This is a genomic window from Faecalibacterium sp. BIOML-A4, assembly GCF_009679665.1.
Classification (GTDB): Bacteria; Bacillota; Clostridia; order Oscillospirales; family Ruminococcaceae; genus Faecalibacterium; species Faecalibacterium taiwanense.
In genome coordinates, this window is record NZ_WKZG01000004.1 from 115344 (window position 1) to 171667 (window position 56324).

The following is a 56324-nucleotide window of genomic DNA, read 5'->3' on the forward strand; positions in this document are numbered from 1 at the left end:
TGGCGGAGGAGACCCGCTTTATTGCCACCATGAACTACGGCTATGCCGGCACTCGTGAGCTGAACGAGGCCCTCACCTCCCGTTTCGTGGTCATCCAGATGCCCACCATTACGCAGGACGATCTGGAAAAGCTGCTGCGGACGCAGTTCCCCGATCTTGCTTCCAAGTATGTGCGCCAGTTTGCACTGTTGTTCCTTGACCTGCAGAAAAAGTGCGACAGTGCGGAAATTTCCACCAAGGCGCTGGATCTGCGCGGTATGCTGGATGCCCTGCGGCTGATCCGGCGCGGCATCCCGGCAGGCGCGGCACTGGATATGGGCATCACCAACAAAGCCTTTGACTCCTATGAGCAGGGCCTGATCCGTGATGTGATCGCAGCGCGCATTCCGGCCAAGCTGGATGCCGCCAAGCTCTTTGGCTGATGGACGCCCAGAGTTACACCGCGCAGGAGCGGCGTGCGGCCAATCAGGTCTGGGCTGCTGCAGGAGCCTATGGCTTTGAGCCGCTGTTTCTGGCCCGCTATACCGACGGCACCACCGATTTTTACATGAACACGGTCGTGGGCCTCATCCACAAATATTACGGTGACGCGCTGATCCGCAGCGTCTTTGACGCATGGGACGGTGATCTGCGGCAGACGATGCTGGACGACATGACATGGCTGTATCTGGAAAACGCCGCCTATCGGCTGGAGCTGCCCCGCCGCCCGGTTCTGGAAGCGCTGCGCCATGCCCATGCAGATTACTTTTTTGCGATTCAATACAAGCTCTCCCGTCAGGAGTGGATGGCAAAAAATCAGCTGGTCTACACCATGCAGGCCGCACGCTGGCGGCGTGTGCTGGGCCGCACCGACCCGGTGATGACCCCTTACGAGTCCGGCCTTGCCGCCGCGCTGGCCCCGGAGCATGTGCCGGAGCCGGAACAGCTGAAAGCCGAAATTTTATCGATCTACGCAAAATTCAACCTGTTCGACGGCACTGTGCACCAGAGAGCAGCTTTGCATCTGCATCTGGACGGCCTGCTGGCAAAGCTTGCCACCAAAGCCATGCCCACCCAGATGATCAAGACCGACCGCGTGACCGTGGAGCACTCAAGCTCCGTGGATGCTGTGGGCGGCGGGCTGGCGGTGGACAAGCGCCGGGCCCACATCACCCTGAAGCAGAATGCCGCGCAGGACAGAGCCTACATCGAAAGCTGCTTCGGCCGCTCTCTCTACCCGCCGGAACGGCTGCGCAAGGCTGAGCAGGAGCTTTGCGTGGGCGACCATCTGGGGTGCCATTTGTGGTTCAGCGCCGGTGTGCCAAGCCCGGAGCAGGCTCCCACACCGGAAGCAAAGCATCTGGCTGAACAGGCTGAGCTGCAGGCCGACCGCAACCGCGCTTATTACGCCAAAAATCGGGAACTGCACCGCAGTGTGGTGCTGCGGCTTACCGAGCAGATCCGCAACTGCATCCTTGTGCACCAGCAGCCCAACGCCCGTGTTGCCCGCAGCGGCAACCTGAACGCTGGGCGCATCTGGCGCGCACCACTTTTGAACGATGACCGGGTGTTTTTGTGTGCCGAGGAAGAGAACCAGCCCTCTTTTACGGTAGACCTTTTATTGGACGCATCCGCTTCCCGCCTGCACTGTCAGGAAGTGATCGCGGCTCAAGGATCCATTTTGGCCCAGAGCCTTGCGGCCTGCGGTATCCCGGTGCGGGTGTCCAGCTTCAGCAGCCTGCGGGGCTACACCGTACTGCGGGTGCTCAAAGGTTTTGCAGACAAAAACCTGCAAAACATCAACCGATATTTTGCTTCCGGCTGGAACCGTGACGGCCTTGCCCTGCGGGCCGCAGGCGACCTTTTGCAGTATGCGCCCGGTCCTGCGCCGCGGCATCTGCTCATCGTGCTGACGGACGCTTCGCCCAACGACAGCCGCCGCATCCCGCCCAGTGCAGAAAACCCGCTGGGCTGCGGTTACGAGGACGCTGCCGGTGTGGCTGACACTGCCGCGCAGGTGCGTGCGCTGCAGCGCATGGGCATCCGGGTGTCGGCTGTGTTCATGGGTGAGGACAGCTCTGCCGGTGCCGCTGCACAGATCTACGGCAAAAACATGGCCCGTATCCGCGGCATGGACCAACTGGCCCGCGCGGCCGGGCGGCTGATCCAGAACGAGATCCGTGAACTGGGCGATTGAACCATATTTTACCAGAACAGCCCACAGATGGGAGGCTTTGGCCTTGCCGTCTGTGGGCTGTTTTTGATACAGAACACAACTGATTCACTCTTGCAACAACCATGTTTCGGGTCACTGTTGCAGGATGCGCGGAAATATTTTGTTTTTCTGCAAACTTATAGTTGTTTTTTGTTGTGAAGTATGCTATACTATGTTCAGTCAATAAAACATTCCTGCGTAAGCCGCCTGTTGTGCACCGGGTCGTTTGGCGCAGTGCCCATCCGTTATACAACGAACTGCTGTGTTATAGTTTCAGGAGGGAACCGATCATGGATGCCAACCGTTATTTTGATGCCATGCACAACGCTATGTCAGCTCAGCACCCCGGTGCGCAGCTGCTTTTAACGGTAAAGCTGCAGGACACCTGCGGCAACGATGCCTGCCTGGAGCTGAAGCAGCTGCCCGGTGAGAGCACCTCCATTCTGTGCTACTCCACCATGGGTCGCCGCTGCCTGAACTTCCAGCTGTTCCGCAAGGGCTGGCAGCTGTGCCACAACGCCGATGGCCAGCTGGTGGGCCGCTTCCCTTCCAGCGCCGACGGCCTGATCGACGAGACCGATTTCCGCGCCTACTGCCGTGAGGACAGGCTGGAGATGGCCCGCACCCAGCGCATCACCGCCGAGCTTCGCCAGTGCGCCGGTATCGATTATCGGGGCAGCATCCCGCAGAACGCCCGCACCGGTGCCGTTATTACCGTGGAGAGCTTTGTAGGGGCCGGTGCTCGCTGGACCTACTGGAGTCAGGATGTTCTGCCCAGCCTGCCGCTGGGTGCCATCCTCTACTGGCTGGCGGATCATCTGGCCGGTGCCGAGCGCCGCACCCTGCAGGCCGACCCGCAGGCAGCCCGCCTTGCCGCCCAGTGGCTGGCCGGTGATACAGCCGTATTCTTCCATCCGTCGGTGCCGATGACCGCCATGAATACGGTCTCTTCCGGCTCTGCGCCCGCACGCCGCCGCACCACTGTGCCCGCTGCCCGCAACAAGAGCTGGCAAAGCATCATGGCCGTGATGGCAGGCATGTGAACGAAAAAGCAAGGAAAGACCGATCGTCTCTCCTTGCTTTTTCGGTATTATTCGAGGTACGGGTCCAGCAGGGCATCCACCGTTTTGTTCCGCTTGGGGTTCGGCTTTTTGATCACATGGCCGCGGCAGACCACCAGTTCCAGATGCTGCAGCGCACGCAGGTCGTCCAGTGGGTTGTACTTTGTCACAATAAAATCTGCGCTCTTGCCCGGCTCAATGGAACCGGTCACGTCTCCTACTCCGGCCAGCTGAGCATTGCGCAGGGTGGCCGTGTACAGGGCGAACTGGTTGCTTACACCGCAGTATTTGTGGAAGTAGCACAGCTCCCGCCAGAAATCGTACTGGGTGATGTAGGGGCAGCCCACGTCATTGCCCAAGGCCACCGGGATGCCGTTGGCAAGGGCGGTCTTTGCGCTTTCCACCACACCGTCAAACACGATCTTGCCGTTATACTGGTCCTTTTCCGATGCACCGGAAACCGCCGTATCAAACAGTGCGTAGGGCAGCGCCGGGGAGATAGTGGTGCACACAAAGGCTCCCCGCTCCTTGTATAGCCGGATGGTCTCATCATCCATCTTTGCGCCGTGCTCAATGGAATCCACGCCGTTTTCCAGCGCCACCTTTACGCCCTCTGGCGACTCGGTGTGTGCCGCCACGGTATAGCCCAGCTTGTGGGCCTCGTCGCAGACGGCTTTGACCATTTCCGGCTTCATCTTCAGCTCGCCGGGGGTTCCCTTTTCCGTAGCATCCAGCACACCGCCGGTGATCATCAGCTTGACAAGATCCACCTTCTGGCCGCTGGCCTTTCTGAGCTGAGCAAGTGCTTCGGCATTGTTATGGGCTGCCACCGCCACCGAGCCTGCCATATGTCCGCCCGGCACCGAAATGCCTTCGTTGGCAGCAAGGATGCGCGGTGCCAGCAGCTTGCCAGCTGCAGCATCATCACGGCAGCGGGTGTCAAAATCTGCAATGCCGCCCACGGTGCGGATGGTAGTCACGCCACCCAGCAGTTCCATCTTCGCGTAGCTGCATACCAGCCTGTAGGCCACCGCACGGGTCAGGCCATTGCTCAGAATTTTGCGCACCAGCGCAGCATTGTCCCGCGGCTTTGCGCTGGGTTTGCCGTTGCCTGCCAGATGCACATGCAGGTTGATCAGGCCCGGGCACAGATAGCCTCCGTGCAGATCGATCACCTCATAACCGTCCAGATCCACGCCCTCGTCGGCAATGGCAGTGATCTTATCATCCTCGGTCAGCAGGATCTTGTGCGCTTCCGGTTGCATCTGCTCGGTGCCATCCAGCAGGATCCCGTTCGTATAGGCACGTTTCATTGGGAACATCCTCTCTTTTTCAGATTTTTCGGACAGGAGTTGTTTTATTCCAGTATAGCACGTTCCGGCAGATGGTGCAATGCAAAAACGGGCAGGAAAGGTTCAGCCCTCTCCTGCCCGCTCGGTGTTTTTATTTACTGTGCGGCTGCGCTGGAAGCTGCTTCGGAAGCAGCAGCCTCAGAAGATGCGGCTTCCGAAGAAGCAGCTTCGCTGGATGCGGCATCTGCGCCGCCGGTCACGCCGCCCTCAACGACCAGCTCATCCTCATAGTCAAGGCCGTAGGTATCCACCAGAGTCTCCTCATAGTCCTTGTGGAAGAAGTTCTCCTCGCCCAGAGCCTTGATCTCCTCGTTCAGCCAATCCAGAACGGTGGTGTTGCCCTGGCTCACTGCGGGAGCAATGGTGTCCTGACTGCCCAGAGAGGGAATGCCGACCGTGTAGCCGGTGTTCTGCTTTGCAAATGCAATGACCTCGGTGTTATCGTTGGCCCATGCCACGCCGTTGCCGTTCTCCAGTGCATTCTTGGCCGTTGCATAGGAATCGTACTTCTGCAGCGGAATGTCGGGGTACTCCTTGGTCAGGTAGGTCTCGGCGGTGGTGCCGGAAATGACGATCATCTGGTCGTCAGCGTTCCAGTTGTCCAGAGTGGTGATAACGTTGCTGTCCGGAGAAATGACACCCAGAGCCACGTTCATGTAAGGCAGAGCAAAGTCCACTTCCTCTGCGCGCTCCGGGGTCACGGTGAAGTTTGCCAGGATCACATCCGCCTTGCCGGTCTGCAGGTACTCGATGCGGTTGGCAGCCTCGGTGGAAACGAAGTTGATCTCTACGCCCAGATCCTCGCCCAGACGGCGTGCAAAGTAGACATCATAGCCCTGATATTCGCCGTTCTCGTCCACATAGCCGAACGGGTTCTTATCGGAGAACACGCCGATGTTGATGGTGCCGGACTCCTTGATCTGATCCAGAGTGCGGTAGACCACGCTGCTGCCGGATGCTGCAGTTGCAGTAGAAGCAGAAGAAGAGCCGCCGCATGCGGTCAGAACAGCGGCAGCGGAAACTGCGCCCAGACCCAGCAGGAAGGAACGACGAGAAATCTTAGACTGTTTCATAATGATTACTCCTTTACAAAATCTTTCCCATTTGGCTGCGGAACACCCGCAGCCTTTATCTTGATCTGTGACTCATTTCACAGCATCAAACGTGAAGGTGCGCAGGAAGCGTTGCGCGCGCTCGGTCTTGGGCCGGTCAAAGAACTCGGCCGGTGCAGCTTCTTCCACGATCTTGCCGCCATCCAGAAAGATGACACGGTTGGCAATGGCACGGGCAAACTGCATTTCGTGGGTGACGATGATCATGGTCTTGCCCTGCTTGGCAAGGTCCAGCATAACGTCCAGCACCTCGCGCACCATTTCCGGATCAAGGGCAGCGGTCACTTCGTCAAACAGAAGGATCTCCGGGTGCATACACAGTGCGCGTACGATGGCAACGCGCTGCTTCTGGCCGCCGGAAAGCTCCCGCGGGTAGCTGTTTTTCTTGACAAGCAGGCCCACACGGTCCAGCAGAGCTTCGGCCTCCTGCTGCACTTCCGCTTTGGGGCGCTTCTGCACCTTGGTGGGTGCCAGAAGCACATTGTCCAGCACCGTCATGTGCGGGAACAGCTCGTAGCTCTGGAACACCATGCCGATGCGCTGGCGCAGCTGAGTCAGATTTTTACCGCCGTAGGCAACGGTCTCATTGCCCAGCCGCACCCGGCCGCTCTGGGTGGGCTCCAGACCATTCAGACAGCGCAGCAGGGTGCTTTTGCCGCAGCCCGAAGGGCCGACCACCACGATGACCTCGCCGGGCTTGACAGCAAAGCTGATATCATCCAGCACGGGGGTCTCGCCATAGGCCTTGATCAGATGTTCAACAGTCAAAATAGGTTCTGCCATGTACGGTCACTTCCATTTCTTTTCGAGATAGGATGCCAGCAGACTGATGGGCCAGCATACGAAGAAATATAACACGAAAACCGTGAGATAAATGCCAAACGCTGCGTTGGGGCTGGCGGTGCGGTTGGCCTCGATGATCTGTTGTGCTACCTTGATCACTTCCACCACACCGATCATCAGCACAAGGCTGGTGGTCTTGATCATGCGGGTAATCAGGTTGATGGACAGCGGGATCAGGCGGCGCACCGTCTGCGGAATGATGATGTACCAGTAGGTCTGCGCACGGCTCATGCCAAGGGCCTCGGCGCTCTCATACTGGTGCTTCGGAATGGCGATCAGCGCACCGCGCACAAGGTCGCTCATTTCTGCGGTGCCCCACAGCACAAACACGATGATGGATGCCGTCTCGCCGGAAAGGTTCCACCCAAAGGCACGGGTGGTGCCGAAGTAAACGAGGAACAGCAGCACCATCTGCGGCATGATGCGGACGAACTCCAGATAAAGCCGCAGAACCGCCTTGATAACGGGGTTGCGGGAGGTCATGAGCACGCCCAGCAGGATGCCCAGCGGCAGGCTGATGATCACCGAGACGGCGCTGATCTTGAGTGCAACGCCAAGGCCGCCCAGCAGGCGGGCCATGTTTTTGCCCTTGAACAGGACATCAAGACCCAAATCCAGCATAGCGCAGCCTCCTTTCGATCAGGCTGCCCACAATGGACACCGGCAGCAGAATGATAAGGTAGAACACCACCAGCAGGAACAGACATTCGATGGTTTTGGAGTACATGCCGATGAGATCCTTTGCCGTGAACATCAGGTCCATCAGGCTGATGGCGCTGAACACGCTGGTCTCCTTGAGCAGGAAGATCACATTTGCCATGAAAGCCGGCATACTGGTGGACATGGCCTGCGGCAGAATGATGTAGCGCATGGTCTGCCAGCGGTTCATGCCAAGGCTGTAGGCACTCTCGGTCTGGATGGGCTCAATGGCTTCCAGACCGCTGCGGAACGCTTCGGCCATGTAGCTTCCGCCCAGAAACGCCAGACCGGCAATGCCGCAGATCTCGGCATTGGTGCGGATGCCCACCTTGGGCAGGCCATAATAAATGAAGAACAGCTGCACCAGCAGCGGTGTGTTGCGGGACAGCTGGATGTAAACACCCACGATCTGCCGCAGAACGGGCACCTTGTCATACTGGATCACTGCGCAGGCAAGGCCAATGATGATGGCAAAAATGATGCCTGCAACGCCCAGCCGCACGGTAAGTACAGCGGCCTTCTGGTAGAGCGGCAAATATTGCTGGATCGCATTCCAGTCCATTGCCGGATTCCTCCCTTGTATCCTGATTTGCGGGTCAAAACAAAACGCCCGGAAGCTCCCTCTTCAAGTAAGCTCCCAGGCGGTCAGCGACAGATCCTTCTGCGTGTTCCCACACAGAATATGCAGATATGCTCACACGGCATACCATACTGCAGGGCGGCCGGTCCGGGAAACGTTTGCGGTACAACAACACATTGCGCAACAACACATCATAGCCGTTTCCTCCCTGAATGATCTCAATTTTCGGATTTGCTCGACCCGATGCACGTAGTTTACACCCTATTACCCATTATGTCAATATGATTATGGGACTTCTTTCGATTCTTTGCTCATTCAGCCTAAAATCATATCATTCTATATGTAAATTTTATTCATTTTTCAACTTGACCGTATGCGTCGTGCGGACAGCAAAAAGCCCTCCCGTCGGGGGAGGGCCGGATAAAGATTTTTTAGGAAAGTTTAAGAAACAGCCGGTTTTGCTTTCTGCTGCCATATGCTCCCCTCCTGCCTTTTCTTTTATAAATAAGTATCATGATTTCCCGGGAAAAGTGCAGCCAAAAGGCACCGGCTTGTGCAAAAAAGCCGGTGCCTTGGGGCAGGAATATTTTACAGGTTCAGCAGCACATTGGCCCGGAAAACGTTGCCGCCCGTTTCCACCGTCAGATTGCCGTGATACCTGTGCACGGCAGTTTCGACGGAAACAAGGCCGATGCCCTGTCCGTCATGCTTGGTAGAGTGCAGAACGCCGCCCTGCTTTTTCAGCACGCCGTCATAGCGGTTCTCCACCATCAGGCCCATCATGGCCGGGCTGAGCATCCGGGCCAGCACCTTGATCTGCCGTTCTTCCGGCGGCAGCTTCTGGCTGGCATGGAGCGCATTTTCCAGCAGGTTGCCAAGAATGGTGCACAGGTCGGCCTCCGGCAGGGGCAGGAGCTTGGGCAGTTCCAGCTTCCATTCGATCTGGATGCCCTGTTTCCGGGCCTCGTAGTCGTAGTGGCCGGCAAGCGCATCCACCGCAGCGTTGACGCACAAGGTGGGTCTGGCATCGCTGAGTTCGCTCTCGTACTGGCTCAGGTAGCTTTTCAGTTCATCCAGCCGCCCGGCCTCGGTCAGGCCGGAGATCACATGCAGGTGCTGGCGGAAATCGTGCCGCAGGTGGCGGGTCTGTTCCAGATAGCTGCGCAGCTCCATATAGCGGCGGGACTCCACGGCCAGCAGCTGGTTTTCGCGGTCCAGCTGGGAGCTGCGGGCATACTCCTTTGCCACGCGGTACATCTCGTACAGCAGCAGAAAGATGCCCAGCAGCGAGATGCTCACTGCCAGCACCGCGATGATGCGGATGCGGTTCATCAGGATGACGCCGATCTCCTTCGGCATACAGAACACCAGAAACGCCGCGTATAGTGCCGGCAGCGGCCATGCCGACTCCCAGAAGGCTTCGCCGTGGTACTCCTGCAGCAGCCACCGGCTCCAGCGCACTGCCGTAAAACGGAAGATGGCGCTGAGTATCACCGAGAGGGTCAGGCAGATGACCGAGGTGCTGGGCAGAAACACCGGCTGTGCATTGTCCAGCTCAGCTTCCGCGTTCAGCACAATGGCAAGCAGGGTGCACACAGACATCATCACTGCCGACACGGAGAACAGAAACATGGTCTGGCTGATCGATACTTCCCGGTCGGTGCGCCAGCGCAGCAGCCAGAAGCTGATGATGAGCAGCGGGATGAGCAGGAAATTCGTTTCCATGTCCAGCATGCAGCACACCGCTGCGCCAGCCAGACCCATCAGTGTGATCGCCGACGCACCGATGGCATAGGTTTTACGCGGTGCACGCAAGTGCTCCTGCAGCGAGGCAAGGCAGAGGTATTCTGCCGGATACATCATTGCAAATTCCAGAAAAAAACGTCCAAACAATGCAAAATTCACAAGCGCTCTCCTTTCCGGGTCAGAATTCCCGCTGCATACCACGGAACTGGTACTGCGTAAATTGGGCAAGCAGGCTGTTTTTGTCCTTCTGCCGCACCGGCAGATGGGTCCCATCCAGCATTTCAATGCAGTCACCCTCAAACCGCAGCACCTTGGACATGTTGATGATCACGCCGCGGTTGCACACCAGAAATTCCGGCTGGGTCTGAAGCTGTTCCTGCACCTGTGCAAAATTTGCCGTGGCCCGGCACTCGCCGTCATCCGTGACCACACGCACATAATGGTTCTGTGCCGTAGCATAGTAGATCTTGGTCAGCGGCAGCCGCACGATCTGCCGGGCAATGCGCACCTCCAGCTCCGGCTGCTGGCGGCACAGCACCCGCCGCAGCTCCCCTGCCAGCTGCTCAAACTTTTCTTCCTTATAAGGCTTGAGCAGATAATCGAATGGATGTACCGGAAAGGCATCCCACACGTACTCTGGCGAGGATGTCACAAACACGATCAGCAGGTCCGGGTCGGCCGCACGCAGCCGCTGCGCCGTCTCAATGCCATTGGTGCCCTCCATGCAGATGTCCAGAAACACCACCTGATACCCTTCGCGCCAGCCGGCCCGCAAAAATTCATCTCCGCTGGCAAAACAGCTGCAGGATATGTTCTCATTTTCAAATGCCTTTTTCAGCAGCTGTTTCAACCGTTCGGCATCCGGCTTGCTGTCTTCCACGATCGCCGTCTGCAGGTTCATTGCTGCACCCCCTGTTCCTTCTGCTTCCCTGTTTTTTATATTATAGCACAAGTTCCGCCTTCCGTGGTCTGCCATTCGCGCACAAAACAGCCCGTTTCGCGCAGGTTGCGGCAGTGGGCAGAAATTTTTTTGTGTTTTCCTGCTGCAATGCAAAACAAAAAAGGCACCACACAATGTGTGATGCCTTTCTGATCTGGTGGAGAATACCGGGATCGAACCGGAGAACGAAGTGACAGCTGTTCGCATTGACTTCGTTGCACAATATGGATATAATATAATTAGAATTTTACTATTATAGATCGTTCAGGAGCAGGAGGTGCTTTTATGAATATCCGTCCATCTGCAGCGATTCGTCAGAACTACAACGAGATCGCCGATCTGTGCAGAGAAACCGCTGAGCCGATTTTTCTCACCAAAAACGGCGAGGGTGACTTGGTCGTCATGGACATCGAAACCTACAACCGCCGTGAAAAAATGCTGAAGCTCCGCGAAGAGCTGCTTTCCGTGGAAGAGGACCGGATGCGTGGAAGCGAGGGCTATTCGATCGACGAGGTCACTTCCATGATGCGCAGTGCGATCAAGGAGGCCGCCGGACATGGAGCAGCAAAATAAATACCGCGTGATCGTGTCAGCACGGGCTGCTCAGATGCTGGTGTCCCACGCCGCATTTCTGGCACAGGTCAACCCTGCAGCAGCAGAGCGGCTTACAGTGGAATTTGAAAAGGCTGCAAAATCTCTGGAGCAGATGCCGCAGCGCTGCCCATGGCTCAAAGGCGAATACATTCCTAAAAATGCTTACCGATTTATCTTGTTTGAAAAACGCTATATGCTTATCTTCCAGATCGTAGATCATACGGTTTATGCAGATCATGTGGTAGATTGCAGACAGGATTACGGCTGGCTCATCCGATGATCAACAAAGGCGGTGGCTTTCCCTTTTGTGGGAAGCTCCCGCCTTTTTCTGCGTCTGTATAAAAAAAGCGCCATACTTCCTACGAAGTACAGTGCTTTTTGGTGGAGATTACCGGGCCGATTCTGATCACGGTGACCCTCTTGCAGTCCATGCACGGCGCTCCCCTGGGTGAGCTAAGCCCTCACTCGTTTGGCAACAACAAAAAAGGCACCACACAATGTGTGATGCCTTTCTGATTTGGTGGAGAATACCGGGATCGAACCGGTGACCTCTTGCATGCCATGCAAGCGCTCTCCCAGCTGAGCTAATCCCCCAGATGTTCGTGCCGTGCCTGACGACGTGATTTATTATATCAGCACATCCGGGAGTTGTCAACTATTTTTTGAAAAATTCTGCAGCAGTTTGTCTGCCATCGGGAAATTGTTTTTGAATGGGTTATTCTCATTCCATCCCTGCGCCGTTTTCCCACAGCCTGCTACGTTTTTATGCAAACAAAAACCCCGCACAAAACAATTGCTTGTCTTGTGCGGGGCCTCTCTAGCTCTTTTACCTGACACAACAAACGCTATGTCAAATCAAACTATCTATCCTATTCAGGAAAGATTAGTTATTAGAGAGTGGGCAGAGTGCCTTTCTTAGTTTCCAGACCGACGGAGCCGCTGCCCAGGGTGTAGATAGCGGACAGGCCGCCCAGGATCTGCATGCCAGCGTTCAGAGCGCCAACAGCAAAGCCCCAGTTGCCGCCGAAGGTGTTGTAGCCCTTGTTGTAAGCCTTATCCAGATTCTTAACAGAGAAGCCGATCACATCGCCGGGAACGTAGTTGCCATCGAACAGCTGGCTCAGAATGGAGTTGGTGTACGCATCCAGGAAAGAGTTGCCAACGATCTTGATCACGTTAGCGGAAACGTTCTGCCAGTTCTCAGTCTTCATAGCAGGAGCCAGGACATCAACCAGGCTACCACCAACAACGTAGGTCATCTCGTTTTCTGCAACAGCAGAGAAGTTTGCAGGCATCATCATAATGAATTTCTCCCTTCAAATTTAGAAAGATATTTGCAAGCCATTTGTTTGGCTTACGTCCCTTACTAGGATGGCAATAATATACCACACTTTCCAGAAATGTTCAAGTACTTTTTTGAAAAAAATGTGAAAAATGTGATAGACTGTGAAAATCCGGTCTCAAAATTCTTACAGAAGCCGCTTTTTTGCACACAGCGACATGGTTTTTTGCAGAATTGGAAGATACTGGAATTTGAAAGGGATCGTGTATGAAAACCGTGATCTATCTGGACGAACTGCTGCTGACGAACTTTCTGGCCGCAGCAGCACTGCTTTTGGGCGCAGGGCTTTTGTGTGCGCGGCAGTGCAGCGGTCTGCGGCTGATGGCGGGCAGTGCGGCAGCGGCAGCAGCTTCGCTGGGCATTCTGCTGCCGGAGCTGCCCGGCCCTGCAGCTTTCCTTTATAAGGTGTTCACCTGCTGTGCTGCTGTAGCTGCGGCTTACGGTGTGCCGGGCCTGCGCAATTTTGTGCAGCTGTGTATGTGGTATCTGCTGCTGAACCTGCTGCTGTGCGGAGCCGTGCTGCTGCCCGGAGTGCAAAGCGCAAATCTCTGCGTCTATCTGCCGCTGTCTCCGGGCCGGCTGCTGCTGTGCTGCGGTGCAGTGCTTGCCGTGCTGCGCGGCGTACTGTTCTGCTTTGGCCGTGCAGGCACCCGCTGCTTTGCCGCTGTGCTGGAGCTGGAAGGTGCAGTCCTCTCCGTACAGGCTTTCTGCGACACCGGCTTCTCAGTGCAGGACCCGCTGACCGGGCAGGCAGTGGTTCTGGTCTATTATCCTGCCGTGCGCAGCGCCCTGCCGCAGGAGCTGCGCACATTTCTGGACCGTTATTTTGCCTGCGGCACGGCACCGCCGCCGGAGCTGCGGGTGCGGCTGGTGCCCTGCACCACCATTGCCGGGCACTGCGTGCTGCCTGCCGTTCCGGCCAAGGCCCTGCGCACCAGCAAAGGCAGTGCAGCGGGCATTCTGGCCGCATTCTGCCGCCCGGAAACACAGCAGCCATGGACAGCTCTGCTGGGCAGCGAACTGGCCGTACAGCTGGGCATCCGCTGAGAAGCGTTTGATGCGATCGATATCTATAGATGTACAGGAGGGGTATTCATGTTTCATGTTCTGCACCGGTTCTGGCGTTGGCTCCTTGCACGGCTGGGCTATTGCGGCGGCGCACATTTTCTGGCGGGCGCGCCCAGCCTGCCCCCGCCCCTGACCCCGGAACAGGAAAAGGTCCTGCTCTCCCGTATGGCTGCAGGCGATGCCGCTGCCCGGGACGACCTGATCACCCACAACCTGCGGCTGGTGGTGTATCTTGCCAAAAAGTACGAAAGCAGCGGTGTGCCTGCCGAGGACATGATCAGCATTGGCACCATCGGGCTGATCAAGGCGGTGAACACCTTCACGCCGGAGCGCAGCATCAAGCTGGCCACCTACGCCAGCCGCTGCATCGGCAATGAAATTCTGATGTACTTACGCAAAAGCTCCAACCGCCGTCAGGAAGCCAGCATCGACGAACCGCTGAACGTGGATGGCGACGGCAACGAGCTGCTGCTTTCTGATATTCTGGGCAGTGATGAGAACCAGATCAGCCAGCGGCTGGAGCAGGATGCGGAGCGTGCCGTGCTGCGCCGGGCCGTGGACAGCCTGTCCCCGCGGGAACGGCAGATCATGGAGCTGCGCTTTGGTCTGGCGGACGGCATTGAGCGCACCCAGAAGGAGGCCGCCGACGCACTGGGCATCAGCCAAAGCTACATTTCCCGGCTGGAAAAACGGATCATCCACACCTTAAAAGTACAATTGGAAAACGAGTGAGGTGAAAAAACGCGGACTGCCGCCCGCTGGGCTTGACAATCCACGCTGATTCGCGTATAATAAAGCTACAAAAGGCGCTGGCCCTGCAAACGGCTAGTTCCTTACCGGATTAGTCAAGAAAAGATGACCGCTCGGATTGGGACTCGAGGCGGTCATTTTTTCTTTTTGTCATCACTGTGAGAAACAGTCCATGTAATTTCAAACGTAACGTAGATTGCTCCGCCGAGAAGCGTGAGCAGAAGCACGACCTGTTCGAACGTCATGGTGCATCCCCCCTTTCCGCCCTTGGACATCCGGGGAGAACGAGATCTTCAAGAAAAAATCGTCTTTAGCCGGCACCCAAGTACCGGTAAGGACTAGCCGCCTGCGTTTGTGGGCACAGCGCCTGATGGCGGCGTTGCCGCCGCAAATACAGCATATCATAGATCCGCACAAAAAACAATATTTTGCCGCGCTTTCCTGCCAAACGGGAAAGCGCACAGTTTTTTCCACGCATACAATGCCGCTGCGCATCCCATACTCCCGGTGAAGATCAAAACAGACCGGGGGCGTTTGGATGTACAACAAAGTGGAGCTGTGCGGCATGAACACTGCAAAGCTGCCTGTGCTGACCGAAGCCGAAAAACGGGAGCTGCTGGCCCGCGCCCACGCCGGTGATGCAGCAGCCCGGGAACAAATGGTGGAAGGCAACCTGCGGCTGGTGCTCAGCGTGGTGCAGCGGTTCGCCCAGCGCGGCGAAAATCTGGACGACCTGTTTCAGGTGGGGTGCATCGGCCTGATCAAGGCCATCGATCATTTTGACCCCGCCCAGCCGGTGCGCTTCTCCACCTACGGCGTGCCCATGATCATTGGCGAGATCCGGCGTTTTCTGCGGGACAACAATGCCCTGCGGGTGAGCCGCAGCCTGCGGGATACCGCCTACCGGGCCATGCAGAGCCGCGAAGCGCTGGAAAAGCAGCTTGGCCGCGAGCCGACCATGGACGAGATTGCCCAGAGCGCCGGGCTCACCCGCCGGGAAGTGACGGCGGCGCTGGAATCGGTGGTGGAGCCGATCAGTCTGGAAGAGCCGGTGTACACCGATGGCGGCGATGCGATGTATGTGATCGATCAGGTGCGGGACCCGGACGGCGAGGACAGCTGGATCAGCGGGCTGCAGTTCCGGCAGACCGTGGCCGGGCTGACCCCGCGGGAAAAGCGGATCATGGAGCTGCGCTACCTGCAGGGCAAGACCCAGATGGAGGTGGCACAGGAGATCGGCATCAGTCAGGCACAGGTCAGCCGGTTGGAAAAAGGCGCACTGAGCCAGTTCCGCACCCGGGACTGAACCTAAAAAAGGCGGCACAGCTTCCGTTTTGTTCGGAAGTGTGCCGTCTTTTATCTGCGGCTGTATTTGCGCCGGGTGGCCGCACCGCCGCGCAGATGCCGCTCTGCCTTATTGCAGGCCAGAACCGCCCGCACCTGCCGGAACAGCTCCGGCTGCAGCGTCCGCAGCCGCACCGCAACATCCTTGTGCACGGTGGACTTGCTGCACCCGAACACCGCTGCCGCCGCACGCACTGTGGCCCGGTTGGCCGCGATATATTCGCCCAGCTGTACCGCCCTCTGTTCGGGGTCTCCCTTCATATCCAGACTCCTCCCATTGTGAACTTATGGTACAGCCTATGCACAGGCCGGGGCAGATATGTTCCGCCGGGGCTTGACTTTTGCGCCGGACGCGCTATACTTTTGCATGGACATAAAAACAGGGGTGCCGAAAGGCTGAGATCCGCGTTTTGCGGAGTACCCTTTTACCTGACCGGACAATGCCGGCGTGGGAGTTTGCAGAACTGTCCGTTCTTTCACAAACCCCGTGCGCCTGCTGGAAAGCGGGCGCATTTTGTTTTTGTGTACTATTGTTCTGAGAAGAGGAATCCCTATGACCAAAACCTATTCCAAAACCCGCATTCTGGTGGAGGGTGCGCTGATGATCGCCCTGTCCACCGTTTTGAGCATGATCCAGATCCCGCTCATGCCCCACGGCGGTTCCATCACCCTGTTCAGCATGGTGCCCATTCTGGTAATGAGCTACCGCCACGGCGCAAAGTGGGGCATCATGACCGCTTTCGTCAACAGCCTGATCCAGCTTGTGCAGGGCCTTGGCAATCTGGCATACTGCCAGACCCTCACGGCACAGGTGGGCTGCGTGCTGCTGGACTACCTTCTGGCCTTCACGGTTCTGGGCTTTGCCTGCCTGATCGCAAAGCCTTTCCGCAGCCGCACCGTGGGTGTCGGTGTCAGCGCCTTTGTGGTGTGCCTGCTGCGCTTTTTGTGCAGCTTTCTGTCCGGTTACATCGTCTGGAAGGACTACGACTACGCTTTCAGCTGGATGACCGAAATCGGCTTTCCCGGCATCTCCAACATGAGCGTGGACGGTCTGTGCTGGCTGTACAGTGCCGTGTACAACGCCACCTACATGCTGCCCGAAGCCATTCTGACCACGGTCCTTGTGGTGATCCTGATCCGTGTCGCACCGCAGATCTTCGACCCGCAGAACGCAAGAGCGTAAGTTTTTTCGCAGTCATTTTTCCCGCCGGGAAGGGCATTTCCCCGGCGGGAATTTTTTTGCAGAAAATCCCAAAAAAGCTGTTGACAATCCGGCAAAGCGCTGGTATAATTACTCCTGTCGTCAGGCACGGCACAAACATCTGGGGGATTAGCTCAGCTGGGAGAGCGCTTGCATGGCATGCAAGAGGTCACCGGTTCGATCCCGGTATTCTCCACCAGAAGGAAAAGCACCGCACGGAAACGTGTGGTGTTTTTTGTTGTTACCGACCAAAGGAGAAACTATGAGCTACGCGATCGTATTCAGCAGTAAAACAGGCAACACAAAATTATTGGCAGACACGCTGCACGCCTGTCTGCCACAGGAAAACTGCTGCTATTTTGGCACCCCGGACCCTGCTGCCATGGAAGCAGACGACCTCTATGTGGGCTTCTGGACAGACAAGGGAAACGCTGACGAAAGCACTTTGGACTTTTTGAAGCAGCTGCACGGCAAAAATATCTTCCTTTTTGGCACCGCCGGCTTTGGCGGCAGTGAGGAGTATTTCAACAAGATCCTGAAAAAGGTGGAGCGTTCACTGGACAGGAGCAACACGGTCTTCGGCCGTTATATGTGTCAGGGCAAGATGCCGCTTTCGGTACGCCAGCGGTATGAGGGCATGAAAAAGCAGCCGATCCATCTGCCCAATCTGGATGCACTGATCGAGAATTTTGACAACGCCCTTTCTCACCCGGATGCAGAAGATCTGGAACGGTTAAAGCAGGCAGTAAAATGATCAAAAGGCAGCGGTTTTCCTCAAACAGAGGAAGCCGTTGCCTTTTTTGCTTAGCGGATGGTCCTACGCTCCTGCCTGCGGCTCCGCGGTTCTTATCCCACGCTTCTTTTATAAAAGAACAGGTACTGCTGCACGATGCCTGCTTCCAGCCCGAACTGCGGGAACGGGTCCTGCCCGGCAAACTCGTCCCGGATGAGCCGTTCGATCCAGACATCCACCGGCACACGGCCCACACGGCCATAGCCGAACAGACACACGCAGTTTGCCACCTTTTTGCCCACACCGTCCAGTTCCATCAAACGGGCAAAAAGTGCTTCATCGGGCAGGGAAGCCAGCTTCTTCAGGTCCAGTGTGCCCTCTGCCGCCTGCTGCGCCGCATGCAGCACGTAGCGGGTGCGGTAGCCAAGGCCGCACTCCTGCAGCGCCTGCTCCCCGGCACAGCAGAGCGCTTCTGCTGTCGGGAACGCATACACCGGCCCTTCGCTATCGCTGCCCAGCCGCTCGCCAAACCGCTCCGAAAGCAGCTCTACCGCCCTGCGGATAGCCGGGATGCTCTTTCGCTGCGAGATGATGAAGCTGACCAGCATCTCCCACTCATCCTGACGCAGCACCCGGATGCCCCGGCCATATTCCATGGCACGCTGCAGAAAGTCGTCCCGGCTGTCCAGCTTTCCGCGCAGGGCGGCATAGCTGCGGCCAAGGTCGAAGTAACCGTGCCAGAAGGTTTCCCATGCGCCCGGCTCACACCGCACCGTGTAGGTTCCGCTGCGCAGTGGTCTGAGGTAAAGCAGCTGTCCCCCGGAAACAAACCGATACCAGCCCTCCGCCTGCTTCCGGGGGCGAAAGCACTGGCCGCTTTCCAGAATTTTGTCCGGGTCGAAATCATCCCGGATCTGAACCGTTTTCTCTTCCAGCTCCATTGCCCCCATCACAGCTCCAGCTCCCGGTACACTTCGCCTTCCAGCGTTTTCCAAAGGAAGGTCTCCCCTTCCAGTGTCATATAGCTATGTGCACTCCCCTCCTTCGGGATGCTCACAGAACCGGGGTTCAGGTAGAGATTGCCTTCGCCGAACTCTGTCCACGCCGGAATGTGGGTGTGGCCATGCAGCAGGACATCCCCCGGAGCCAGCGGTGGCAGGTTCTTCAGGTTGTGCACATGACCGTGGGTAGCGTAAACGAGCCGCCTGCCCACCGGCAGCACCGCATAGTCGGCCAGAATGGGAAAATCCAGCACCATCTGATCCACCTCAGCGTCACAGTTGCCCCGCACGCACAAAAGCGCCGGCTTCAGCCCGTTCAGGAGCGGGATGACCTCCTTCGGGGCATAACCCTCCGGCAGGTCGTTGCGGGGGCCGTGATACAAAAGATCCCCCAGCAAAAGCAGCCGATCTGCTCTCTCCCGCTCAAACGCTTTGATCATTTTTTTGCAATAAAACGCCGACCCGTGCAGGTCGGATGCGATCATCCATTTCATGGCAGGATTCTCCTTATTTTATAAAGTATCTATTTTTATTTTAGCCTCCCGGTGAAAAATGGTCAAGTCTATAAAAGTCATACTTTATTCGTTTGACCTCTTGACATCTGCCGGAAGCCGTGTTATCCTACAGTTAATAAAATTCGTGTGGATTTTTACAGCAGTATGCTACTTTTCGCCACACAATGACTTCAAAAGAGCCATTGTGTGGCTTTTTTGCGTCTGCTTTTATCTTCGAGCAGTCTCGCCCTGACGATTCCGCGGCTGCAGTAATTCATTCCTTTTCTCTACAGGAGCAATGCAAACACTATGAACGAGACCTTTATGAAAGAAAAACCGGTGCTGCCGCTGTTGGTATCCATGGCGCTGCCCAATGTTATTTCCATGCTGGTGAACAGTCTGTACAACATTGTAGACAGCCTGTTTGTGGCCCGCATCAGCGAAGACGCCATGACTGCGTTGTCGCTGGTGTTCCCGATCCAGAATTTTGCCAACGCCATCGCCATCGGCTTCGGTATCGGCATCAATGCCATGATCGCACTGTACCTTGGCGCGGGCGACCACAAAAAGGCCGAGACTGCCGCCACCCACGGTATGGCGCTGAGCCTGATGCACGGCATTCTCATCACCATTGTCAGCATTGTCATCATGCCGGGCTTTTTGCGCCGGTTCACCAGCGACGCAGGCCTGATCGCATCCGGCATCACCTACTCCACCATCGTATTCCTGTTTGCCACCATCAACATGGCGGCACTGGCCTTTGAAAAGATGTTTCAGGCCGTGGGCCGCATGAAGGTGACTATGGCGGCGCTGATCTTTGGCTGTGTGTGCAACATCCTTCTGGACCCCATCCTGATCTTCGGCCTTGGCCCGGTGCCTGCCATGGGCATTGCGGGTGCGGCCCTTGCCACCGGCATCGGCCAGCTGCTGAGCCTGTGCGTTTACCTCTTCGTTTACGTCCGTACTGAGCTGCCTATCCGACTGCGCCGCAGCTGCCTGCGCCCGGATGCCGCACTGGACGGCAAACTGTATGCCATCGGCGTGCCGGCCATCCTCAATCTGGCCCTGCCATCTCTGCTGGTCACCTTCCTGAACGGCCTGCTGGCGGGCTTTTCCCAGAGCTACGTGGTGGTGCTGGGCATTTACTACAAGCTGCAGACCTTCCTGTATCTGCCCGCCAACGGCATCGTACAGGGTATGCGCCCGCTCATTGGCTACAATTACGGTGCCAAACAGCACGCCCGCGTGAAAAAGCTCTACGAACTCACCCTCATCATGAGTGCTGCCATCATGGCTGCGGGCACGGTCATCTGTCTGTTCGCTTCCCGCCCGCTGATGCAGCTGTTCACCTCCAACCCCGAAACCGTCGCCATCGGCCAGACTGCCCTGCGCATCATCTGTCTGGGCTTTGTGGTTTCTGCCGTATCCACCACCTCTTCCGGTGCACTGGAAGGCCTTGGCAAGGGCGCAGAATCGCTGGTCATCTCGCTGTGCCGCTACATCGTATTCATCATGCCGCTGGCCGCTGTGCTGTGCCATTTCCTTGGTGCCAACGGCGTGTGGCATGCATTCTGGATCACCGAAGCGCTGTCCGCCATCGTGGCTTACCCGGTGTACCGCAAGGCAGTTGGAAAGTGCTGAGCCTTCTTGAAAGCGCTGGACGGCGAAGGCCAAGTAAAATAAAATAGTTTCAAGCAGTTGAGGGAGAGTTTGCCAAAAACCCTCCCTCTTTTTTGTGCATTTTATTTGACAGTACGCAAAAACTGCGGTAGAATAAGATGTTTGTTTTCCGGCATTTCGGCTGGAAAAGCGCAATTTAACAGAGGATGTGGGAAAAATATGATCGAGACGATCACGGCCGTCAATCAGGCGGTCAACCAATTCATCTGGGGCGTGCCCGCCATGGTGTGCATCATCGGCGTAGGCCTGCTCCTGAGCGTTCGCACGGGCTTTTTGCAGATCCGCAAATTTCCCTACGCCATCAAGACCACCATCGGACGCATGTTCCGCAAAAAGGACGCTTCCGATGGCGCCATGACCCCCTTTCAGGCGGTGTGCACCGCGCTGGCCGGTACCGTGGGCACTGGCAACATTGCCGGTGTGGCAGGCGCGATCGCCATTGGCGGACCGGGTGCCGTGTTCTGGATGTGGTGTTCTGCCCTGCTGGGCATGTGCACCAAGTTTGCCGAGGTCACGCTGGCGGTGCACTACCGTGAGCGCAGCGAGGCGGGCGAATGGGTAGGCGGCCCCATGTACTACATTAAAAACGGCCTGAGCAAGCATTGGCAGTTTCTTGCTGTGCTGTATTCCCTGTTTGGCGTGCTGACCGTGTTTGGCACCGGCAATGCCACACAGGTAAATACCATCGTTGCCGCTATCGATACCGCTCTGCTGGAGTACGGCGTGGTGGGCGGCGGTGCGCTTTCTACCCTGAACCTCGTGGTTGGCATCGCAGTGGCCATGCTGGTGGCCATGGTGCTGCTGGGCGGCATCAAGCGCATTGGCAGCGTGAGCGAAAAGCTGGTGCCCTTTATGGCTCTGTTCTACATCGTGCTGTCCGTGGGCGTTATGGTGCTGAACTTTGAGCGCCTGCCCTACGTGTTCGAGTCCATCATTGCGGGTGCGTTCAACCCGGCAGCGTTCACCGGCGGCACCATCGGCAGCCTGTTCGTCAGTATGCAGAAGGGTGTGTCCCGCGGCATTTTCTCCAACGAGGCCGGCCTTGGCACCGGTTCCATTGCCCACGCCTGCGCCGACACCAAAAAGCCGGTCAAGCAGGGCATGTTCGGCATCTTTGAAGTGTTTGCCGATACCATCGTCATCTGCACCCTGACTGCCATGGTCATTCTGTGCAGCGGCACCACCGTGAACTACGGCACCGCCGCCGGTGCAGAGCTGACCATCAGCGGCTTTACCACCACCTACGGCGGCTGGGCTTCCATCTTTACCGCCGTGGCCCTGTGCTGCTTTGCTTTTTCCACCATCATCGGCTGGGGCCTGTATGGTTCCCGGTTCCTGGTGTTCCTGTGCCGCAGCGATAAGGTGGCAAAGCCCTTCTTTCTGGTCTACTCCTTTGTGTCCATTCTGGGCGCAACGATGGATCTGGGCCTGCTGTGGAGCATCGCCGATACCTTCAACGGCCTGATGAGCATTCCGAACCTGCTCGCGTTGCTGCTGCTTTCCGGCACAGTGGTCAGGCTGACCAAAGAATTTTTTGCATCGGAGGGCTGATTGCCCACAACAAAAAGAGGCTGCTGCACTTTCGGCTAAAACGATGTGCAGCAGCCTCTTTTGTTATTCGGGCAGGTGTACCGGTACCCGCGCCACACAGTGCACCCAGCAATCGCCGTCCTTGCGGGTATTTCCTGCCGCGTGAGCGGGTGGTGCGCCTGTGGGAGGGCTTCAAAAAGCGTCTCGGCCTTTGCCGATAAAAGCATCCGAACATGCGAAAAAGCTGTTGCAAGACAGCTCTCCAAAAACATTGTACGAAACCCGGAACTTTTTCAGGGCCAAAACGGCTCCAAAAAGGTTCCGGGTCTTTGATTTTTCGCAATTTCCCTGCGCAGGCTGCTACCGCATTTTTTCAATCCCCTTATTCTGCCCGTGTCCGGCTCTTTTCAACCCGGACAGTTCATGTTACAATATATATTAGAAAAAAAAATGAATCGAGGGAATGAACCTTGGATTTTTATGGTACCATCGGCCCGGCCTGCGCACAGCCGGCGATCTTGCAGCACATGGTGGAAGCCGGCATGACCGGCATCCGCATGAATCTTTCCCACGGGCCGCTGGCGGCGCACACCGACTGGCTGGCCATGATCCGAGCAGCCGGCATCCGCCAGCTGCTGATCGACCTGCAGGGGCCGGAACTGCGCATCGGCACGCTGGCAGAGCCTGTTGCTCTGGTTGAGGGCAGCTCTGTACGCCTTGGCGCAGACGGCGTACCTTGCCCGGCAGCTCTGGTACAGGCGGCTGCGCCCGGGCAGCAGCTTCTGCTGGACGACGGCAAGCTTCTGGTGCAGGTCACACAGGCATTGCCGGAAGCCCTTGTGTGCACCGTGGTGCGCGGCGGCACCCTGCAGAGCCGCAAAAGCATTGCTGCACCGGGCCTTGCGGTGCCCTCGCCTACCCTGACGGAGGAAGACCTGCAGAACCTGAAAATTGCAAAGCAGTGCGGTGTTACCGGTGTGATGCTGCCTTTTGTGCGCGGCAAAGCAGATATTCTGGCCCTGCGCCATGCGCTGGAAGAAGCCGGGGCTGCGGATATCCGTATCTTTGCCAAAATTGAAAACATGACCGGTGTGCGTGCCCTGCCGGAATTCATCCACCTTGTGGATGAGGTGGTGATCGCCCGCGGAGACCTTGGCAATGCCATGCCGCTGTGGGAGCTGCCCCGCTGCCAGAAGCAGCTTTCCGCCGCCTGCCGGGCTGCAGGCGTGCCCTTTATGGTAGTGACCCAGATGCTGGACAGCATGTGCACCCGCGCCGTGCCCACCCGTGCCGAGGTGAGTGACATTTACAACGCCGTGCTGGACGGCGCGGCCAGCGTGATGCTGACCGGTGAGACTGCTGCCGGACAGTACCCGATGCAGGCCATGGAATATCTGGTGCGCACAGCGCAGACAGCCCTTGCCTGACCTTTGCGGAGTTTTTGCGCAAAAGGGATGGCGCATTGTGTCAGAATACGGTATAATAGACGTAAATATTTCTTGTTCAGAAAGGTTTTTTGCTATGGGAATCGTTGTGCTCGGTGCTGTTTTTGTGGATATCAAAGGCTATCCCCTTTCCGCCTATATTCCGGGCGGGCGCAATGCCGGCCGCATTGAGCAGGTACACGGCGGGGTGAGCCGCAATGTGGTGGAGGATATCGCCAATGTAGAGCTGCGCCCTACCTTTGTCAGTCTGGTGGACGACACCGGCATGGGACAGGATGTGATCAACAAGCTGGAGAACCACAAGGTGAACACCAAGTACATCCAGCGCGTGCCGGACGGCATGGGCACCTGGCTGGCCATCTTTGACAACGACGGCGATGTGCATGCAGCCATTTCCAAGCGGCCGGACACCACTCCCCTCACCGGCCTTTTAAAGGAAAAGGGCGACGAGATCTTTGCCGACTGCGATGCCATTGCGCTGGAGCTGGATCTGGAAAAAGATACTGTAAAACAGGTGCTGCACTACGCCAAAAAGTACAACAAAAAGGTTTTTGCGGCCATTTCCAACATGAGTATTGCCATGGAGCGCCGGGATTTCCTGCAGCAGATCGATTGCTTTGTGTGCAACCAGCAGGAAGCCGGGCTGCTGTTCTCCGATGATTACGGCCATCTGACTCCGGACGAGATGTGCAGGGTTCTGGCCGCCAATGTGCACAGCGCCAACATTCCCAGTATGGTGATCACCATGGGCGGTCAGGGTGCCGTATATGCCCGCGCCAACGGCGAGTGCGGCGTGGTGCCTGCCAAGAAGGTGGATGTGATCGACACCACCGGCGCAGGCGATGCCTTCTTTGCCGGCACCACCATCGGCCTGACCTACGGCAAAACGCTGGCCGAGTCCTGCGAGATCGGCAGCCGACTGGCCGCCTCGGTCATCTGCATCACCGAGAACGTCTGCCCCCGCTTCCGCCCGCTGGAATTCGGGCTGAACATTCCGGTGGTGGATTAAAGTAATATCAGAAAGCCGGGCAGACTGCGGTCTGCCCGGCTTTCTTTTTAGGATTCGGGGAAGAGGTTTATATCATGCTTCCAGCACCTTTTTGCCAGTAACTGGATCAGGGATATCAAGCAACGCCAGAATGATGGCCATGCGGATATACACACCATTGTGCACTTGATCAAAGTAGGCGGCACGCGGGTCGTCATCCACATCCTTTTTGATCTCGTCGATGCGGGGCAGCGGATGCAGCACCGGCATATCCTGCGGTGCCTTCTGCAGCAGCGCTTCGTCCAGCTGGTAGCAGCCTTTCAGACGCAGGTATTCTTCCTCGTTGAAAAAGCGCTCCTGCTGGATACGAGTCATGTACAGCACATCCAGATGCGGCAGCTCGGCTTCAAGGTCAGCCGTTTCCTTATAGATCTGATGGGTCGGCTCCAGCGATTCATTCTTCACATACTGCGGCAGGCGCAGATCTTCCGGCGAGATGAACACGAACCGGTTGCCCTCAAACTGGCTCAGCGCAGCGGTCAGGGAGTGGACCGTGCGGCCAAACTTGAGGTCGCCGCAGAAGCCGATAGTCAAATGATCCAGCCGCCCCTTGCGCTGGCGGATCGTCATGAGGTCGATCATCGTCTGGCTGGGATGCGCGTGCCCACCGTCGCCTGCATTGATCACCGGCACACGTGCAGAAAGGGATGCCCGCAGCGGTGCGCCCTCTTTGGGGTGGCGCATGGCGATCACATCGGCGTAGTTGCTCACCACGCGGGCGGTGTCCTCCACCGTCTCGCCCTTGCTGGCGGAAGAAAGCTGTGCCCCTGCAAAGCCCAGTGTCTTGCCGCCCAGCCGCAGCATGGCCGATTCAAACGAAAGGCGGGTGCGGGTGGAAGGCTCGTAGAACAGGGTGGCCAGAATGCGCCCATCGCACAGGTGGGCATAGGGTGCCGGGTCGGCCTCCATCCGGTCGGCAAGATCCAGAAGGGCCAGCTGCTCTTCCAGAGAAAAGCTGTTGGGCTCAATAAAGTGTCTCACAGCCATGCTCCTTTCAGCACGAACTTCTCGCGCTCGGCTCCGGTGGAGACGAACTGGATCTCATGGCCCAGCTGCTTTTCCAGAAATTCCACGTAAGCCTTGGCCTCTTTGGGCAGCTCATCCCAGCTCTTGCAGCCGGAGATATCCTTGTTCCAGCCTGGCAGCATAGTGACCACCGGCTCTACACGGTCAAGGTCGGACAGCGGGTCGAAGCTGGGGACTTGCACGCCATCCAATGTGTAACCGGTGATCACCGGGATCTCTTTCATGCTGCTGAGCACATCCAGCTTCGTCAGGGCGATCTTGTCTGCGCCCTGACAGGTAAGGCCGTAGCGGCTGGCCACACAGTCGAAGGGGCCGACACGGCGCGGACGGCCGGTGGCCGCACCATACTCGCCGCCTGCCTTGCGCAGCTGTTCATTCCAGTCCTCGCTCATGGCGTTCTCGGCGGCAAAGGGGCCTGCACCCACGCAGGTGGAGTAGGCTTTCAGCACGCCCACCACATGGTCAAGACGGCAGTTCGGAATGCCTGCGCCCAGCGGCGCATAGGCTGCCAGCGTGTTGGAGCTGGAAGTGAACGGGAAGATACCGTAATCGATATCGCGCATGGCACCCAGCTGGGCTTCCAGCACGATGCGCTTGCCGCTGTCGTGAGCCTGCTTCAAAAATGCACCCACATCACAGATATACGGTGCAAACTGTCCGGCCTGCATCCGGCACCATTCCAGCAGAGCATCGTAGCTCATGGGTTCCTGATGATAGCAGCCACCCAGCTCCAGATTCTTGGATTCCAGGATCATGTGCAGGCGGTCCTGCACGCGCTTTTCGTCCAGATGCAGCAGATCGCCCAGACGCAGGGTCTTTTTGCGGTATTTGTCGCTGTAGGCGTAGGCAATGCCGCGGCGGGTAGAACCAAAGGCCGCACCCTTCTGGGCAAGGCGGTCCTCTTCCAAGCCGTCCTGCACCTTGTGCCACGGCATGGAGATGGTGGCCTTATCTGAAAGTTTCAGGTTTTCTGAGCCTACCTTTACGCCGCGCTCCTCAATGGCATCCATTTCTCCGGCCAGATGGTCGAGGTCGATCACCATGCCCGCACCCAGTACACAGACAACGTCCGGGTGCAGGATGCCGGAGGGCAGCAGGTTCAGGATGAACTTGCCCTGCTCCGTTACAACGGTGTGGCCGGCATTGTTGCCGCCCTGATAGCGGGCAACAACATCGGCATGTTCGGCTAACAGATCGATGACGCGGCCCTTGCCCTCATCGCCCCAATTGATACCAGTAACTGCGGTAAGCATAACTTCTTATTTACCTTCTTTTTCGTTATTTACAATAGCCTGTACCTTGGTGGGCAGACCATAGATGCTGATAAAACCGGTAGCATCACTCTGCTTGTAGTCGCCGCCGGCAGCAAAAGTTGCAATGTCCTCACGGTAGAGGGAATACGGAGACCAAACACCGGCATTGATCATGTTACCCTTGTACAACTCCAGACGCACCTTACCGGTAACGTTTTCCTGCGTGGAGGTGACGAAGGCACTCAGAGCTTTGCGCAGGGGGCTGAACCACTGGCCGTCATAGACCAGTTCACCAAATGTGATGGCCAGCTCGCGCTTTTTGTGGGCAGTGAGCTTATCCAGCGTCAGAGTTTCCAGCACCTCATGAGCCTTATAGAGGATGGTACCGCCGGGCGTCTCGTACACACCGCGGCTCTTCATGCCCACCAGACGGTTCTCCACCACATCGTACAGGCCGATGCCATTGCGGCCGCCGATCTCATTCAGCTTGGCAATGAGGACGGCAGGCTTCATCTTTTCGCCGTTCAGGCTCACCGGCACGCCCTTTTCAAATGCCAGCTCCACGAACTCGGACTTGTCCGGTGCGGTCTTGGGGCTGACACCCAGCTCCAAAAAGCCCGGCTTATCGTACTGCGGCTCGTTGCCCGGGTCCTCAAGGTCAAGGCCCTCATGGCTCAGGTGCCACAGGTTCTTATCCTTGGAGTAGTTGGTCTCGCGGTTGATCTTCAGCGGGATGTGATGTGCCTCGGCATAGTCGATCTCTTCGTCACGGCTCTGGATATCCCACTCACGCCACGGAGTGATGATCTTCAGGTCCGGTGCAAAGTGCATGATGGCCAGTTCAAAGCGCACCTGATCGTTGCCCTTGCCGGTGCTGCCGTGGCACACGGCATCTGCACCCTCGGCATGGGCGATCTCCACCACACGCTTTGCCAGAATGGGTCGTGCAAAGCTGGTGCCCAGCAGATAGCCCTCGTAATCGGCCCCGGCCTGCATGGTGGGGATGACGTAATCCTCCACAAATTCATCGGTCAGATCTTCTACGTACAGCTTGGAAGCACCGCTTGCCTTGGCGCGCTCTTCCAGACCTTCCAGCTCGCCCTTCTGGCCCACATTGCCGCACACTGCAATGACCTCGCAGTTGTTGTAATGCTCTTTCAGCCATGGGATGATAATGGAAGTATCCAGACCGCCGGAATAGGCCAGCACGACCTTTTTGATCTCAGACATAAGAACCGCCTCCGTTCAAACCACTTTATACTTTTGAATTCCCTCTTGCAATTTTTGATTGCGGTGTTATTATACTAGCAAGCAGAGAATGTGTAAAAAGTATCCTGCACATGATCACGATACAAAATTGACATGAAAGAGGGCACGCCGCCATGTATGTGGACTGGGAATATTACAAAATCTTTTATTATGTCGCGAAATATCAGAATTTCACCAAAGCCGCGCGGGTGCTGGGCAACAACCAGCCCAACATCACCCACTCGATGAACCGGCTGGAAAGCCAGCTGAATTGCGTGCTGTTCATCCGCTCCAACCGCGGCGTTACCCTTACCCCGGAGGGTGAACTGCTTTACTCCCGCATTGCATCTGCGGCGGTGCAGATCCAGGATGCAGAAGAAGAGCTGAGCGCCAGCGCCACGCTGGAACACGGTGCGATCAGCATCAGCGCTACCGAAACTGCGCTGAACATCTACCTTGCAGAAAAGCTGCGCGCCTTCCACACGGACTATCCCGGCATCCGCCTGCGCATCTCCAACCACTCCACGCCGCAGGCTTTGCAGGCCGTGAAAAACGGCGAGGTGGATTTTGCCATCATCACCACCCCTGCCGAGGTGGAAAGCGGCCTGAAAATGGTGGAGCTGAAGCCCTTTTATGAGGTGCTTGTGGGCGGCAGGACCTTTACTGCCCTTGCCAGCCAGAACCTTTCGCTGAAGGAGCTGAACAATTATCCGCTGATCTCCCTGAGCGACGAAAGCATGACCCGCGCCTTTTACCGGCAGTTCTTTCTGGATCACGGTGCGGTGCTGAAGCCGGATACCGAGGCTGCCACCACCGACCAGATGCTGACCCTTGTTAAAAGTGAGCTGGGCATTGCATTCCTGCCCCAGACCATGGCACAGGATGCACTGGCCCGCGGTGAGATCGTGCAGCTGCATCTGCAGGAGATCATCCCTCAGCGCTCTATCTGCCTTGTGTACGACCATCACCGCCCGCTGAACACGGCAGCCCGCAAGTTCCAGCAGATGCTGACCAAGGCGGCCCCCAAGCGCCCGTAACACAGATAACCGCCGGGCCTTTCCCTGCAAACTGATCTATACGGGACTGTTGCAAAATAGCTCTCTGAAAAAACAATGCACAAAACCCGGAACCTTTTCACAGCCAAATCGGCTTAAAAAAGGCTCCGGGTTTTTGATTTTGTGCTATTTCTTTGTGCAAGTTGCTATCGCATTTTTATTTTGCAACAGTCCCCTGTTTTATTTTTACTTTTCCTGGATCTGTTTGCCGGTGAGGTGTTCAATGGTAATCTCGTAAAGCTGCACGGCCTTGATGTCCAGCGCAATTTCCTTTTCCACCTCTTCCTTGCCGGGGTAATACTTCATGCCAAGCTCCCGCACGCGGGCCTCGGTAGCAGCGGCATCGTCGATCAGATGGCAGCGGCCAAACACCACGGTGCTCTGCACATAAGGTGCCCAGTCGCCCGGCTCAAAGTGTTCGTTACCGTAAACGGTAAAGCATACCTTATCATTCTGTTTCAGCGCGTCCACCTTCTGGCCGGACTTTGCACCGTGGAAGTAGATTTTGTCGTGCTCCTGATCGTAGTAATAATTTACCGGGATCGCAAAGGGATAGCCGTTGTCGCCGTTCACTGCCAGCACGCCCCGCCGGGACTGCTGCAGCAGGTGCTTTGCAGCTTCTTCCGGGATGGCGCGGCTGGCTCTTCTCATGGGTCTGAACATTTTTGTTTCCTCCATGTATCGCAGGTTTGCGGTGCGCACTCATGCACCCTTGATAATGCGGATGAGGGTCTTATCCAGCTGGATGGTGCGGTTCCACGGGTTCAGGATGATGCCGCTGATCTCCGGCACGGCAAGCGCTGCATCAAACAGCTTGTCCATATCCACAAGAAAGGTGGACTGCACCGGCTCGGCTCCCTTCATTTCCTCGTCAAAGCTGGTGAATGCATACCACCAGCTTGCGCCATCGGCCGTCCGGATGGCCCGCAGCTGCATCTGTTCACTGCCCAAATTGGGCTCCACCGCCACGACAAGCTGGCCATGCTCCTTTATGCGCCGCCGGATCACGGTAAGGGTGTGGGCCAGCTGTTCCTGTGTGGGCTCCTGCTGCAGGGCGGCTACCGCCTGCTCGATCTTTTCGTTGCCGTTCAGGCCCTTGTCTCTGGGTTGATTCATTGAGGTTGGTTCCTTTCTATTGTATTTTGGCAGAGGGAATAAGCGCAGCTCATCACAGCAGCAGATCGAACAGGCCGATCATTACCGGCATAGACACAATGGAAAGCAGAGTGGTCAGCACATACAGCGCGCTGGAATGCGCCGCATCGCGGTCATAGAGCTGAGCCATGGAGGTAACAGTAGCACAGGCAGGGGTGATGGCGGCAAGGTAGACCGTCATCAGGATGTTCTTGCCGTCGGCCACCCAGCTGGATGCATGGCAGACCCACAGCAGCACCAGAACCACCAGCGGGCATACCACCAGACGCAGCACTGTGGGCAGATAGTTGCGGCGGGTGCAGAACACCTCCCGCAGCGGCTTTTCTGCAATGGCCATACCGGCCAGCAGCATGCCCATCGGTCCCATCATGTTGCCCACTGTGCTCATGGTATTCTGCAGCGGTGCAGGCAGCACCACACGGAACCAGTACAGCAGTGCACCGGCTGCAATGGCGATCATGTTGATATTGGTGAGCACCTTTTTCCAGTCCAGCGCACTGCTGCCCTGCAAAAGGGAACTGGCGTGGGTCCACAGCAGCACCAGCTGCACAATGATGAATGCGCAGGAGTAAATGACATACGCATCGCCCATCAGAGCCTTGACCAACGGGATCACCAGTGCAGCGGCGTTGCTGTAGATCACATTCACCTGTTCCACGGCATCCAGCTTGAGCGGGCGGCTCAGCAGGGCGCTGAGCACCAGCAGCACTACATGGATAGCCGCCGCAATAGCCATGGAGTACAAAAGTCCCTTGCGGATCTCCGGCGTATCGTCGATCTGGAATGCGTTGATGATCACGCAGGGCGTGACCAGATACACCATGACCACCGAGAGCACCCGGCTGTCGCTGGCCTTCAGCAGCCCTACCTTGACCACAGCATAGCCCATGATCAGAATGAGGAACAGCTGTGCGATCTGCTGCATCAATAACAGACTTATCTCCATTGTTTTTTCCTTTCCCCTTCCCTTTTTCAAAACCCAAAGGGAGAGCTGCCTTCCGCAAGGCAGCTCTCCCCTTTTTCTGATTTTATTTGCCGCTCGTCAGCCGCGCCACATGCAACGCCAGATAGGCGGTTTCCTCGTTGGGCAAAAACACGCCGTACTTGCGCAGCACAAAGGTGCGTATTTTTTCCGCGCAGGTCACCGCTGCCGGATAATTCTGCTGCATCTGCTGGAACAAAAAGTCGTCTTCGCTGTCCATCAGTTTGCCGGAGAAGAACCGCTCGGCAAAATACTGCAGGTGGCTCACGAACCGCGCATAGTGGATGCTCTCGGTGCTCACCGGGCAGTGCATACTGTAGGTGACAATGTTGGACAGCTCACTGATCAGCTGCGCTGCCCGCATGGCATCGTAGCCGGCCTGCGGGTCCTGCCGGGCGTTGACGATATGGAAGGCGATGTTGCCTGCCTCTTCGTCCGGCAGCTCGATGCCAAGCTTTGCCTTTACCTTCTGCAGGCCGCGCTGGCCCACCGCGTACTCCTTGGGATAAAAATGCTTGATTTCCCAGAAGATGCGGTTGGTCACCACAAGACCCTTTTGCTGGCGCTCCACTGCAAAATGCAGGTGATCGGTCAGCAGCAGATAGATGTGCGCCGAAAGTTTGACTCCCAGCGACTGCTCTGCGTCGTCCACAATGTCCTGCGTCAGTTCCAGATAGGATGCCGGAATGCTGGAAAACAGCTCCAGCATAGGCTGTGCGTCCGGGTTGGACAATGGAAGGAACACGCGGTCTGAGGGCTGCCGTTCAATGGGCTCGCCCGCCTTGCGGCCATAGCCGATGCCCTTGCCCAGCAGGATGGATTCCTCGCCGCTGTCATCCTGCACCAGCACAACACTGCTGTTCAGCACCTTCTGAATGTGCATCGGTCCCTCCTCCTTCCGTTGAAACCTTAAGACTGCCGCTTAGTCCAGATCTTCGCCGTTGGAAGCAATGACCTTCTTGTACCAGTAGAAGCTGTCCTTACGGCTGCGGGCCAGAGTACCGTTGCCCAGATCATCCTGATCCACATAGATAAAGCCATAGCGTTTGGACATCTGGTTGGTGGATGCAGAGATCAGGTCGATGGGTGCCCATGTGGTGTAGCCCCACATCTCAACACCCTCATCGATGGCCTTGCCCATTTCGCTGATGTGCTGGCGGAAGTACTCTACACGGTAGGGGTCGTGGATGGAGCCGTCGGCCTCCACCACGTCCTTGGCACCCATGCCGTTCTCCACCACCATCAGCGGCTTGCGGTAACGGTCGTACAGCTCGATCAGGCTGTAGCGCAGGCCCTTGGGGTCGATCTGCCAGCCCCAGTCGGTGGAGGGCAGATACGGGTTCTTGACACCCAGCACGGTGTTGCCGGGGGTACGCTCTGCGTTCGGGTCCACAGACTCGGTCATGGTCATATAGTAGCTGCAGGAAACAAAGTCCACACAGCCTGCCTTCAGGGTAGCGGCATCCTCGGGCAGCATTTCCACGTGGATGCCCTTGCGCTCGAACATCTTGAGGATCAGGCGGGGGTACTCGCCCCAGACATGCACATCGGCATAGAACAGGTTTTCCAGATTCTTTGCCTGAGTAGCCAGCTCATCATCGGGTGCGCAGGTGCGGGCATAGGTGGTGAGCTTGGTCAGCATGCAGCCCACCTTGCTGCCGGGGATGATCTCGTGGCAGTCCTTTACTACCATAGCGCTGGCCACCAGCTGGTGGTGCAGGGCCTGATAGCAGGTCTCCAGCATCTTATCCTCGGGCACGCGGCTGGGGATGATGCCGGCGGTGGTGAACGGGTGACGGATCACGCTGTCCACCTCGTTGAAAGTGAGCCAGTACTTGACCTGATCCTTGTAGCGCTCAAAGCACGCATGGCAGAACTTTGCAAAGCAGTCGATCACGCGGCGATCCACCCAGCCATTGTACTTGGTGGCCAGTGCCAGCGGCATTTCGTAGTGGCTCAGCGTGACCAGCGGCTCGATGCCGTTCTTGTGCATCTCAGCGAACAGGTCGCTGTAGAACTGCAGGCCCTTTTCGTTCGGCTGAGCTTCCTCGCCGGTGGGGAAGATGCGGGTCCATGCAATGGAAACGCGCAGCATGGTAAAGCCCATCTCGGCAAACAGCTTCAGGTCTTCTTTGTAATGATGGTAGAAGTCGATGCCGCGGCGCTTGGGATAATAGGTATCATCCGGGTCGGCCATGGCGGCAGCAATGTGTGCGTCGTCCATGGCAACATGGGACTTGTAATCCTTCACGTCGGTGTTGGGCTTGTAGGTGGCAACATCGGCCACGCTGGGGCCTTTGCCATCCACGTTCCATGCGCCCTCTACCTGGTTTGCGGCAACAGCGCCGCCCCAGAAAAAGCCTTTGGGGAAACTCATTTATTTGCCTCCAGTTTCAGCAGTGCGGCACCGGGCACCACAGCGCCCTCGGCCACAGTCTTGATGGTGAACTCATCGGCGTTGGTCACGACGATGGGGGTAGTTACATCATAACCGTCTGCTTTGATTCCGTCAAGGTCAAACTTCATCAGCAGCTGGCCCTTCTTGACAGTCTCGCCGTCCTTGACCTGCGGGTCAAAGCCCTTGCCATCGCGCTTAACGGTGTCCATGCCGATGTGCATGAGCAGTTCAGCACCGGCAGCGGTCTTCATGGAAATAGCGTGCTTGGTGCCGAACACGGACTCGATCACGCCGTCAGCGGGAGCGTACAGCTCACCCTTCTCGGGCACCACGGCAATGCCGTCGCCCAGGATCTTCTGGGAGAAAACTTCATCCTTGACCTCTTCCAGAGCAATGGCCTTGCCCTGCAGGGGGCTGCTGATGGTGAAATCCGCAGCTGCTGCGTCTGCAGCAGTCTCGGGAGCGGGAGCAGCGGTCTCATCCTCTGCGGGGGTCTCGTCCTTATACAGGAAGAAGGACAGTGCGAAGGAGGCCACAACAGAGATCACCAGACCAACTGCAGCCCACAGGATGTTCTTGGAGTTATCCGGGTCAACGAACATGGCCATGCCAGCCAGACCGGGGCCCATGGCAACGAATGCCTTGACCTTCATCAGGCCAACGAACAGACCGCCGATGAAGCTGGAGATCACAACGGACATCATAACCTTCTTGTGCTGCAGGGTAACGCCGTACAGGGCAGGCTCGGTGATACCGAACAGGCCGGAGATACCAGCGGAAATTGCGGTAGCGCGCAGGTTTTCGTCCTTAGTCTTCAGAGCAACACCCAGGCAGGCACCACCCTCGGAAATGTTGTGTGCCAGAGAAGCGGGCAGGTACAGCATTTCAAAACCGGGGTCAGAAATAGCAGCAACTCCATAGGGGACCAGAGCCTTGTGCATGCCCATGGAGATCATGAAGGGCAGCACGGCAGCCAGCAGAGCAACGGCCAGCCAGCCCAGCGTGTTGTACAGAGCAAGGATCACGGTGGTCAGCAGGGTGCCGATGTTGTAGCCCAGAGGTCCGAGGACGACCAATGCCACAGGGAAGCCAATGCCGAAGCACAGCATGGGCACAAAGAACACGCGGATGGCCTTGGGGCACCACTTGTTGGCCCACTTTTCAATAAAGGACATGAAAATGACGGTCAGGATAGCCGGGAATACCTGTCCGCCGTAAGCGATATTCTGCAGCTTGATGCCGAGGAAGTAAGCACCGCCCTCGGTAGCCAGCAGAGCGGAAACGCTGGGGTGGATCATGGCAGCAGCCAGAGCCACAGACACCAGCTTGTTGCAGTTGAACTTGGTTGCAGTGGTGAAGGCGACCATGACGGGCAGGTAGTACAGAGCTGCATCTGCCACGCCGACAAACACCTTATAGGCGATATCTCCGCTGCTCATCAGGCCCAGAGTGCTCAGCAGCACCATCAGAGCCTTCAGAACGCCTGCACCTGCAATGGCGGGGACCAGCGGCTGGAAGATGCCGACCATATAGTCCAGAATAATGCCGCCAATCTCTTTTTTGCCCTTGGGGGCAGCGGGAGCTGCAGCCTGACCTGCGTTGAAGGTGCCCAGCTTGAGCAGCTCATCGTACACTTCGATGACATCGTTGCCGATGACCACCTGACACTGCGGGCCGCTGGAAATAACGCCCATAACACCGGCAGTCTTTTTCAGGGCTGCAGCATCCACCTTGGAGGTGTCTGCCAGAGTGAAGCGCAGGCGGGTGGAGCAGTGCTCGACCTGCACAACGTTTTTCTCGCCGCCAACCAGACGCAGCACGTCGGAGGCAGTCTGCTTGTAGTTCTTCATTTTGTTCTCCTTTATCTTGTGTGTGGTGGCATTTCCCTGCCGCCCGGCCGAAGCGGACAAAAGAAAAAAGACCCAACAGAATGACCCCGTGTACAATTTCTCCCGGAATCATAGTATCTGGCTACAATTCACCCAAAAGAAAAGGTATTCGTCATTCCATCAGATCCTGCCTGCATTACCAGTAACATGTCCAACTGGATATTGTGGTATTAGTATATCAATCCTCTTTTCGTTTTTCAATATGACTTTTTCACAAAATAAATCTTAAAAAATTATGAAGTTCGTATATTCATTTGTTTTTTCACATAGCTGTCGGTGTGTGCTCGTGTACTCCTTTCACCGCCTGCACTGCCCTGATGCCGATTGCGCATTGCCGCCGATGTGGCATCCAGTGAGCCTGCAGAGCCGGGCCGTGAGGTGCGCTGCCCCGGCATGGGCGAGCACCGCAGCCGCAAGGAGAACATGGAGCTTGGCATCCCGGTAGCCGAGGAAAAGTGGGCCGAAGTGCTGGCGATGTGATGCAATGTTAAAAGGGGTATCTCTCCGGCAGACAGAGAGACACCCCTTTTCTTTTTATCTGTGGTTTTCCGCAAATATCCGGCCCAGCTGGGACAAGATATCATGCGGCAGCATTCCGTACTCGCCAAGCGCAGCAGCGGCACGGTCGGCAGCGGCACCGTGCAGATACACCGCGCAGGCCGCAGCTTCGTATGCAGGCAGGCCGCAGGCCAGCAGGGCCGCCGTCATACCGGCCAGCACATCTCCGCTGCCGCCCCGGGCAAGACCGGGGTTTCCGGTAGGGTTTGTGCACACGCGGCCATCTGGTGCAGCCACCACGGTACGGCAGCCCTTGAGTACCACCACAGCGTTCCATTTTTCTGCATACTGGCAGGCAGTATTTTCACGGTCCGCATTGATCTGCGCCACCGAAAGCCCGGTGAGCCGGGCCATCTCGCCGGGGTGCGGGGTCACGATCAGCTCTCCCGCCGGGTGTGGCAGCGTTTTGCCCTCGGCCAGTAGCTGCGCGGCGGCGTTCAGGCCGTCCGCATCCAGCACCGCGCTGCCTGCAAAGCCGGGCAGCAGCTTCTGCACCAGCGTGCGTGTTTCGGCCGCGCGGCCTGTGCTCTGGGCTGTACCGCCAAGTCCCGGGCCCAGCAGCAGCACCGTCGCCTTCTGGCGCTGGAGCTGTGGAATGCTCTCCGGCGAGATGCCGCCTTCGGCCCCCGCCACGCAGGGACACAGGCAGCATTCCGGCAGGCGGGCCACCGCAGCTGCCAATACCGGCTCCACGCTGGCCAGCGTTACAATGCCCGCACCGGTGCGCAGCGCACCCTCGGCAGCCAGCAGGGCCGCACCTCGGTAATATGCGCTGCCTGCCACAGCCAACACGGTGCCAAAGCTGCCCTTGTGGCTATCGCGCGGGCGCGGCGGGATGTTGTGCCAGACAAATTCGGATGTGATCTCGGTTGACATTTTATGCTTCCCCCTGCACCAGTTTGCGGATCTGCTTTTCCACATTCTGCACTTCCTCATGGAACATGCGAGCGGAGACACGCAGCGCGCCGTGGCCCAGAATGATGATCTGCTCCATGCCGTCGGAAGTAGCCACACGGACCCGCCGCCCCTTGCCGATCTCATGAGTAACGTGCTCGATGAACATATCGGCGGTTTCGGCTTCCTTGGTGTAGACCACATGGATATTGTGGTACTGCTCAATGCTGCCGGGGCTGCCCGGCACACGATAGGCATCGAATACAAGAATAAGATTGCACTTCTGGTAGCCCTGATAGTTGCACAGAATATCCATCAGCTTGTGGCGGGCCGCTTCCAGACTGTCCTTTGCAAGGGCGTTCAGCTCATCCCACGCAAAGATGATATTGTAGCCGTCCACCAGCAGATATTCGGGCAGGATTTCCCACTGCTGGGCATCAAAATCCGGGCGTTCCCGCTTTTGCACCGGGCGGAATGCCGCCAGCGGGTCCCGTTTGATGGGGCCATAGGTGCGCTCGAAGATTTTGAGCAGCTCGGCATCCTCTTCCAGTGTTGCGCGGTAAGCCGCTGTCCGGCGCTGGGGCACGGCCTGCGTCTCCTGCTCCGGGCTTTTGCTTTTTCCCCAGCCGCTGTCCACATGCATGTGGCTGCGCACCTGATCCCAAGGCACCACAAAGCCCGCGCCATGGGCGCAGAACACCGAATCTGCCGGGTTGTCAAGGTCGTGCTCCGGCTCGTAGCCCACGGCTTTAATGATCTCCGCCGCATTGTGGCAGGGCCGGTAGCCGTCCAGCGTCAGGGTCAGGTGTCCCCGGCCCCGGGTATAGCCCACCACCTCCATGGGGTAGCTGCGCATGGTGGCCACCGGTGCAAAACCGGTGAGCACAGCAGCCTCTTCTCCGCTCTCTGGCGGGTCAAAGCTGCCCTCCATGCGCTGGATATCGGTCATGGCACGGCCAAGGTTTTCCACCGGCACTTCCAGCCGAAAGGCATACCATGGCTCCAGCAGCTGGCTTTTGGCCAGCATCAGGCCCTGCCGCACCGCGCGATAGGTGGCCTGCCGGAAATCTCCGCCCTCCGTGTGTTTAAGATGGGCGCGGCCCGCAATGAGGGTGATCTTCACGTCCGTCAGCGGCGCACCGGTCAGCACGCCAAGGTGCTGCTTTTCTTCCAGATGGGTCAGCACAAGGCGCTGCCAGTTCTTGTCCAGCACTTCTTCCCGGCAGTCGGCGGCAAACTGCATCCCGCTGCCGCGGGGCAGGGGCTCCAGCTTGACATGCACCTCCGCATAATGGCGCAGCGGCTCGTAGTGGCCCACGCCCTCCATAGGCTCCGTGATGGTCTCCTTGTACAGAATGCCGCCGGGGCCGAACTCCACGTTCAGGCCAAAGCGCTCTGCCAGCAAACTGCGCAGCACTTCCAGCTGCACCTCGCCCATGAGCTGCACATGGATCTCGCCCAAAGTCTCGTTCCATACCACATGGAGCTGCGGCTCCTCTTCTTCCAGCCGGTGCAGCTTGCCCAGTGCCGCGTGCACATCAGCCCCCTCCGGCAGCAGCACCTGATAGCTCAGCACCGGTTCTAGCACCGGCACATCGCTGTCGCGTTCCGCGCCAAGGCCCTCGCCCGGGCGCGCCTTGGTCAGGCCGGTGACGGCGCACACCTGCCCCGGACCGATGGCTTCCGCCAGCGTATACTTTACGCCGGAGTACAGTCGCAGCTGGTTTGCCTTTTCCTCCCACGGCTCACCATCTGCTTCGCCGGAGAGCTGGGCCTTTACCTTCAGTTCGCCGCCAGTCACGCGCAGCCATGTCAGGCGCGTGCCCTGCTCATCCTGCGACACCTTAAACACCTTGGCACCAAAGGCATCCAGCGCGGGAGCCGGACGGGTATAGCGGTCAATCCCGTCCAGCAGAGCGTCCACGCTTTCCAGTGCATCGTCTTCGGTACGCCGCAGCGCCGAACCGAACCAGCACGGGAACACATGCCGGCGTGCAACGGCCGGGATGATGTCCGCATCGGTCAACTGCCCGGCATCCAACATCCGGTCCATCAGGTTTTCGTCACACAGGGCCAGTGCTTCGTCCCGGTCGGCCTGCGGCACATCAAAGGCCACAAAGCCCTCGCCCAGACGGTGGTTCAGCTGGGCGAGCAGCTCTTCCCTGCTCTTGCCGGGCAGATCCATCTTGTTCACGAACACAAAGGTGGGCACATGGTAGCGCCGCAGCAGCCGCCAGAGCGTCTCGGTGTGGCTCTGCACACCGTCGGTGCCGCTTACCACCAGCACAGCATAGTCCAGCACCTGTAGGGTGCGCTCTGTCTCGGTGGAAAAATCCACATGGCCGGGGGTGTCCAGCAATGTGATATCCGTATTGCCCGCCGTCAACAGGGCCTGCTTGGAAAAGATGGTGATGCCGCGCGCTTTTTCAAGCGTGTCGGTATCCAGAAAGGCATCCTTGTGATCCACGCGGCCCAGCTTGCGGATCGCGCCGGAGCGGTAGAGCATGGCTTCCGAAAGGGTGGTCTTGCCGGAGTCCACATGGGCAAGGATGCCCAGAACGATTTGTTTATGCGTTGTTTCCATCCGCTTCTCCTACAATCAAAAATTCATTTTTATTGTAGCACGGATGGGGAAAAAAGAAAAGTTTTTGATTTAGAATGGGGTCGAAGCCCAAAAACGCAATTTATCTTATCGGCTTTTCGCGTGAAAAAACAGCTCTGGAAAATCCGCAGATTTTCCAGAGCTGTAAATATAAGAATAACAATTCCGCTATTCATAGCCAAAGCGAACGCGTCGGCCATTTTAACGGTCAATTACTCCACAATGATGCTCTTGCCGGTCATTTCAGCAGGCACGGGCAGACCGATATACGGCAGCATGGTGGGAGCGATATCTGCCAGGCAGCCGCCCTCGCGCAGCTTCACATCGCCGCAGCCAACAGCCACAAAGGGCACCACGTTGGTGGTGTGTGCGGTGAAGGGGGTGCCGTCCGGGTTCATCATCTTCTCGGCGTTGCCGTGGTCGGCGGTGATGAAGGCGCAACCGCCGGCCTTCAGCACAGCGGACACCACCTGATCCACAGCGGTATCCACAGCCTCAACGGCCTTGACCGCAGCATCGAACACGCCGGTGTGGCCGACCATATCGCAGTTTGCGAAGTTCAGGATCACCACATCGTACTTGCCGCTCTCGATGCGCTTGACGCACTCGGCAGCAACCTCGGGGGCGCTCATCTCGGGCTTCAGGTCATAGGTGGCGACCTTCGGGCTGGGGATCACGCAGCGGTCCTCGCCCTCGTAGGGAGCCTCCACGCCGCCGTTGAAGAAGAAGGTGACGTGAGCGTACTTCTCGGTCTCGGCAATGCGCAGCTGAGTCTTGCCATTCTCGGACAGGTACTGGCCCAGAACGTTCTTCAGCTCCACAGGCGGATAGGCGACCTCGCAGTTGGGCATGGTGGCATCGTATTCGGCCATGCAGACATAGTTCACCTGCTTGCGGCCGCCGCGGCGCTCAAAGCCGGTGAACGCATCGTCGCAGAAGATGCGGGTCATCTGGCGGGCACGATCGGGACGGAAGTTCATGAAGATCACAGTGTCGCCGTCCTGCACGCGGCCACCCTCACAGGTGACGCAGGGCAGAACGAACTCGTCGGTCTTGTCTGCTGCATAGGATGCCTCGATGGCCTCGGCAGCGTTGGCGGCATGATTGCCCTCGCCGTAGACAAAGGCAGCATATGCCTTCTCTTCACGATCCCAGTTGTTATCGCGATCCATGGCGTAGTAACGGCCGGAGACGCTGGCGATCTTGCCGATGCCCAGCTCGTCCAGCTTGGCCTGCAGGTCGGCCAGGAAGCCCTTGCCGGAGTGCGGGTCGGTATCGCGGCCATCGGTGATGCAGTGCAGGTAAACGTTCTTTGCGCCCAGATGTTTTGCCATTTCCAGCACGCCGAACCAGTGGTCTGCGTGGCTGTGCACACCGCCGGTGCCCACCAGACCCATCAGATGGATGGCCTTGCCGGCATCGATGGCAGCCTTCATGTTCTTAACCAGAACCGGGTTCTGGAGCATCTCGCCGTCCTTGATGGACTTGGTAATGAGGGTGAGCTGCTGGTACACGATGCGGCCAGCGCCCATGTTGGTGTGGCCAACCTCAGAGTTGCCCATCTGGCCCTCGGGCAGACCGACGGCCATGCCGGAAGCGTTGATGGTGGTCATGGGATATTTTGCCATCAGAGCATCGAGGTGGGGTTTCTTTGCAGCGACCACGGCGTTGCCGAAGGTCTCCTCCGGCACCCAGCCGAAGCCATCCATGATGCACAGAAGAACAGGTTTCTTTGCCATAAAATTGAATCTCCTTTGAATTTAACAAATCAGCGCCCGGCACAGCGCTGGAAATGCGGCGCAGCCGGGCGCTGAAACAGCTGATTTAAACCGTCGATCAGCCCTTGGTGGCTGCGTTGACGATCACTGCAAAGTCAGGAGCCTTCAGGGATGCGCCGCCGATCAGGCCGCCGTCCACGTCCTTCTTGCTCAGCAGCTCTTCGCAGTTCTTGGCGTTCATGCTGCCGCCGTACTGGACAGTGGTAGCCTCAGCCACAGCCTCACCGTACACCTCGCCGATGACCTTGCGGATCTGGCCGCAGACTTCCTCAGCCTGATCGGCGGTAGCGGTCTTGCCGGTGCCGATGGCCCAGATGGGCTCGTAAGCGATCACGACATTTGCCATCTGCTCAGCGGTCACATCACGCAGAGCGATCTTGGTCTGCATACGCACCAGCTCTTCGGTCACGCCCTCTTCGCGCTGCTGCAGGCTCTCGCCCACGCAGATGATGACCTTCAGACCGGCGTTCAGAGCAGCCAGAGCGCGCTTGTTCACGGTCTGGTCGGTCTCGGCGAAGTACTGGCGGCGCTCAGAGTGGCCCACAATGACGTACTCCACGCCCAGATCTACCAGCATGTCAGCGCTGATCTCGCCGGTAAAAGCGCCGGACTTCTCAAAGTGAACATTCTCAGCACCCACATGGATGTTGGTGCCCTTGGTCTTTTCCACAGCGGTGACCAGATCGGTATACGGGGTGCAGATAACCACCTCGCAGCCTGCGTCCTGCACGGCGGGGACCAGCTCGTCCACCAGAACAGCAGCCTCGGAGGCAGTCTTGTTCATCTTCCAGTTGCCTGCAATGATAGCCTTACGCTTTGCCTTATCCATGATACTCTATCTCCTTTATTTACCTTCTATCGTGCAGAAAGCTCTGCACAAACAAAAAGATGCGGCGGCGCTAAAGCCGCCGCACCCATTATGATGCCGGGATCAGATTATGCGTTCTGAATAACTGCGATGCCGGGCAGCTCCTTGCCCTCCAGATACTCCAGAGAAGCGCCGCCGCCGGTGGAGATGTGGGTCATCTTGTCGCCCAGACCCATCTGCTGCACAGCTGCTGCGCTGTCGCCGCCGCCAATCACGGTGGTAGCATCGCTCTCAGCCATAGCCTTGGCAACTGCCAGAGTGCCAGCTGCCAGAGTGGGGTTCTCGAACACGCCCATGGGGCCGTTCCACACAACGGTCTTGGATGCCTTGACAGCATCGGCAAACAGCTTCATGGTCTCGGGGCCGATGTCGCAGCCTTCCATGTCAGCCGGGATCGCGGTGACGGGAACAACCGTGGTCTCAACAGGAGCGTCGATGGGATCGGGGAAGTCCTTGATGCAGACAGCATCAACGGGCAGCAGCAGCTTCACGCCCTTCTCCTGAGCCTTGGCCATCATCTCCTTGCAGTAATCCAGCTTGGAATCGTCGCACAGGCTCTTGCCGACCTCGTAGCCCTGAGCCTTGACGAAGGTGTAAGCCATGCCGCCGCCGATGATCAGGGTATCGACCTTCTCCAGCAGGTTGGAGATAACATTCAGCTTGTCTGCGACCTTTGCGCCGCCCAGAATAGCGGTGAAGGGACGAACGGGATCGTTCACAGCGTTGCCCAGATACTTGATCTCCTTCTCCATCAGGTAGCCGACAGCGGTATCCTTGATGAAGTCGGTGACACCTGCAGTGGAGCAGTGTGCACGGTGGCAGCTGCCGAATGCATCGTCAACATATGCATCAGCCAGAGAAGCCAGCTCTTCGCTGAACTCAGGCATGTTCTTGGTCTCTTCCTTGCGGAAACGGGTGTTCTGCAGCAGAACGACATCGCCGTTGTTCATGGCAGCAACAGCAGCCTTTGCGTTCTCGCCCACAACGTTGTCGTCGTCAGCAAACACAACGGTCTTGCCCAGCTTTGCGCTCAGAGCCACAGCAACGGGTGCCAGGCTGAACTTTGCCTCGGGGCCGTTCTTGGGCTTGCCCAGATGGCTGCACAGGATGACCTTTGCGCCATCGTTGACCAGCTTCTGGATGGTGGGCAGAGCTGCGTTGATGCGGTTCTCGTTGGTGATCACACCGTCCTTCATCGGGACGTTGAAATCGCAACGGACAAGCACCTTCTTGCCGCAGTAGTTCTGATCGTCGATCGTCTTCTTACCTAAACCCATGGTAATAAACTCCTCTCAAGTTTTAATTTCTGAACTAGAGTTTCGCTCGCATTCGGGGGATCTTGCCCCGTTACTCTACTATTATAAACAAAAACCGTGCACATTGCAAGGTCGCAAGATAGATAATAGTTTAACAAACATTTGCCGCTGATGCACGGAAATGTGTGTATTTTGACCGAAAGCCGCAGCTTTACCGTGTTTTCCGGCAGAACATTCCGCAAATGCGGTCATACATTCCCCATATGAACTTCTGGTTCCGCTGATCCCGCTCAAAAATTGCTTCCACACCAGCATAGCCGCTCCCTTATACTTCCTGAAAATTTTATTTCTCAGTCTGGTATGCTTCGTTGGCCGGTTCAGCTGCGTATTCTCCTGAGCAATGTTAGAAAATTCGACCGGATAGCTTTCTATCTTCGCACCGTATTTCTCGACAAGGTGTTGTCCGCATTCCGTGTTTATCAGCAGGCAGGAAACGCCTTCTTTGCTATTGATCGTTCCTCTCTGTTCCACCAGAAGCTGCGGATCATATTTCTGAACGCCCCAATAATCTCCAACGGTAATGTCGCCCACACGCTGTCTTTGTGCGTAAGGGCATTGGTAGCAGCAGTCTCGCGAGATCTCGCCATCAAAGAAATAATGATAATACGATATTGTTTCCGGAGCGATTTGCTTTTCCATTGCAGTGCCCTGCAAATCAACACCTACGATGCTCCCGTTTTCGCCCCACCCATATTTCTTGTCGCGAAAATTCCGGATATTTTTCATCCAAGTATTCCATCTGTTCCCTTGCAGCGTATAAGTTTCGGAATTGCTTCTAAGATCAACAGCGACATCAAACACAGTTCCGCGCATAGCGCGTACCAGCTTGCACTGCGGATACTGTTTCTGGAAATCAGCTTTCGCTGTGGTGGGTTAAGTATAGAGCGCAGCCAGAAGCCATTAATCCCCGAAATCACGCCGGAACGCAACGCACCATGGCATACAGAAACAAGTTGAGGTAAAAAAAGGTCACGCCGCGCAAACCCGCATGAAATCAGGATTTTTTCTGGTTACCCATATTATACGTTCAATAGTCGGAACAGACTTCTGACGGATTCCCTCGTACTCCGTTTTACCAGCATCGTCATATTCCGCACTGCTCACATGATGTCCCGATCTGTTGTAGCATGTCACCTGACAGCCCTGCTGCGCCATCCGTGTGCACAGCTCTTTTACCACGATCTCCACGCCGCCCTCTCTCGACCACCTTTTGTGGCCAAAAACAGCAAGCCTCAATTTCTCTTTCATTTTCCCTTTCCTGTCGCTTTCCCCATTTAGGGATCTCATCCCCATACCGTGCCAAACTCCGGCCCGGTTTCCTTTACATCAGAAAAAGCCCGGACGCATCTACGCCCAGGTTTTTGACAGATTTACGCCGCAATTCATTGACATTTTATTTCCAGAATCATCAATATCAATTTCGTAAATGTATTTATTGACACTAAAAATATTTTACCATTTTTTCCTCTGGGGTACAATACTTTGCAGCTGTATCATTGCCTGCATCATGGCTAAGATTTCCGTACTTTATTCCGTCTTTTTGTTGCAACCTATTCATTTTAGAAAGGAACTCGTTCCATTGCTTTTTTGCAGCAAAAAAACACCCTTCCTCTCACGGAAACCCGCAAAAGGAAGGGTGTTGAACTCGTTATCCTGTTGTCGTACCAATCACAGCATGTTCGTACCAGCAAAGCCGGTACCAGCCGTCATTCAGCACGGCATCTCAAGCACTTTTGAGCGTAGAGCTGTGATTAGCAGTTCTCAGCGAAGTACTTAATGGTACGGACCATCTGAGAGGTGTAGGAGTTCTCGTTGTCGTACCAAGACACGACCTGAACCTGATAGGTGTCGTCGTCGATCTTAGCGACCATGGTCTGGGTAGCATCGAACAGAGAGCCGTAACGCATGCCGATGACATCGGAAGAAACGATCTGATCCTCGTTGTAGCCGAAGGACTCAGAAGTAGCAGCCTTCATAGCAGCATTGATGGACTCCTTGGTGACGTCCTTGCCCTTGACGACAGCAACCAGAATGGTGGTAGAGCCGGTGGGAACAGGCACACGCTGAGCAGAACCGATCAGCTTGCCGTTCAGCTCGGGGATGACCAGGCCGATAGCCTTAGCAGCGCCGGTGGTGTTGGGAACGATGTTCTGTGCGCCAGCACGAGCACGGCGCAGATCGCCCTTGCGCTGAGGACCATCCAGGATCATCTGGTCGCCGGTGTAAGCATGAACAGTGGTCATGATGCCGGAGACGATGGGGTAGGTCTTGTTCAGGGTGTTAGCCATGGGAGCCAGGCAGTTGGTGGTGCAGGAAGCAGCAGAAATGACCTGATCCTCAGCGGTCAGGGTCTTCTCGTTGACGGAGAAGACAATGGTCTTCAGATCGTTGCCTGCGGGAGCAGAGATAACGACCTTCTTTGCGCCAGCCTGAATGTGAGCCATGCTCTTCTCCTTGCTGGTGTAGAAGCCGGTGCACTCCAGAACGACATCAACGTTCAGTTCGCCCCAGGGAGCGTCCTTTGCGTCCTTAACAGCGTAGATCTTGATTTCCTTGCCGTCAACAATGATGGAGTCCTCGGTAGCCTCGACGGTGTGCTTGCCCTCGCCGATCTTGCCGCAGAAAGAACCCTGAGCAGTATCGTACTTCAGCAGGTGAGCCAGCATCTTGGGGCTGGTCAGGTCGTTGATTGCGACGACCTCGTAACCCTCAGCATCAAACATCTGACGGAAAGCCAGACGACCAATACGACCGAAACCATTGATAGCAACTCTAACAGCCATGTTAATAGTACCTCCTAATTATTTTACCCATAATCGGATAAATCACGGTATCTTTATTTTAGACCAAAACGCAGAAAGTTTCAAGTGTCTGCCAAAAAATTAACAAGACATTCACTGCATTTTTTGCTTTTGTACGATTTTAATTCCTTTCATTCCCTGCTTTTCGGCAATTGCGCCAACAGAGTGCCAATATTTTTGTCAGCTCTCCCCGTTCAAGCAGGCTGTAACGCACGCTCCGCCAATGCCGCCCACGCAGCAAAGGCCCAGTCCGGCAAAGATCTCCGGCCAGACAGCCGGTGCGGCCCAGCTCAGGCCGCTCATCAAAACCAGTACATAGGGCAGCTGCCAGCACAGGCAAAGTGCAAATGCGGCAAGCCCGGCTGCGCACAGTGTTTTGCCATTGCCCGGCTGCGGGACATGCAGTGCCCGGGCCAGCGCTGCCAAAAACACCAGTGCCGCAAGCGCCTGCCACACCGCCGCTGTAGGGGTCACGCGGTGCCAGCTGGAGCTGTTCTCCATAAAGCGCAGCAGCACGTTCCAGTAGAACAGCAGACTGCCCGCCACGGCCAGATACAGCCCGCCAAAGGGCTTTTTCCACTCGTTGGGGCTGAGCCAGCAGCGGCCCATGGTGCTGAGCCACGCGGAGCACAGGCATTCCAGAATGCACCGCACAAAGCCGCCCAGACCGGAAGCTGCGCCCAGCGCGATCTGTGCACCCGCTGCGGCCAGAAAACATACTGCACCGACAAAAGCCAGAATACCGGCCAGCGGCCTGCGGCTACGCACCGCTTCCGAGCGGGAAGGCTGTGTACGGCCCACAAGCACTGCAGCCAGCACCACGATACCCAGTGCCAGATAGCGCCACCACACCGAGCCGACCACGCACAGACCGGTGACGGCATCGGTGCCAAAGGCAAGGTCTGCCGCGCGCAGCACGCCCAGCAGAATGCTCAGGATAAAAACGAACAAAACAGAAGGATTCATCAGCGTTCCTCGATCGGCTTATATTTCTGGCGCACACCCAGATACTTGTAAGCGGGACGAATGATACGGTTGGCGAATACCACCTCTTCCACGCGGTGTGCACACCAGCCGGGCACACGGGCAATGGCGAACAGCGGGGTGTAGATATCCTCAGAGATGCCCAGCATGTTGTAGATCAGGCCGCTGAACAGGTCCACGTTGGCGCACACCGGCTTGGTGCTGCCCTTTTCCTCGGCAAAGATGCCGGGGGCCAGCCGTTCGATGCTGCACAGCATATTATACTCTTCCTCAAAGCCTTTGTCGTAGGCCAGATGGCGGGCGCGCTGCTTCAGGACCACCTCACGAGGGTCGCTGATGGTGTACACCGCGTGGCCCATGCCGTAGATCAGGCCGGAGCCATCGCCCGCCTGCTTGCGCAGGATGCGGCGCAGATACTCGCGCACCTCATCGTCGTCCTCGGGGTTTTCCACATGCTTGAGGATATCCTTCAGCTGACGGTTCACCATCAGGTTGGCACCGCCGTGCTTGGGGCCCTTCAGTGCACCGATGGCCGCCGCGATTGCGGAGTAGGTATCGGTGCCGGAGGAGGACAGCACACGGGTGGTAAAGGTGGAGCAGTTGCCGCCGCCGTGGTCGGCGTGCACCAGCAGGCACATATCCAGCAGCTTCGCTTCCTCGTGGGTGAACTTCTGATCCGGACGGTAGGTGCTGAGGATGTGCTCCGCCGTGCTCTGGCCGGGCTTGGGCAGGTGGAAGAACATGCTCTGCTTATCGTAGTAGCGGCGCTTCATCTGGTAAGCGTTCACCATCATGGTGGGCATGCTGGCGATTAGATTGATGCTCTGGCTCAGGATGTTCTCCAGGCTCAGATCCTCGGCGTGCTCATCATAAGAGTAAAGGCCCAGCACGCAGCGCTGCAGCTTATTCATGATATTGGGCGAGGGGGCGTTCATGGTGTCCATGAAGCCTTCCGGCAGGGCGCGGTGCTCTGCCAGGATCTCACAGAAATCGTCCAGCTGCTCCCGGTTGGGCAGACTGCCGAACAGCAGCAGCCAAATCACCTCTTCAAACACAAAGCGGTCATTGCGGTAGGCCTCGTCCACGATCTCGTTGATGTTCACACCGCGGTAGATCAGCTTGCCGGGAGTGGGGATCACATGGCCTTCCTGATCCTTTTTATAGCCCACAACGTCGCAGACGTTGGTCAGGCCGGCCAGCACACCGGTGCCATCCGGGTTGCGCAGGCCGCGCTTGACCCCCAGACGCTCGCTCGTCTCCGGATCGATGTAGTTGTTGGCAACATATTCCTCACACAAAGTCCGCATCGTGTTCGGGTCCAGCGTTGCCACCTCCGAATGTGCAAAATTCATAAGGGGAATTCTCCTTTCATCCTATTTATATACTTTCCCGCCCACCCTCAATGATGGGTATAATTCTATATTATCGCTTTTGACGAGTAAATTCAAGCATCAACTGCACCGTTCAGCGCTCAAAAATCCGGTTTGGTGCTTTTTTGCGCTTGCACCACAAAAGGCTTTTTCCCTGTTTCGCATCTTTTTTCAAGGTATATCCGGTATTCTGATTAAAAAAACACCGCTGTCGGAGGGTTTAGGACTATGAAAAAGTTTTTTCTGCCAATCTTTGCGGTCCTGCTGGTGCTGGGTAGCATTCTGCCGCTGGCTGCCTACCGGGTCACACGCGCCGTGCTCAGCGGGGCAGAGCCCGCATCTTCTGCCGTATCTTCGCCTGCAGCATCTGCGCAGCCGCCAAGTGCCGTGCCTTCTGCGGATGCCGAGACCTTTCTGGTGGAGGATCAGGCCACCGGACAGGTGCTGGAGCTTTCCCGTCAGGAATACGTTCTGGGTGCTGTCGCCGCCGAGATGCCGGTGAGCTGGCCGGACGAAGCGCTCAAGGCACAGGCCGTTGCCGCCCACAGCTATGCGCTCTACTGCCGGAACCACACCACCCTGCAAAGCGGCGCTTGGCTCACTGCCGACCCAGCCCGGCGGCAGGGCTGCCTGACCGAGCCGGTGCTGCGCAGCTACTGGGGCACCGCCTACGAGCAGAATTACGCCCGCCTCTCCGCCCTTGTGGACGAGGTCTTGGATGAGATACTTTATTATGAGAATGCTCCTGCCTGCGCCAGCTACTTTGCCATTTCCAATGGGCAGACCGAGGCCAGCGAAAATGTATGGGGTTCCGCCCTGCCCTACCTCATTTCAGTGGACAGCAGCACCGACCGTTCCGCTGACAACTACGAATACACCGTCACCTTTTCCGCAGAGCAGGTGCAGCAGGCCCTTGCAGGCCTTGGCATTTCTGCCGACCTCGCCGCGCCGGAAGGCTGGTTCGGCCCGGCAGCGCTGACCAGCGCCGGATACACAAAAACCGTCACGGTCTGCGGGCAGACCGTTTCCGGCACGACCCTGCGCCGGGCGCTGGGCCTGCGCAGCACATGCTTTACGGTACAGTACCAGAGCGGGAATTTCAGCTTTACCACCCGGGGTTACGGCCACGGCGTGGGCCTGAGCCAGTGGGGCACAAAGGCCATGGCGGAGCAGGGCAAAAGCTATGCCGATATTCTGGCGCACTACTACCCCGGCACGCAGCTGCAAGGATGAAAAAGCGGCCCGCACCGCAAAGGCACAGACCGCTTTTCTATTCACTCTTTTTCTTATACCCGCACCATATCCGGGGTGATCTCGGCCAGAGAATGCGCACCGCACATCTGCATGGTGTCAGCCAGCTCACCGGCCAGCTTATCAATGTAGCACTTCACGCCTTCCTCGCCGCCGCCATACACAGCCGTGACGAACGGGCGGCAGATCAGCACGCCGTCTGCACCCAGTGCCAGTGCTTTGAACACATCCACACCGGTGCGGATGCCGCCGTCCACCAGGATCTTCACGCCGGTGCCCTTGAGGGCCGCTGCGATCTCCGGCAGCACCTCGGCAGTGGCCGGGCACTGATCCAGCACGCGGCCGCCGTGGTTGGACACCACGATAGCAGCCGCGCCGGCTTCCTTTGCCTTCAGTGCGCCCTTAACGGTCATAACGCCCTTGACGATGAAGGGGCGCTCGGCCAGCTTGACGATCTCGGCAAGCTCTGCCACGCTCTTGCTGCCTGCGGGCGGAGTCATGTTCTTCAGGAAGGGCAGACCGGCTGCATCCACATCCATGGCCACGGCAAAGCAGCCGCTGGCCTTGGCCTCGGCCATCTTTTCCTTAATGGTATCAATGTTCCAGGGCTTGATGGTGGGCACGCCGCAGCCGTTTGCTGCGCCAATGGCCTTGGTGGCCATCTCCATAACGGTGGGGTTGGTGCCGTCGCCGGTAAAGGCAGCGATGCCGTTCTCTGCACAGGCGCGCACCAGCACATCATTATAGGTCATATCGGTATAGGCTTCGGAGTAGTGCAGGTTCACAGCACCCACCGGGCCTGCAAAGAACGGGTACTTGAAGCTCTTGCCAAACAGCTCAATATGGGTGTCCGGGGTGCCTCCCTCGCACAGGGTGTCCATGTTCACGCGGATCTCGGCCCACTTATTATAATTGCGGATGGCCGTATCGCCCACGCCCTTGGCACCGGGGCCGGGGATCTGGTTTTTGCAGGCCACGCCGTTGCACACCGGGCAGGCCTTGCAGTATTTTCCGATGCACTCGCGCGCATTAGCCAGCACTTCAGGATAAGTCATAATAAAATATCCTCCTTTTATTCCTTTTCTGCAGGGCAAACTCTCTCCGCAGCACTCTCTGCCCCCATCATAGCCCGGTTTTCAGCCGTCGTCAAGGGTTTTGCACAGTTTTCAGTGCAAAGTTCGGAGGCCAGAAACGCAGGCACGTGCTTTTTGAAAAAATACAATTTTTTTCAAAAAAATCCTTGACAAAAGTGCTTCTTTCAGGTATTATAGTGGAGCGCTGAGGGCCACGGCCCAAAACGCAGAACCGAATATGGAAAGATGGCTGAGTTGGTCTAAGGCGCACGACTGGAAATCGTGTAACGTGTCAAAAGCGTTCTGGGGTTCGAATCCCCATCTTTCCGCCAGAAATCCGAAACCTTACGGTTTCGGATTTTTTGTTTTTTCAGCGCTTCTCTGTTCTGCCTTGACTTTTGTCCGCTGTTCCGCTATGCTGAATAAAACATCTGAGGGAGGATTTTTTATGGCATCTTCCAAACGGAAAAAGCACGGCGCGGGCTATGTGGTCCTGATCGCAGTGCTCATTCTTGTACTGCTTGCAGTCGTGGCCGCTGTAACCGGGTACAGTCTGGTAGCCCGCCGGGTGAAAGCGCTGCAGGCAGGCGCGGCCTTTACCTTTGATTATGAGATCACATCCACAGTCGATTCCCCTGCCCTTTACACCATCCTGCAAAAGACAGGCTCCACCAAGGGCACCGTCAACGGCCTGTATGCGCCGGACGCACTGCAGCTGAGCATCTCGGCCCCGGATGCCGTTATCCCGGCAGGCCCGCTCACCCGGGTGTATATCAGCAGCAGCGAGACCTTATACGATGTCGGGCAGCTGTACAAAAATATCCGCTCTTCCATCACCGGCAGCTACCCGCTGGCGAGCCTTCTGCTGCCGGACTGGAGCCTTGGCAGTTATATCTCGCAGGCCCAGCTGGCAAGCCTGCTGGGTGTGGACACCACAGCCACCAGCCTGCAGGACATGACCGAGTTTGAGCTGCCGCAGAAAAAGCTGCAGCGCGTACAGCCGGAAAACGCAAAGGACGGCTACCTTTATTTTCAGCTGGATACCGGTGATGGCAGCGCCAATGCACCGGTACTTGTTATCGGGCTGGAAAAGAGCAGGTTCTTTGCGGATGCCATCCCGGTGCACATCCTGCTCACCATCCCGGAACACGGGGTCAGCATCCAGCTCACTGGCACCGTGAGTGCCCAGACCGTGGTGCTCACTGCGCCCACATCCCGCATGAAGGACGAAGACATCCAGACGCTGGTGCAGATCCGCGATACCATCCAGAGCGTGCTGCAGTTCGTGCAGACCGCTGCCAACAGCGTACAGAACGCGGGCTGATCTTTCCGCAAACATCAAAAGCCAGAAACGGCAGCAGTCGTTTCTGGCTTTTGTTCTGTCATTTTACCGGTCGAGGATGCGGCCATCGGTGGAGAAGGTGACTACATTCCACGGGATGAACTTGCCGCTGTTCTTCAGAGCAGTGATGGCAGCGAGCTCTAACCCGCCGCAGCAGGGCACCTCCATGCGCAGCACGGTCACACTCTTGATATCATTGCTGCGGATGATCTCGGTCAACTTTTCGCTGTAATCCACAGCATCCAGCTTCGGGCAGCCGATGATGGTCACATGGCCCCTCATGAACTCCTCGTGGATATTGGCGTAGGCATAGGCGGTGCAGTCGGCGGCGATCAGCAGCTTGGCACCGTCAAAGTAGGGCGCGTTCACCGGCACCAGCTTGATCTGGCAAGGCCACTGTGCCAGCTGGGACTGCATGGGCACTGCGGCTGCGGCAGGTGCGGTCTGCTCACGGTGGAACTGTTTCATCATGCTGCCCGGGCAGCCATGGAACGCCGGTGCGGCGGGCTGTGCCTGCTGCTGGGCGGCAGCGGCCTTTTTCTGCTTGTTTTCCAGCACAGCCTGCTCGTCATAAGCGGCGGCTTCGCGCTCGGTAAAGGTGATGGCACCGGTGGGGCATCCGGGCAGGCAGTCGCCAAAGCCGTCGCAGTAGTCATCCCGCATCAGCTTGGCCTTGCCGTTCACAAGGCCGATGGCACCCTCGTGGCAGGCGGTGACGCAGGCACCGCAGCCGTTGCATTTTTCTTCGTCTATATGAATGATTTTGCGGATCATGGAAAAATCCTCCTTGCTTTGATGTTCTGAGTATACTATAATCAGACCGTGCTTTCGGTTGTTATAACCACAGAAAGAGGATTTTTATGAAAAAGATCGCGTCGCCCCTGTTTCAGGATCTTTCAGAAGCCGAGCTGGATACCCTTGCCGCTGCCGGGCACCTGCGCACCCGGCAGTTTGCAAAGCACGAGGTCATCTTCCGCGCCGGAAGCTGCGTGCGGGAGATCGGCATTGTGCTGCGTGGTTCCGTGCACATTGAAAATCTGGATCTCTGGGGCACCAAAAGCATCCTGAGCAGCGTAGGTGCCGGGCAGGCCTTTGCCGAGACCTACGCCTTTTGCGGCGAGGCCTTAATGGTGGATGCTGTTGCGGCCGAACATTGCGAAATACTGTTCCTGCACACTGCCGCCTTTACCGATGCGCGGATCGAGCCAGCGCTGCAGGACAAGCTGCTGCGCCGCCTGCTGGCGGTGTCCATGCGCAAGAACCTCAGCCTTTCGCAGCGCATCTTCTGCACAACGCCCAAGACTGTGCGCGGACGGCTGCTGACCTATTTTTCCGCACAGGCAGCACGCTGCGGCAGGATGGAGTTCGAGGTGCCCTTCAACCGCCAGCAGATGGCCGACTACCTCAATCTGGACCGCAGCGCCCTCTCCAAAGAGCTGTGCAAAATGCGGGACGAAGGTTTGCTGGAATTTGATAAAAACCGCTTTGTTTTAAAGCAGCTTCCAGAATAACCAAAAGCGCCCGCCGGGCAGGGTTGGACCTCCGGCGGGCGCTTTCATTTTAACAAATCAACAGAACGAGATCAGACCGTCTCCTTCTTCTTGCGGGGTGCGCACTTGTGCTTGGGCTTCTCCGCAGCGGGCTTCTCCTCTGCAGGTGCTTCTGCCTTTACAGGCTCTGCTTTTTCGGCAGCCTTGGCGGCGGTCTTTTTTGCGGCAGTCTTACGGGCAGGCTTTGCGGGCTTTTCTGCCGGTGCTGCGGTCTCTGCCTTCCCCTCTTCTGCAGCTTCTGCCTTGGCGGCAGCCGCCTTTTTGGTGGTGCGGGGCTTGCGGGCCGCAGTCTTCTTGGCCGGTGCCTTTTCTGCAGCGGGTGCAGCTTCAGCGGCAGCCTCCACAGCAGGCGCCTCGGCCTTCTTGGCGGCACGCTTTGCGCGCTCCTTCACCTCGGCAATGGTCCACAGCTGGTCATCTGCGCCGGACACCTCCTGCCAGATCTGCAGCACAGTGCCAACCGCAGCGCCCATGCCAACGGTGTCCACGCACTTGCCGCCGGCCCAGGAAGAGCGCAGGCGCACAGTTCCTTCCGGGGTGGGCTGAACGGTCCACATCTGAGAGGTGCCGCCCACATCCTCCCACAGGTGCAGCCAGGTGCCGTTGGCGGTGCCGGTCATGGTCAGGTCCAGCAGCTTGCCGGATGCGCGGTTGCGGATGCGGTAAACGCCGTCACCCACGCGGATAAAGCTCCACTCCTGCTCAGGCTTATGCTCGTACTTGCCCAGACGGACGGTACCGGCTTCCTTGGTGCCCTCCACGGCCTGAATGACGTTACCGGTGTGCGCGGCAATGGTGTAAAAGTGATCGGCTTCGATCACGGTCTGTGCAACAGTTTTCATGGTTTGTTCCTCCTATGGATCGCAGCCGCCCGGCTCTGCCTGCGGCTGCCGCTTATATTTTGTATGCAGCCTGTACAGATGCACAGGCTCTTTTGTTTCCCTTATGGTAAATGATACCACATATCGTGATTTTCTACAAGCAATTCGACCAGCCTTTAGCAAAACAGACAAAAACAGTCAAGCTTTCCGTCCGTTTTTCTCCCGCTCCATGGGCATTTCAGGCACCATTCTGTACCGGTTCGGCTCTCGACTTTTTGCCGCAGCTGCGTTATACTATGGAACGTGCATCCTGTGCACACATTCAAATTATCCGCCGCTCTGCTGCTGGGCGGCTTTTCTTGACCTATTCCTTATGATAAAAGGAGGTTCTTTCATGTCAGCAGACGAGCTCAACATTCAGCAATACAAAAAAATGACCGAGACACCCATTCCAAAGCTGATCCTCGGTCTTGCCGCCCCTACCATTTTAAGTATGCTCATCACCAGCATCTACAACTTGGCCGATACCTTTTTTGTGGGCCAGATCTCCACCAGCGCTTCCGGTGCGGTGGGCATTGTTTCCAGCCTGATGGCCATTATTCAGGCGCTTGGCTTTACACTGGGCCACGGCTCCGGCACCATCATCAGCCGCAGCCTTGGCAGCCGGAACACCGATGCCGCCACCCGCTTTGCTTCCACCAGCTTTTTTACTGCTCTGGCCGTTGGCGTGGTGCTGGCCGTTGTGGGCCTTGCCACTCTGCCCAGCTTCATGATGCTGCTGGGCAGCACCGAGACCATTCTGCCCCACGCCTGCGCTTATGCACGGCCCATCCTCATTGCAGCCCCGCTTATGATCTCCAGCCTTGTGATGAACAACATCCTGCGCTATGAGGGCAAGGCGAACTTTGCCATGATCGGCCTTGTGACCGGCGGCGTGCTGAACATTGTGCTGGACCCCATCTTTATGTTCGGCTTGGGCCTTGGCACCGCCGGTGCAGGCATTGCTACGGCTCTCAGCCAAAGCATCAGCTTCTGCATCCTGCTGTCCATGTTCCTGCGGGGCAAAACCGTCAGTCAGTTCCGTATTGCTGCCGTCACCCGTGAAGCGCGGGAGTTCGGCATGATTCTGGTGGGCGGCGCGCCCAGCTTTGGCCGTCAGGGCCTGCAGAGCATCGGCGGCATGCTGCTGAACATTGCCGCCCGCAGCTACGGCGATGCCGCTGTGGCCGGCATGAGCATCGTTTCCCGCATTTTCATGTTCATCATCTCGGTAGCCATTGGCGTTGGGCAGGGTCTGCAGCCGGTAGCTGCCTTCAACTATGGTGCACGCAAGTTCCGCCGGGTGCGGCAGGC

The 56324-nt window shown here is 57.3% G+C and carries 54 protein-coding genes, 3 tRNA genes, 1 pseudogene and 1 riboswitch (2 of these 59 cut by a window edge); of the genes and pseudogenes, 22 read left to right on the plus strand and 36 right to left on the minus strand.

Annotated features, from left to right (window positions below):
• The 3 genes from GKG34_RS04230 to GKG34_RS04240 form a co-directional block, all read left to right on the plus strand.
• A protein-coding gene (locus GKG34_RS04230) for a MoxR family ATPase (RefSeq protein WP_005945749.1) crosses the window boundary here: on the plus strand, positions 1-422 show its final stretch. Its footprint begins 499 nt before the window's first position; the window shows 422 of its 921 coding nt (coding positions 500-921); the start codon falls outside the window, past its left edge; the stop codon is at positions 420-422.
• Positions 422-2176, plus strand: coding sequence for a hypothetical protein (locus GKG34_RS04235; protein WP_005945746.1), 1755 nt, complete (start codon positions 422-424; stop codon positions 2174-2176). Before GKG34_RS04230 ends, GKG34_RS04235 begins: the two co-directional genes overlap by 1 nt.
• Positions 2177-2484: 308 nt before the next feature.
• Positions 2485-3237 (plus strand): hypothetical protein, encoded by a 753-nt coding sequence (locus GKG34_RS04240; protein WP_005945740.1) that lies wholly within the window; start codon positions 2485-2487, stop codon positions 3235-3237.
• Between the two features lie 47 nt (positions 3238-3284).
• Here GKG34_RS04240 and GKG34_RS04245 read toward each other — a convergent pair whose 3' ends face one another.
• The 8 genes from GKG34_RS04245 to GKG34_RS04275 all read right to left on the minus strand — a co-directional run bounded on the left by GKG34_RS04245 (position 3285) and on the right by GKG34_RS04275 (position 10488).
• Entirely contained in the window at positions 3285-4568 is a 1284-nt protein-coding gene (locus tag GKG34_RS04245) for an amidohydrolase family protein (RefSeq protein WP_044954202.1), read from the minus strand.
• Between the two features lie 134 nt (positions 4569-4702).
• On the minus strand, positions 4703-5680 hold the full coding sequence (locus GKG34_RS04250) for a substrate-binding domain-containing protein (protein ID WP_082210876.1): 978 nt from the start codon (positions 5678-5680) through the stop codon (positions 4703-4705).
• 72 nt (positions 5681-5752) lie between these two features.
• Positions 5753-6502: an amino acid ABC transporter ATP-binding protein gene (locus tag GKG34_RS04255; protein ID WP_154255659.1), complete on the minus strand. Its 750-nt coding sequence runs from the start codon at positions 6500-6502 to the stop codon at positions 5753-5755.
• A gap of 6 nt (positions 6503-6508) precedes the next feature.
• Positions 6509-7183, minus strand: coding sequence for an amino acid ABC transporter permease (locus GKG34_RS04260; RefSeq protein WP_005945729.1), 675 nt, complete (start codon positions 7181-7183; stop codon positions 6509-6511).
• On the minus strand, positions 7164-7823 hold the full coding sequence (locus GKG34_RS04265) for an amino acid ABC transporter permease (RefSeq protein ID WP_005945726.1): 660 nt from the start codon (positions 7821-7823) through the stop codon (positions 7164-7166). The genes GKG34_RS04260 and GKG34_RS04265 overlap by 20 nt, the downstream gene beginning before the upstream one ends.
• Before the next feature lie 367 nt (positions 7824-8190).
• A complete protein-coding gene (locus GKG34_RS16030; RefSeq protein ID WP_279235762.1) occupies positions 8191-8316 on the minus strand; it encodes a hypothetical protein in 126 nt (41 codons plus the stop codon).
• Between the two features lie 113 nt (positions 8317-8429).
• Entirely contained in the window at positions 8430-9746 is a 1317-nt protein-coding gene (locus GKG34_RS04270) for a GHKL domain-containing protein (RefSeq protein ID WP_242961887.1), read from the minus strand.
• Between the two features lie 19 nt (positions 9747-9765).
• Positions 9766-10488 (minus strand): LytTR family DNA-binding domain-containing protein, encoded by a 723-nt coding sequence (locus GKG34_RS04275; RefSeq protein WP_173012943.1) that lies wholly within the window; start codon positions 10486-10488, stop codon positions 9766-9768.
• A 324-nt stretch (positions 10489-10812) separates the two neighbouring features.
• Between GKG34_RS04275 and GKG34_RS04280 the strand changes: the two genes are divergently transcribed.
• Both GKG34_RS04280 and GKG34_RS04285 read left to right on the plus strand, forming a co-directional pair.
• Entirely contained in the window at positions 10813-11100 is a 288-nt protein-coding gene (locus GKG34_RS04280) for a type II toxin-antitoxin system Phd/YefM family antitoxin (protein WP_097775323.1), read from the plus strand.
• A complete protein-coding gene (locus tag GKG34_RS04285) occupies positions 11084-11401 on the plus strand; it encodes a type II toxin-antitoxin system RelE/ParE family toxin (protein ID WP_097775322.1) in 318 nt (105 codons plus the stop codon). The genes GKG34_RS04280 and GKG34_RS04285 overlap by 17 nt, the downstream gene beginning before the upstream one ends.
• A gap of 238 nt (positions 11402-11639) precedes the next feature.
• Here GKG34_RS04285 and GKG34_RS04290 read toward each other — a convergent pair.
• Positions 11640-11715, minus strand: a tRNA-Ala gene (locus GKG34_RS04290).
• Positions 11716-12011: 296 nt separating this feature from the next.
• On the minus strand, positions 12012-12422 hold the full coding sequence (locus GKG34_RS04295; protein WP_154255661.1) for a hypothetical protein: 411 nt from the start codon (positions 12420-12422) through the stop codon (positions 12012-12014).
• A 248-nt stretch (positions 12423-12670) separates the two neighbouring features.
• Between GKG34_RS04295 and GKG34_RS04300 the strand changes: the two genes are divergently transcribed.
• From GKG34_RS04300 to sigG, 3 genes are all read left to right on the plus strand, one after another.
• Positions 12671-13510 carry a sigma-E processing peptidase SpoIIGA gene (locus GKG34_RS04300; RefSeq protein WP_154255662.1) on the plus strand — a complete coding sequence of 280 codons (840 nt, stop codon included), beginning with the start codon at positions 12671-12673 and terminating at the stop codon, positions 13508-13510.
• Between the two features lie 48 nt (positions 13511-13558).
• Entirely contained in the window at positions 13559-14263 is a 705-nt protein-coding gene (locus GKG34_RS04305; RefSeq protein WP_005945695.1) for a sigma-70 family RNA polymerase sigma factor, read from the plus strand.
• 556 nt (positions 14264-14819) lie between these two features.
• A complete protein-coding gene (gene sigG, locus GKG34_RS04310; RefSeq protein ID WP_154255663.1) occupies positions 14820-15587 on the plus strand; it encodes an RNA polymerase sporulation sigma factor SigG in 768 nt (255 codons plus the stop codon).
• A 50-nt stretch (positions 15588-15637) separates the two neighbouring features.
• Here sigG and GKG34_RS04315 read toward each other — a convergent pair whose 3' ends face one another.
• Positions 15638-15886 carry a sporulation transcriptional regulator SpoIIID gene (locus GKG34_RS04315; RefSeq protein ID WP_005945675.1) on the minus strand — a complete coding sequence of 83 codons (249 nt, stop codon included), beginning with the start codon at positions 15884-15886 and terminating at the stop codon, positions 15638-15640.
• Positions 15887-15996: 110 nt separating this feature from the next.
• Positions 15997-16096: riboswitch (TPP riboswitch) on the plus strand.
• An 82-nt stretch (positions 16097-16178) separates the two neighbouring features.
• Here GKG34_RS04315 and GKG34_RS04320 point away from each other — a divergent pair.
• The 3 genes from GKG34_RS04320 (at position 16179) to bilS (ending at position 17580) form a co-directional block, all read left to right on the plus strand.
• Entirely contained in the window at positions 16179-16808 is a 630-nt protein-coding gene (locus GKG34_RS04320; protein ID WP_097775318.1) for an energy-coupled thiamine transporter ThiT, read from the plus strand.
• Between the two features lie 141 nt (positions 16809-16949).
• Positions 16950-17025, plus strand: a tRNA-Ala gene (locus GKG34_RS04325).
• Positions 17026-17088: 63 nt separating this feature from the next.
• Positions 17089-17580 (plus strand): flavodoxin family protein BilS, encoded by a 492-nt coding sequence (gene bilS, locus GKG34_RS04330; RefSeq protein WP_005945663.1) that lies wholly within the window; start codon positions 17089-17091, stop codon positions 17578-17580.
• Positions 17581-17672: 92 nt separating this feature from the next.
• Here the strand turns inward: bilS and GKG34_RS04335 are convergent, their stop codons facing one another.
• Positions 17673-18509, minus strand: a complete 837-nt coding sequence (locus GKG34_RS04335) for a DNA glycosylase (protein WP_154255679.1) — start codon at positions 18507-18509, stop codon at positions 17673-17675.
• Positions 18509-19054, minus strand: a complete 546-nt coding sequence (gene yfcE, locus GKG34_RS04340; RefSeq protein ID WP_005945659.1) for a phosphodiesterase — start codon at positions 19052-19054, stop codon at positions 18509-18511. The genes GKG34_RS04335 and yfcE overlap by 1 nt, the downstream gene beginning before the upstream one ends.
• Before the next feature lie 309 nt (positions 19055-19363).
• Between yfcE and GKG34_RS04345 the strand changes: the two genes are divergently transcribed.
• The 4 genes from GKG34_RS04345 to GKG34_RS04360 all read left to right on the plus strand — a co-directional run bounded on the left by GKG34_RS04345 (position 19364) and on the right by GKG34_RS04360 (position 24718).
• Positions 19364-20695: an MATE family efflux transporter gene (locus GKG34_RS04345; RefSeq protein ID WP_154255664.1), complete on the plus strand. Its 1332-nt coding sequence runs from the start codon at positions 19364-19366 to the stop codon at positions 20693-20695.
• 198 nt (positions 20696-20893) lie between these two features.
• Positions 20894-22285 (plus strand): sodium:alanine symporter family protein, encoded by a 1392-nt coding sequence (locus GKG34_RS04350; protein WP_118526137.1) that lies wholly within the window; start codon positions 20894-20896, stop codon positions 22283-22285.
• Between the two features lie 449 nt (positions 22286-22734).
• A complete protein-coding gene (gene pyk / locus GKG34_RS04355) occupies positions 22735-23691 on the plus strand; it encodes a pyruvate kinase (protein ID WP_097775314.1) in 957 nt (318 codons plus the stop codon).
• A gap of 94 nt (positions 23692-23785) precedes the next feature.
• Positions 23786-24718, plus strand: coding sequence for a carbohydrate kinase family protein (locus tag GKG34_RS04360; protein WP_005945653.1), 933 nt, complete (start codon positions 23786-23788; stop codon positions 24716-24718).
• A 72-nt stretch (positions 24719-24790) separates the two neighbouring features.
• Here GKG34_RS04360 and pyrB read toward each other — a convergent pair whose 3' ends face one another.
• From pyrB to GKG34_RS04375, 3 genes are read right to left on the minus strand one after another with little or no spacing between them, the layout of a single operon-like run.
• On the minus strand, positions 24791-25738 hold the full coding sequence (pyrB, locus tag GKG34_RS04365) for an aspartate carbamoyltransferase (protein ID WP_044954226.1): 948 nt from the start codon (positions 25736-25738) through the stop codon (positions 24791-24793).
• Positions 25735-27036: an adenylosuccinate synthase gene (locus GKG34_RS04370; RefSeq protein WP_005945650.1), complete on the minus strand. Its 1302-nt coding sequence runs from the start codon at positions 27034-27036 to the stop codon at positions 25735-25737. The genes pyrB and GKG34_RS04370 overlap by 4 nt, the downstream gene beginning before the upstream one ends.
• A gap of 6 nt (positions 27037-27042) precedes the next feature.
• Positions 27043-28266, minus strand: a complete 1224-nt coding sequence (locus tag GKG34_RS04375) for an argininosuccinate synthase (RefSeq protein WP_005945640.1) — start codon at positions 28264-28266, stop codon at positions 27043-27045.
• A 152-nt stretch (positions 28267-28418) separates the two neighbouring features.
• On the opposite strand from GKG34_RS04375, the gene GKG34_RS04380 reads away from it, so the two are divergent.
• Positions 28419-29321 (plus strand): LysR family transcriptional regulator, encoded by a 903-nt coding sequence (locus GKG34_RS04380; protein WP_005945638.1) that lies wholly within the window; start codon positions 28419-28421, stop codon positions 29319-29321.
• 204 nt (positions 29322-29525) lie between these two features.
• Here the strand turns inward: GKG34_RS04380 and GKG34_RS04385 are convergent, their stop codons facing one another.
• The 6 genes from GKG34_RS04385 to GKG34_RS04410 all read right to left on the minus strand — a co-directional run bounded on the left by GKG34_RS04385 (position 29526) and on the right by GKG34_RS04410 (position 35724).
• Positions 29526-30002: a pyridoxamine 5'-phosphate oxidase family protein gene (locus tag GKG34_RS04385; RefSeq protein WP_044954198.1), complete on the minus strand. Its 477-nt coding sequence runs from the start codon at positions 30000-30002 to the stop codon at positions 29526-29528.
• A gap of 39 nt (positions 30003-30041) precedes the next feature.
• Complete coding sequence (locus tag GKG34_RS04390; protein WP_005945636.1) at positions 30042-30455, minus strand: SseB family protein; 414 nt, start codon at positions 30453-30455, stop codon at positions 30042-30044.
• Positions 30456-30507: 52 nt separating this feature from the next.
• Positions 30508-31440 (minus strand): AEC family transporter, encoded by a 933-nt coding sequence (locus GKG34_RS04395; RefSeq protein ID WP_005945635.1) that lies wholly within the window; start codon positions 31438-31440, stop codon positions 30508-30510.
• Between the two features lie 82 nt (positions 31441-31522).
• On the minus strand, positions 31523-32359 hold the full coding sequence (locus GKG34_RS04400; RefSeq protein WP_154255665.1) for a PRD domain-containing protein: 837 nt from the start codon (positions 32357-32359) through the stop codon (positions 31523-31525).
• A 39-nt stretch (positions 32360-32398) separates the two neighbouring features.
• Positions 32399-33853 carry a glycoside hydrolase family 1 protein gene (locus GKG34_RS04405; RefSeq protein ID WP_154255666.1) on the minus strand — a complete coding sequence of 485 codons (1455 nt, stop codon included), beginning with the start codon at positions 33851-33853 and terminating at the stop codon, positions 32399-32401.
• Positions 33850-35724 carry a beta-glucoside-specific PTS transporter subunit IIABC gene (locus GKG34_RS04410; RefSeq protein WP_154255667.1) on the minus strand — a complete coding sequence of 625 codons (1875 nt, stop codon included), beginning with the start codon at positions 35722-35724 and terminating at the stop codon, positions 33850-33852. Before GKG34_RS04410 ends, GKG34_RS04405 begins: the two co-directional genes overlap by 4 nt.
• A 363-nt stretch (positions 35725-36087) precedes the next feature.
• Here GKG34_RS04410 and GKG34_RS04415 point away from each other — a divergent pair, with 363 nt between their 5' ends.
• The gene (locus GKG34_RS04415) at positions 36088-36243 is read left to right on the plus strand and encodes a hypothetical protein (RefSeq protein WP_005945627.1); all 156 of its coding nucleotides are present in this window, start codon (positions 36088-36090) and stop codon (positions 36241-36243) included.
• A gap of 54 nt (positions 36244-36297) precedes the next feature.
• Here GKG34_RS04415 and GKG34_RS04420 read toward each other — a convergent pair whose 3' ends face one another.
• From GKG34_RS04420 to GKG34_RS04465, 11 genes and pseudogenes are all read right to left on the minus strand, one after another.
• Positions 36298-37197 (minus strand): NAD(P)H-hydrate dehydratase, encoded by a 900-nt coding sequence (locus GKG34_RS04420; protein WP_005945625.1) that lies wholly within the window; start codon positions 37195-37197, stop codon positions 36298-36300.
• Position 37198: 1 nt separating this feature from the next.
• Complete coding sequence (locus GKG34_RS04425; RefSeq protein ID WP_154255668.1) at positions 37199-39799, minus strand: TetM/TetW/TetO/TetS family tetracycline resistance ribosomal protection protein; 2601 nt, start codon at positions 39797-39799, stop codon at positions 37199-37201.
• A gap of 230 nt (positions 39800-40029) precedes the next feature.
• Entirely contained in the window at positions 40030-41556 is a 1527-nt protein-coding gene (gpmI, locus tag GKG34_RS04430; RefSeq protein WP_097775302.1) for a 2,3-bisphosphoglycerate-independent phosphoglycerate mutase, read from the minus strand.
• A 97-nt stretch (positions 41557-41653) separates the two neighbouring features.
• Positions 41654-42424, minus strand: a complete 771-nt coding sequence (gene tpiA / locus GKG34_RS04435; protein WP_005945612.1) for a triose-phosphate isomerase — start codon at positions 42422-42424, stop codon at positions 41654-41656.
• Between the two features lie 107 nt (positions 42425-42531).
• Positions 42532-43740, minus strand: a complete 1209-nt coding sequence (locus tag GKG34_RS04440) for a phosphoglycerate kinase (protein WP_005945608.1) — start codon at positions 43738-43740, stop codon at positions 42532-42534.
• A gap of 81 nt (positions 43741-43821) precedes the next feature.
• Positions 43822-44505 (minus strand): Coenzyme F420 hydrogenase/dehydrogenase, beta subunit C-terminal domain, encoded by a 684-nt coding sequence (locus tag GKG34_RS15830; RefSeq protein WP_049935400.1) that lies wholly within the window; start codon positions 44503-44505, stop codon positions 43822-43824.
• A gap of 30 nt (positions 44506-44535) precedes the next feature.
• A pseudogene (locus tag GKG34_RS04445) lies at positions 44536-44631 on the minus strand (dTDP-4-dehydrorhamnose 3,5-epimerase family protein); the annotation flags it as partial.
• A gap of 117 nt (positions 44632-44748) precedes the next feature.
• The gene (locus GKG34_RS04450) at positions 44749-45027 is read right to left on the minus strand and encodes a hypothetical protein (RefSeq protein ID WP_206671446.1); all 279 of its coding nucleotides are present in this window, start codon (positions 45025-45027) and stop codon (positions 44749-44751) included.
• 503 nt (positions 45028-45530) lie between these two features.
• Complete coding sequence (gene gap, locus GKG34_RS04455; protein WP_005945602.1) at positions 45531-46562, minus strand: type I glyceraldehyde-3-phosphate dehydrogenase; 1032 nt, start codon at positions 46560-46562, stop codon at positions 45531-45533.
• Between the two features lie 198 nt (positions 46563-46760).
• Positions 46761-47546, minus strand: coding sequence for a hypothetical protein (locus tag GKG34_RS04460; RefSeq protein ID WP_154255669.1), 786 nt, complete (start codon positions 47544-47546; stop codon positions 46761-46763).
• On the minus strand, positions 47546-48916 hold the full coding sequence (locus tag GKG34_RS04465; protein ID WP_120080071.1) for a citrate synthase: 1371 nt from the start codon (positions 48914-48916) through the stop codon (positions 47546-47548). The genes GKG34_RS04460 and GKG34_RS04465 overlap by 1 nt, the downstream gene beginning before the upstream one ends.
• Before the next feature lie 246 nt (positions 48917-49162).
• On the opposite strand from GKG34_RS04465, the gene spoIID reads away from it, so the two are divergent.
• Positions 49163-50167, plus strand: a complete 1005-nt coding sequence (spoIID, locus tag GKG34_RS04470) for a stage II sporulation protein D (RefSeq protein ID WP_154255670.1) — start codon at positions 49163-49165, stop codon at positions 50165-50167.
• A gap of 53 nt (positions 50168-50220) precedes the next feature.
• Here the strand turns inward: spoIID and GKG34_RS04475 are convergent, their stop codons facing one another.
• A complete protein-coding gene (locus GKG34_RS04475; RefSeq protein WP_005945594.1) occupies positions 50221-51240 on the minus strand; it encodes an alpha-hydroxy-acid oxidizing protein in 1020 nt (339 codons plus the stop codon).
• A 258-nt stretch (positions 51241-51498) separates the two neighbouring features.
• On the opposite strand from GKG34_RS04475, the gene GKG34_RS04480 reads away from it, so the two are divergent.
• Positions 51499-51590, plus strand: a tRNA-Ser gene (locus tag GKG34_RS04480).
• A 116-nt stretch (positions 51591-51706) separates the two neighbouring features.
• The gene (locus tag GKG34_RS04485) at positions 51707-52582 is read left to right on the plus strand and encodes a hypothetical protein (RefSeq protein ID WP_243139204.1); all 876 of its coding nucleotides are present in this window, start codon (positions 51707-51709) and stop codon (positions 52580-52582) included.
• Between the two features lie 63 nt (positions 52583-52645).
• On the opposite strand, the gene GKG34_RS04490 is transcribed toward GKG34_RS04485, so the two are convergent.
• Positions 52646-53374 carry a 4Fe-4S dicluster domain-containing protein gene (locus GKG34_RS04490; protein WP_154255672.1) on the minus strand — a complete coding sequence of 243 codons (729 nt, stop codon included), beginning with the start codon at positions 53372-53374 and terminating at the stop codon, positions 52646-52648.
• A gap of 86 nt (positions 53375-53460) precedes the next feature.
• On the opposite strand from GKG34_RS04490, the gene GKG34_RS04495 reads away from it, so the two are divergent.
• The gene (locus GKG34_RS04495; protein ID WP_154255673.1) at positions 53461-54111 is read left to right on the plus strand and encodes a Crp/Fnr family transcriptional regulator; all 651 of its coding nucleotides are present in this window, start codon (positions 53461-53463) and stop codon (positions 54109-54111) included.
• A 71-nt stretch (positions 54112-54182) separates the two neighbouring features.
• Here the strand turns inward: GKG34_RS04495 and GKG34_RS04500 are convergent, their stop codons facing one another.
• Positions 54183-54992: an RICIN domain-containing protein gene (locus GKG34_RS04500; RefSeq protein WP_154255674.1), complete on the minus strand. Its 810-nt coding sequence runs from the start codon at positions 54990-54992 to the stop codon at positions 54183-54185.
• A 373-nt stretch (positions 54993-55365) separates the two neighbouring features.
• Between GKG34_RS04500 and GKG34_RS04505 the strand changes: the two genes are divergently transcribed.
• On the plus strand, positions 55366-56324 hold the 5' portion of the coding sequence (locus GKG34_RS04505) for an MATE family efflux transporter (RefSeq protein WP_154255675.1). Its footprint extends 424 nt past the window's final position; the window shows 959 of its 1383 coding nt (coding positions 1-959); it begins with the start codon at positions 55366-55368; the stop codon falls past the right edge of the window.

Bases quoted from the DNA above. Each gene is read 5' to 3' on its own strand.
- GKG34_RS04260 (WP_005945729.1), bottom strand. From the start codon at position 7,183: ATGCTGGATTTGGGTCTTGATGTCCTGTTCAAGGGCAAAAACATGGCC.
- GKG34_RS04375 (WP_005945640.1), bottom strand. From the start codon at position 28,266: ATGTCTGAGATCAAAAAGGTCGTGCTGGCCTATTCCGGCGGTCTGGAT.
- GKG34_RS04320 (WP_097775318.1), top strand. From the start codon at position 16,179: ATGACCAAAACCTATTCCAAAACCCGCATTCTGGTGGAGGGTGCGCTG.
- GKG34_RS04315 (WP_005945675.1), bottom strand. From the start codon at position 15,886: ATGAAGGGAGACCCCGAACAGAGGGCGGTACAGCTGGGCGAATATATC.
- GKG34_RS04360 (WP_005945653.1), top strand. From the start codon at position 23,786: ATGGGAATCGTTGTGCTCGGTGCTGTTTTTGTGGATATCAAAGGCTAT.
- GKG34_RS04490 (WP_154255672.1), bottom strand. From the start codon at position 53,374: ATGATCCGCAAAATCATTCATATAGACGAAGAAAAATGCAACGGCTGC.
- GKG34_RS04285 (WP_097775322.1), top strand. From the start codon at position 11,084: ATGGAGCAGCAAAATAAATACCGCGTGATCGTGTCAGCACGGGCTGCT.
- GKG34_RS04350 (WP_118526137.1), top strand. From the start codon at position 20,894: ATGATCGAGACGATCACGGCCGTCAATCAGGCGGTCAACCAATTCATC.
- GKG34_RS04235 (WP_005945746.1), top strand. From the start codon at position 422: ATGGACGCCCAGAGTTACACCGCGCAGGAGCGGCGTGCGGCCAATCAG.
- GKG34_RS04460 (WP_154255669.1), bottom strand. From the start codon at position 47,546: ATGAATCCTTCTGTTTTGTTCGTTTTTATCCTGAGCATTCTGCTGGGC.
- bilS (WP_005945663.1), top strand. From the start codon at position 17,089: ATGAGCTACGCGATCGTATTCAGCAGTAAAACAGGCAACACAAAATTA.
- GKG34_RS15830 (WP_049935400.1), bottom strand. From the start codon at position 44,505: ATGAAAAATATCCGGAATTTTCGCGACAAGAAATATGGGTGGGGCGAA.
- GKG34_RS04255 (WP_154255659.1), bottom strand. From the start codon at position 6,502: ATGGCAGAACCTATTTTGACTGTTGAACATCTGATCAAGGCCTATGGC.
- GKG34_RS16030 (WP_279235762.1), bottom strand. From the start codon at position 8,316: ATGGCAGCAGAAAGCAAAACCGGCTGTTTCTTAAACTTTCCTAAAAAA.
- GKG34_RS04440 (WP_005945608.1), bottom strand. From the start codon at position 43,740: ATGGGTTTAGGTAAGAAGACGATCGACGATCAGAACTACTGCGGCAAG.
- GKG34_RS04400 (WP_154255665.1), bottom strand. From the start codon at position 32,359: ATGCACATTCAGAAGGTGCTGAACAGCAGTGTTGTGCTGGTGCAGGAT.
- GKG34_RS04405 (WP_154255666.1), bottom strand. From the start codon at position 33,853: ATGAGTTTCCCCAAAGGCTTTTTCTGGGGCGGCGCTGTTGCCGCAAAC.
- GKG34_RS04280 (WP_097775323.1), top strand. From the start codon at position 10,813: ATGAATATCCGTCCATCTGCAGCGATTCGTCAGAACTACAACGAGATC.
- GKG34_RS04395 (WP_005945635.1), bottom strand. From the start codon at position 31,440: ATGGAGATAAGTCTGTTATTGATGCAGCAGATCGCACAGCTGTTCCTC.
- GKG34_RS04240 (WP_005945740.1), top strand. From the start codon at position 2,485: ATGGATGCCAACCGTTATTTTGATGCCATGCACAACGCTATGTCAGCT.
- GKG34_RS04295 (WP_154255661.1), bottom strand. From the start codon at position 12,422: ATGATGATGCCTGCAAACTTCTCTGCTGTTGCAGAAAACGAGATGACC.
- GKG34_RS04335 (WP_154255679.1), bottom strand. From the start codon at position 18,509: ATGGGGGCAATGGAGCTGGAAGAGAAAACGGTTCAGATCCGGGATGAT.
- GKG34_RS04425 (WP_154255668.1), bottom strand. From the start codon at position 39,799: ATGGAAACAACGCATAAACAAATCGTTCTGGGCATCCTTGCCCATGTG.
- GKG34_RS04300 (WP_154255662.1), top strand. From the start codon at position 12,671: ATGAAAACCGTGATCTATCTGGACGAACTGCTGCTGACGAACTTTCTG.
- GKG34_RS04370 (WP_005945650.1), bottom strand. From the start codon at position 27,036: ATGCTTACCGCAGTTACTGGTATCAATTGGGGCGATGAGGGCAAGGGC.
- GKG34_RS04500 (WP_154255674.1), bottom strand. From the start codon at position 54,992: ATGAAAACTGTTGCACAGACCGTGATCGAAGCCGATCACTTTTACACC.
- tpiA (WP_005945612.1), bottom strand. From the start codon at position 42,424: ATGGATAAGGCAAAGCGTAAGGCTATCATTGCAGGCAACTGGAAGATG.
- GKG34_RS04420 (WP_005945625.1), bottom strand. From the start codon at position 37,197: ATGTCAACCGAGATCACATCCGAATTTGTCTGGCACAACATCCCGCCG.
- GKG34_RS04250 (WP_082210876.1), bottom strand. From the start codon at position 5,680: ATGAAACAGTCTAAGATTTCTCGTCGTTCCTTCCTGCTGGGTCTGGGC.
- GKG34_RS04305 (WP_005945695.1), top strand. From the start codon at position 13,559: ATGTTTCATGTTCTGCACCGGTTCTGGCGTTGGCTCCTTGCACGGCTG.
- GKG34_RS04345 (WP_154255664.1), top strand. From the start codon at position 19,364: ATGAACGAGACCTTTATGAAAGAAAAACCGGTGCTGCCGCTGTTGGTA.
- GKG34_RS04475 (WP_005945594.1), bottom strand. From the start codon at position 51,240: ATGACTTATCCTGAAGTGCTGGCTAATGCGCGCGAGTGCATCGGAAAA.
- yfcE (WP_005945659.1), bottom strand. From the start codon at position 19,054: ATGAAATGGATGATCGCATCCGACCTGCACGGGTCGGCGTTTTATTGC.
- GKG34_RS04495 (WP_154255673.1), top strand. From the start codon at position 53,461: ATGAAAAAGATCGCGTCGCCCCTGTTTCAGGATCTTTCAGAAGCCGAG.
- gpmI (WP_097775302.1), bottom strand. From the start codon at position 41,556: ATGGCAAAGAAACCTGTTCTTCTGTGCATCATGGATGGCTTCGGCTGG.
- GKG34_RS04265 (WP_005945726.1), bottom strand. From the start codon at position 7,823: ATGGACTGGAATGCGATCCAGCAATATTTGCCGCTCTACCAGAAGGCC.
- GKG34_RS04410 (WP_154255667.1), bottom strand. From the start codon at position 35,724: ATGAAGAACTACAAGCAGACTGCCTCCGACGTGCTGCGTCTGGTTGGC.
- spoIID (WP_154255670.1), top strand. From the start codon at position 49,163: ATGAAAAAGTTTTTTCTGCCAATCTTTGCGGTCCTGCTGGTGCTGGGT.
- GKG34_RS04275 (WP_173012943.1), bottom strand. From the start codon at position 10,488: ATGAACCTGCAGACGGCGATCGTGGAAGACAGCAAGCCGGATGCCGAA.
- GKG34_RS04380 (WP_005945638.1), top strand. From the start codon at position 28,419: ATGTATGTGGACTGGGAATATTACAAAATCTTTTATTATGTCGCGAAA.
- GKG34_RS04245 (WP_044954202.1), bottom strand. From the start codon at position 4,568: ATGAAACGTGCCTATACGAACGGGATCCTGCTGGATGGCACCGAGCAG.
- GKG34_RS04450 (WP_206671446.1), bottom strand. From the start codon at position 45,027: ATGAAAGAGAAATTGAGGCTTGCTGTTTTTGGCCACAAAAGGTGGTCG.
- GKG34_RS04465 (WP_120080071.1), bottom strand. From the start codon at position 48,916: ATGAATTTTGCACATTCGGAGGTGGCAACGCTGGACCCGAACACGATG.
- GKG34_RS04390 (WP_005945636.1), bottom strand. From the start codon at position 30,455: ATGAATCAACCCAGAGACAAGGGCCTGAACGGCAACGAAAAGATCGAG.
- GKG34_RS04385 (WP_044954198.1), bottom strand. From the start codon at position 30,002: ATGTTCAGACCCATGAGAAGAGCCAGCCGCGCCATCCCGGAAGAAGCT.
- sigG (WP_154255663.1), top strand. From the start codon at position 14,820: ATGTACAACAAAGTGGAGCTGTGCGGCATGAACACTGCAAAGCTGCCT.
- GKG34_RS04485 (WP_243139204.1), top strand. From the start codon at position 51,707: ATGGCATCTTCCAAACGGAAAAAGCACGGCGCGGGCTATGTGGTCCTG.
- gap (WP_005945602.1), bottom strand. From the start codon at position 46,562: ATGGCTGTTAGAGTTGCTATCAATGGTTTCGGTCGTATTGGTCGTCTG.